The organism is Candidatus Poribacteria bacterium (assembly GCA_021162805.1).
Classification (GTDB): Bacteria; Poribacteria; WGA-4E; order B28-G17; family B28-G17; genus JAGGXZ01.
In genome coordinates, this window is the sequence record JAGGXZ010000183.1 from 1 (window position 1) to 42,477 (window position 42,477).

Genomic DNA, 42,477 nt, shown 5'->3' on the forward strand with positions numbered 1-42,477 from the left:
ACGGCACGATCTACGGCGGTTTCAATCCCTCATAGGTATCCTACGAACACATCGACATATGTACCATCCAGCCCTCCCATTGAAAGTTTCAATCCCTCATAGGTATCCTACGAACAAGCTTTATCAGGTGATATCGGGGAAGAAGTTCCTAGTTTCAATCCCTCATAGGTATCCTACGAACACTCAGGCAAGGGCAACCACGGCACGATCTACGGCGGTTTCAATCCCTCATAGGTATCCTACGAACACATCGACATATGTACCATCCAGCCCTCCCATTGAAAGTTTCAATCCCTCATAGGTATCCTACGAACAGGTTATGGGTATCCCTTCTCCGCCGGTCGGGGAAGGTTTCAATCCCTCATAGGTATCCTACGAACTTCTCTTCTGTCTCAGATAAACGGCTTTGAGGTTCATGTTTCAATCCCTCATAGGTATCCTACGAACCCTAACCGATTCATATAGGGGGAGAGGACAAGATGAGTTTCAATCCCTCATAGGTATCCTACGAACCACGGATCTGGAATCAATCCACCCAAGGGATTTGGCGGTTTCAATCCCTCATAGGTATCCTACGAACCCCATTGCGATAGCCGAAAAAATTATAGCTGCTATAAGGACCAAATGCAAGAAATAAAATTTCCTTTAGGCTTCCCCGGCTTGGTGAAACCTTTGCACGTCGAGCATCCTTCAACTTCAACCTTATCCGTCGAACCCCTGGGATTCCCGCGCTACCGGAGGTCGACGGAAATCCCCCTAGCTCATAGAAACGAGCTCTCGCCACCTTTTTCCACCCCCATGGTCTCGCGCTCCATATATTGGCTCCTCCTCAGGAGATAGAAGATCACGGAATCCTCCTCCTCGTTGATCACCCTCCTCAAATCCGACTTAAGCTTCTCCAGTTGAGCTCGGGAGAGCTCCCCCTCAAAAAGGGAGTTCTGAACCCAGTTCAGATATCTCCTCCCGATTTTCAAAACCTTACTTACCCTCGCTACGTTCACGTCGTAGGCCATGATCGTGAACATAAGCTACCACCCCGCCTTGTAGGGTTTATAGGATTCGTCCCCCAATAGATGCTTCTCGATCTTGTAAAGCTCCAGGCGAACCAGACGGCGATAGGAGACCTTGCGTTTCAATCTGGGGTGATTTATGGTCGTGCGAAGCCGTTTCTCCCACTCCTCGATGAAGACCTTACGTCCTTTTTCCGTAAGGAATACCCCGCCGGCGGACTCGGAGAAATGCCTCGCCTTGATCTGTCCCTTGTTGACAAGGCTGAAGATCAACCTATCCACCATTATGGGCTTGAATATCTCGGCCACGTCCAGGTTAAGGGTGAACCTGCGGAAGTTAGTGGCGTGAAGGAAGCCGATTCGCGGATCGAGATGGGTGCGGTATATCTCGCTGAGAGCCGCGACATACATCAGCGAATTTCCGAAACTGATCAGGGCGTTCAGGCGATTCTGAGGCGGTCGGCGCGTGCGTTTCGTGAACGAGAACTCCCCCTGCTTAAGGATGAGGTCGAAGGCGCCGTAGTAGATCTCACGAACGTTTCCCTCAACCGCCATGAGGGATTCCGGCGAGTCCTGCCGATCAAGCGAGGAGCCCGTAAGCTCGATAGCGTTTATCGCGTCTTCCAGGTTCACCCCTCTGCGCAGGTAATAGCTGAGCACCTGTTTCATGTTCTCAATGGCTCCCGACACGAATCGTCTCGCAAGGTCAAGCCTTTTTATCAGATCGAGATAATGTTCGGCCTGCTTGAGGATGAGACAACCGGAGTTGTAGTGTTCCCTCGGGTAAAACGAGCCGATGTAATAGCCGTAATGGTTGAAGAAATGGATCAGGATCTCCGATCGGGTTAGAAACTCCAGCAGGCGCTTGTTCAAATCCACCTCGCCGAAGATATAGAGCTCGGAGGTCCCCTCCACGGGAACGTATTTTCTTTTTCCTTCCGAATCCACGAAAGATATGGTATTCTGCTTTCGCTGGAGCTCGCCGTCGGAGAAGATGTATATCGGTTGTTTCATATAGATTCACCTCATCCCCAGCAGAATTCTCTATAGGCGCAGTTCCGACAGAACGGGATGCGGTGTGGAGGGGGAGGAGACTCTAAAGTTGCGATGCGTTTGATATCCTCGATGGCTTCCTCCAGCTTACATCTCAGATCATCTGAGAGCTCCACCGGTATTCGCTTTCGCTCTTTGGGTATGAGAAGCTCACCTTTCGCCTCCACGCCCATCAGATCGAGTCGCCACAGATAATACGCCAGTTGCATCTCAGCCGATTCCAGGAAACGCGAGGATTTTTTTACTTCGCCTACAACCAATTGTCCCTTCTCTCTCCGAACCAGATCGATCTTCATCCCGTCCGTTTTGAACTCTTTCTTATCCCTCTGGTAAGACTCCTCATGAATGAGCCTTCCCAACTCTAAAAACGGGTTCTCCCTTTCCGGCTCGATCTCATGCGCCATCAACCATACCTCACGGTGGCAGATGTAGTAGTACCAGACCAAAGTGCCGGTTACAGGTATTTCTCCTCTGAAAGGAGTTACCAGACCCATGCTTTTTCCTCCGGCAGCCACTTAAAACCCGTTTCAAGATCGTAGAACCGATCTTGATAATCCTTATCGAGAGGGATCTTTCGATATTGGGTGTTTTCAGCGAGCGGACCAGGCAGGTTTTCCTTCGCCCTTTCTAAGAGCGGGGTGATCACTCTGCCCTTGAACTCCCTGCGGATGGAAAGATATGCCCGTTTTCTCTCTATGGGATCTTCCCTTTCCAAAACCTCATGGATGAAACGTTCACAAATTATCTCATCTTCTTCAGTGAGAGCTACGAAAATCGGGATCTCAATTCCCTTCTCGATAAATCGATAATCGCTGACTCTTGGCATATCCCTATCACGGTCGAATCGGAGATGACGGAAAGCTTTCAGTATCTCTAAATATTCTGTATCGTCCTTTCTCGATCGAACCTCACCAAAAAAGGTCTCCACCGCAGAGTAGAAATCCCCCTCACGAAGTATCCTGTCCCGGAGGAGTTCCTTTGCGAGCCAGATATGGATTTTCCCGTAAACCCATGGTGCGCCACCGTTTTTCAGGTTAATAATTCTCACCTGTCCAGGTGTTTCCCGATCCCAGGATCGGTTACAGCGGCCAGCGACTTGGACAATTGAATCTAGCGGTCCTATGTCCCTGATGGTACGGTGGAAATCGAGATCCACTCCTGCTTCTACCACCTGTGTAGATACCAGTATGGTTGGTTTCTCTTCGTTCAGTCGTTCTTTCAAAAACTCGATTCTCTTTCTACGCTGGATCGGGATGATATTTGTAGAGAGATAGACGATAGAGAGCTCTTCAGATTGAACTTCATCCTCCTCCGGATAACCCACCACCGGATGACATTTCAGCTTCCTTTTAAGGAGTTCATAGGTCTCTATAGACGCCCTGATGGTGTTTAGAACTATTAAAAGCGAGGTTTTACCATCCCATTCTTCAAGAATCATATCAGTGAAATCTTCAATTGGTAAAAGCTTGGAGGTTCGAGCATGAATAGAAGTTCTATCGAGCCTGGAAAAACAAGATTCAGGATCAGGCAACAGCTCAATGGTTTCTTCCTTACTGAAGATCAGCGGACGCGTAGCGGTCATTTGAATGACTGTGCACCCCAGATATTTAGCGGCTCCTCTCAAAATCTCCCCTACCAGCCTCCATTGTTCCACAGGGATGTTTTGAATCTCATCCAGGATGAGGATAGCTCCGGCAAGATTATGGTATTTCTTCAGAAAGGAATTCTTGAAACCTATGAGGGTATGGAGTAGTTGAACGAAGGTGGTAACCGTGATCTCACTCTCCCAGCTCTCTGTCAACATGAGAGCTTCATCCAGCGGAACTCTTTCATCCTCCGTTTTATAGGTGACTTCAGATAAATGATGATGTTTCAGCAGATAAGCCGATTCATCCCTTTCAAAGTCGTCCAGCGTTTTAAGAACATCATGGAATACCCCGTAGTTCTGATCTATCACGTTGACGAACGGGAGAGAATAGATGATTCTGGGGGTATATCCTTTTTCCTTTTCTATCCTATTCCTAAGCTTAATCGCTGCCGATAGAGCAGTCAGAGTTTTTCCTGACCCGGTCGGAGCGGTGAGAGTAAGGATATGACCATGTAGATCCTCTAAAGGAATTGTCTCGATTGAATGGGTAACCTCCTCGTAGACCCTTCGCCGCAGTGGATCCAGCCGTTTTTTAGGGACAGGGAATTTCTCCTTGATGTAATGATCAACGATATCCGATGGGATCTTCTTCCTCCCGATTTTTCTTACCCTACCTGCATCCCGCTTATCTGCATCTATAAGAGCTGAGAAAAGAAGTTGAGCTGTAAAGGCGAGTTTAAGTCGGAACTCATCCGACAAGCTGCCCTGTACGATGTAATAAAGAGATGGTTTCCGGAGTTTTCTGTAGATCTCGATTATCGTGTTAATGTTCAGAAAATCTGTGATCCCCTCAATTCCCAATCTCTCCATCTCGGATTCAAGATAGGGAAGCCTAGATGAATCGAGCAGATTTTCGATTTGATCCTGTAGGACCTTCTTATCCCTTATCCATTCCGAGGAATTTTCATCCGGATCATGCAAGATCAGGGCGGGATCTCTGAGATCCCCGTGATGCCTATGAACGGCCAGAAACGCCAGAATAGGGAGGTATGATGTGATACTTTCCTTCTGGAAAGGGTTTCCGAATTCCATGGAGACAACCCAGGCTGCTAAAAGGGCTGATATTAGAGCGTGGTTCCTCTTTCGGCCGGAGTCCTTTTTGCGAATAAGCCAATCCTGGAAGAAGGAGGTGTATTTCCCAAAGTCATGACAAAATCCTATGAGGCGAGCTGTCAGAGACAGCTCAGATTGATTCCCTAGGGGAACGCTTTTTATGAACTCCTCCGCCAGCTCGCCTACCTCTTTGAGATGTTCGATTAAAGGCTTATCAGGATGGGATAAAAATCTCATCTCCTCCATAGCTTCACCCCGGTTCCATGAACACTGTATACTCTTCTATCCTTTGGTCGATGATGGGATCGCGATAGGAGATGTGGAATATATCCCCGCTAACTATTAAGCTCAAGGGTTTACACTCTCGCTCGTAAATGGCGTCGTCAACAGAGGACAGATATCTCCCTGGACTAAGCTCCAACGGGATTCTGTCCTTCAGGATTTGAATGCCGGGTGAGATCTTAAGCCCGTTACCTCGAACCCGGCTCATAGGTACGACGGTTGAGATCGGTCGAGGTTCTCCCACATCCTTCAGATATCTCAGATCGTCTGATTCGACGAGCGCAATCCATCTTATTTCCGCCGGGCATTCCGTTATGCCCAGATATGGTGGGTAAATGGGCCTTTTCTCCTTCACTCTCCAGGAAAGTTCGTTCAGGATCGTCTCGTCCGCATGCCAGAAATATATCCGATAGATCAGCAAGGTCATCCCTGCCCTAGGAAAGACAAACTCGATTGGGATTTGGGTTCCTCCTTTACTTCCATCAACCTGGTACCTATCTTTAGTCATCACATAATTCACCGTCTGCGTGATCTTCCTGATGGGAGTTCTCATCGAGACACCTATCCCACATTTTCCCAAGGAGAAATCCTCATAGTAAGAGTCGCGCTCTCTGCCCAGAATTCCGGCCACGAGCCCGCAAATAGTTGGACGAGGCGGAAAGGAGTATGAGAGTGAGGATGAATTGGTGTAGAACTTCCTGAAGTGAGCCATGTGCCCTGATATGTCAAATATCAGGATCGTCTCAGGATTCCTCGCTCTCTTCATCTTCTTCCCCCGGGTTAACCTCTACCGTTATATCCTTGAGCTTTTCGAACACCGCCCCCTTCAGGTCGGGATGTTTCCAGAGAACGATCTTGCTGATTTTCTCCCTGTTACCGTTCAACAACTCCTCAAGTCTAGAGCACTCCATCTTAAAATCGACGATGTCGGACAATCCTTCCTCAGGTATGATAGAGATGTAGCTTCTCAAATCTCCGAGAAATGTAGTATCATCCTTGTATTCAACTCTCATGTAAAGCCTTGGCGTCTGACCGATCTTACTGCGTGTAGTAGCTTCCAGGGGCAACGCCTTGATCATAGAGCGGTCGAGGAGCGTGATATCCTCCTCCGTTAGGTTCGTGTGTCTAGCTCTCCAAGCGCTTGTTAACCCGTAAAAGGCTATGACTGAGTATTTCACGCGCCAATCCTTGCCCATGGTTCCATATTCGCCCTTCTCCTCTCCCCCTCTTCCGGCGAAGGTTGAGGTGATGGTAGAAGATGGAAGTATTTCAACTCTGTTGAGCGAATATCCCCAGGAAAATTGGACCGGTCCGGTCAGGGTCATGGAAGCTCCTCTTGCGCCCTCCTCCCCTATCGGCATAGTCGCCCCGAAGATCCTGATATCGACCAGCTTATCGAGAAGCCACCCCTTGAACTCCGATTTTTTCTGAGCCTCTTTCGCGCTCTTCGCTCCGAACTCCTTTGCTAGGAGATCGATCCTCTGTTTGGCAGTGACCGTTTTTTCCTCGCTGCTCTCTTCTATTCTTCTGACCCAGATATCATATCCTATACCTAGCCAGTAATCCCTCAGATAACGCTTCAAGCGCACATCACTTACGAGGTTCCGACCGGTATCGTAGTCCATTCTCGGTCGGTTCTCCTCATCGGGATCGCCGTTTGGATTACACAGCTTGGCATCGTAGATGAAAAGGATCTCAGAGTTTTTTGTGATGACACTCATTATCCTCCCTCCTTTTTATGCGTTATGGCTTTTCTGGTAGCATAAGCATAGCCTGAAAGGATGTAATAGACGTTGTCCTGAGGAGTTAAACCCCATTTGTCTTTGTATCTGTCCATTAGCTCTTTCATGACAGAGAAGATCACCTCATTAAAGCCGTCGAGCTTCCCATACTGCTCGAGTTTCTCAAATATCTCATTGGACAAGCGCATTATCTTGGAAAACGGCATGCCCATGAAGTTGATCTTGTTGAGTATAGGCTTTTTGACGTTTCCACCTCTCGATATCGAAGCTTGGGCATTCCCCACCTGTCCGACTAGATAACCCAGAAGGAACAAAGATGATCTGGGACCGTCAAATCCCATCTCACTCAGGTATTCCTTCAATTCGGGTTCCAAGTCTTGAATTATACCGGACATTGGTTCATCCCTCCTTTTATCATTGAGCATCCCCAACCCTTCAAGATATTTCAGAAAGAGTTGGGATTGAATTAAGAACCTAATCATAGCTATGTCAGCGGAATCGCTGGGCGGCCTATGGATGTAAGCCCCGAAGCTTTCATGGTGATACATCCTTGCCACTTCGATAAAGTTTCTCCTAAGAAAGGCTCCTGATAGAGGTTTACCGGTGAAAAGGGCATCATAGACCTCAAGCACCTCGCGGACAGATTGAGCTCCTTTTCGAACGGGAAAAAGGTACAGAATCGAATTCAGCTTTAAACTCCAAGGACCTTCACCGAAAAACCTCTCAGCTAATTCGAAGATCTTCCCCTCTTCCTCCATCAGCAGATCAAGCCTTGAGGGCGGGACATCCTGAATTAGCTTGCTTATCTTCACAGCTGCCTGCTGTCTGCTGGCGAAGAGGAAATTAAACATGAAGTAAGATTTGTTCTTCTCCATCTCACTGTAATTCTTAAATTCCTTCTGAAACTTTCTCCACATGTCCACGCTACTCACCTTGCCGAAAGAGCCTTGCAGATAATCAGCCCATACCTCCAGATTATCCTTGTTCAGACCGACATCCATATGAAAGGATGGTATCACGTAAACATCGCTGAGAACTAAGTTCGATTTCAGTCTGTTACCGACAAAGTTCTCCCCTGCTAGAAGAGCCATATAACAATCCTTGCAGATCCTATATGTGCTGAGGAAACCACCCCTCTCCCCTTTCAGTCCGCTGGAGAAACCGATTTTATCGGTGATGTAAAACTTCAAGAGCTTAAACTGCTTAGTGTTCCACGTAACCACCTTCTTTCCGCCGCAGATATGGCATATCCCCTCTTCCGCATTGACGAACCTATCATCTACCAATCTCTTGAAGATGTACTTCCTGTAATCCGGATGTTGAGCAACGAGTTCTCCATCTATTTCAAGAGTGTAAAGTGAGATATCATCCGGCTTGATATCCAACTGGGATTTAATCTCGTTTTTAAGAACCTTAGCGACCTCTTTTACCCCTCTTTTGCGGTCTCCGCTTTCCTGAACAATTTCTTTCAGCTCCTTAGGTTCAGGCGCATCCTCAATTCCAAGGCCCTTGAGATCCCAGATATATCTGTATCTCCTGTGTTGTCCTTTAAACAGCGAGCTTTCACCATCGCCTAGATCGAAGAATATGGTATGAAAAGTTTTCTCGAGCAAGGATCTAAGCTCGCCCCCTTCCAATCTATCTTCCCTGATGAGATTCGGTATCGTTTGCGAGATGAGATATTCGACCTTATCCGTGGTTAACCGATCCTGATCATCATTTGCCCCTGTCGGTTTCCCTACCCAGAGAAACTTAGCTCCGATCTCCAGGGAAGGTTCCGAAAATTCTGAACCGATGTCTAGTGAGAGAGATGGCCTGTCGGTATTGATCTTCAAAATGACTACATATCCTTTTTCACCTCTGGGCTTAGAGAGATCTTCGATCAAAAACCTTGCCAGATCTAACCGAGGATCTTCCATATCTTCGATAATAGCTTCGCCGATGGCTTTAATCCCTCTGATCACTTTCATCCCTCCCTGTTTCAATTATCTCCACCATCCCAAACCCCTGTGAGTTTTTCGCGCCCAATCCGGCGTCGTAGGCCAGATGGAAGAAGGGTTCGGGTAAGTCCAGCTCATAGATCCCCGTCCAGCCCTTTATCACGGTATCACGATACATCACCACGCTCTCATCCCCCTTCCGAACCCTGACAGGTCGGATATGTCCCTCGCTCAGGCTCATAATTTCATCATCACTCCACCCGAGCGCTCTGCCCTTCCTCCCCAAATTCGCCAGAATGTGCTTCTCCCATTCCACCTCAAAAGGGCTGTAATAGTAAGTCTTCCTTCGCCCGTCGCCGGTCATCAACGTGCTGTAAACCGTGATCGGCGAAATGGCACGGACTTTGACCGGCATGCTCACCTCCGGTATCTCCTCAACCTCCACCGACACCACCTCACATCGACCTTCCCCTATAAACACGATGGATTGACGTAGCAGATGTTCGATCAGCGACTCGAGAAATCTATCGTGAACCGAGCCCACGTGAAGCCTGATCGGGCCGGGGAAGGTGATGGATCGTCCCTCAGCATCCCGCCCTATACGATACCTCCCCATCAGCCGGCTGAAAGTGAAGAGCTTGAAACGGCGTTTTCCGGAGGGGAAACCCTCGTCATGCAGCCAGTCGGCGATCGCCCTCTCCAGATTGTGATAGATCATCCCCTGAACCAAGCTGTTATACTGAATCGGCAGGGTGAGAGCGCCGTCAAGCGGCTGTAGCGTCAAGATTATCCTCACGGACCCATCACCCCCAGATATGTGGGAGACAGAAGGATGCTTTCTCCTGTTTCCCGTCTCCTCTCTCCCTAATTATAACATGTGCGAGTGCAATATATATGCACTCACCTTTCAGCCGTAAACTTTTTTCATCCTTTCGATCTCTTCCCTTATCTCCCTGCGGAGGCTTTCAGGCTGGAGCACCTCGGCATGCGAACCATAACCCATCACCCACCGCTTTACCTCATCCAATCCACCCACCCTTAACCGCAGTATAAGCTCTCCGGAGGCCAGCTCCTCTATCTTCTGGCTCGGATGCCACCTGCGCTCCCTTATCCAGCGTGCCTGGTAGGCGTCGAATTTGATCACAACCTCGACCGGCTCCTTTCCCCGTTCGGCTATGAATCCCTTGGACAGATACTCGTCGAGCGAGAAGCTCGGGTCCTTATCGAATCGGTAGGGCAGGACCTTCAATCTCCTTATGCGGCTTACGAGAAAATCGCGCACCTCACCCCTTCTGTGACAGAAGGCTATCAGATACCAGTCGCCGCGGATGTTGTGAAGATGGTATGGATCGACGGTTCTCTCGTTCAACTCGTCACGGCTGGCCGTGTAGTAGAGGATCTCCACCTGACACTTTTTCTCTATCGCCTGATGTAGATCCGCAAGCAGTTCGGTGTCGACCTCGACCGTCGAGCCTCCGGTGAAGACGATCCCCGATAACGTCTCCTCCGGATCGAAGCTTATGTGTTCCGGCAGGTATTGCGTTATCTTCTTCAACGCCAGGCGCAGAGGTTGTTCGAAGGGGGTTCCCAGATACCGCCTGACGAGCTCCTCTCCCAGGAAGAAGGCGATTATCTCCTTTTTTGTCAGGATTATGGAGGGCAGTGAGTAGCTCGGCTCGGTGTAGTACCATCCGCCTTTGATCCTGTCATATCCGATCGGAGCTCCCAGACGATCTATCATGAACCTCCTGTCTCCATAGGCCGTCCTGATGTTCCGCAGCTCAAAGCGTTCCTTAACCTTACGGGCGTTCGGGTATCTCCCAGCCCGAATCTCCCTGTCTATCCAGAGGATCCTTTCCAGCTTCGTGGACATCTCCCTACCTCTCACGTCTCCATCGAGGACAAATTATAAACCGTTATGGGGAGACATACAACAGCAAAATCACCGGGAGAGCTATCGCCATAGGGTTCCGGTGATGAGGGCGTGCCGACCTCAGCGGGGATTAGACGGCTTTCCGATAGGCAAAAGCATTATATCACAAAGGCTTCTGCTAAGACAACTACGGATATCGGTGTGAAGAAATGGTCGTTGACGATGGGAGGCGAAGATGATAAAATTGCCCCGAAATCTGCCGTGAGAGGTGATGGGATGCTCAAGAGGAGATATGATGAGGCGAGGCTTGAGAGATACGGCCAGGGGGTGAAACTATACTGGCTGGTGGATGAAAGGGACGGGGCCGAAAACTTCTCGATGAGGCTCTTCGAGGTCGAACCTCAAAGCAGCACTCCCTTCCACACCCATCCATGGGAACATGAGGTCTTCATAATAGAGGGCGAAGGGGCAGTCAGGCTGGAGGACGGCGAGGTGCCGTTCTCATCGGGCGACGCCATATTCATCAAGCCCAACGAGAAGCATCAGTTTACGAACAAGGGGGATAAGGTTTTAAAGATGATATGCGTCATCCCACTGAAGGGTAAAGGATGATCGTTCAAATTCCGCCTCCTGTTTCCTGTCTCCTCCCAGCTCCGAGAGAGCTGCAGGATGTATCTTTCGACCGTTTCCAGATCCTCCTTCGCCTTTATGCCTTTCGTCTCCCTCGGATCGGCCATCGCCAGGGCCAGGACCGTTTTCCCCTCGCGTGCCATCTCCCTGACCATCATGTTGGGAAACCCCAGCTCTCCCCCGGGTGTGTCGTATTTCCCCTCAGGCAGATAATGCTCGCGATGTAGCCTTCCCAGGGATTCAAACATCTCGCGGCACGGGAGCAGGAAGAAGCCGATGTTATCCTCGCCGACCTCAGGGGCCTTCGCCCCCTCGAGGTGGGTCTCGAGGCTGTCAATCACCCATCCCTCCTCATCCCTCACGATCGGCGCGTAGGGATTCGATCTCAGAGCCGTCGGGAAGGTCATGCTGCTGAATCGAGCTGCCTGATGGATCAGGATGGAATCCCTTATGGTTTCGACCTTGACGACGGGCTGTGTGCCCCATATCACCGCCACGTCTCCGTCGAAATCCCTCAACCTCTCCCTCGCGGAGAACACGGCGTTCGCCGTCCCCAGCGCCTCCTCCTGAACGACGTAGTCGACCTGATATCCCGAAAGGGCCTTTCTGATCGGATCGAGCGTCTCGGGGCTTACGATCACCACCGGCCTCTCGACGTCGAAGGGAAGGGCGAGGAACTTCTCGAGGACATATCTCACCACCGGAATTCCGAAGACCGGCGCGAGGGGCTTGGGGACCTCGAGCCCGCTCCGCCTCGCCCTCACCCCTTTGCCGGCGGCGACGATCACCGGTTTCACCGGCCGGGAGGGTCCCTCTCCGAGGAGCCCGTCGACTATCGCCCTGATCTCATCCTCATTCTCCCTCCATCTCACCGGATCGTTTACCAACTCGATCAACCTGAACCGTTTTGACTCGGATGACGGGACGTAGATGGATCCATCGCCAGGTGATGAGATCATGATCGTGTCCTTATAGGAGCAGCTGCGGACGTTTTCGATCGCCCTCCGGACGTCCTCCTCTATAATCAACGCCAGGATGTTCCCCCCGAACCCTCCTCCCATTACCCTAGCTCCCAGGACTCCGTCACAGGAGCGTATGAGCTGGATCAGCTCCTCGATCCTTCCGGTGCTCACCTCATAGAGGTCCCTGAGGCTGCGGTGGGTCTCATCGAGCAGACGGCCGATCTGCGTCATCCTATCGATCTCGCCTCTGATATCCCCCTCCGATCCGGCCTCATGGGCCTCTTTCAGGATCTCGGCCGCCGCTATGACCCGCCTTATCTCACCCAAGTGATGTTCGGCCCTATCCCGAACCTTCAGCGGCGAATCCATCCCCTTGACCTGAAACAGCGCCGGATATAGCTCCCTGAGCTCGCCCTCCATCTCTTCGAATCTCGATAGGAACTCGCGCAATGTGATGGATTGGGGCAGGAGCGAGAGAACCATCTCGATCGTCTCCCACTCCCTATCCAGCGAGGCCCTATCGCGCGAGGCTATGGCACTCAGAAGGGACCTCCACCGGATCTCAAGCGATTCGTTCCGTGAGAGGACATCCCTCAGGAGGGCCGGTATGATGAATTTGGAGACGGCGGATCGCTCGTTGTATTCGCTCATCACGGCGCTGCCTTTATCGGCCGGATGGGCGTAGAAGGTCACCCATCTGTACCGCCCGACGGGCATCGGGATCGGTTCGACTGAGAACGGGTGGAAGCTTATGAGCAGAGCGTGATTTTCCCTGGCGAAGCACATCGTCGCGTGATCCATCTTCCCACCGCGCGTTCCGACGAGCCACTCGGCCCTAGAGGATGACTCGGCCAACTCGTCCATATCGATCTTCATCCCGTTAGCGGCCCTTATGCCGATCCCTGAGGCGACGACAAGGGCGGACGAGGAGGAGGCGCCGCCCGCCGGGGGTATGGTCGACTCGACGAGCAGATCGATGCCCCTGAGGTTCTCCTCCGGACGCAGATTCTGAAGGTAAAAGGCGGAGGCCTTGATATAGTTGATCCAGTTGGGAGGCGGGACGCCCAGCTCGGCCAGATAGCTCATCCAGCGTCGGCCTGGATCGGGATCGTCGGGTGGGCGGAACTCGCCGATGGAGAAGCTCCCTGGAGGGTATCCGGGCGTGAGGGTCTCGGCCCTGACGATATCATCCTCCCTCGGCCTGAAGGCGACGATCATGGTGTGTCGATCGCTGGCGAACGGGAGGACGGCGGTTTTGAAATACTCCACATAATCTATGTGCTCGCCTATGATGTTTATCCTGGCGGGGGCCGTCGCGAAGCCCATCTCCCCCTCCCCGAACCTCTCTTCGAACCTTTTCATCAGCCCTATGAACCTGGAGAGGGTCTCCCTTTTCACCCATCACCTCCGTATCAAACGCCCTTGACGATCTTATACAGTTTGGTGGCCAAGTTGAAAAGGAATGAGGAGCTTTTGCCCCCTATCCCTGCCGATCTGAGTTTTTCGAGGAAATCCTTTGGCCCTTCGAACGGCTCCATCAGCACGTATCCACGTCCGATCTCGAAGGTCATGTGTGCATCGCTGCCCGCTCCGACGGGGATATCGTGTTCCTCAGCGAATCTCATCGCCCTTCTGTTCGACCATCTCAGCACGTTTCGGGCGTTAAATCCCTCGATGGCGTCGACAAGGGGATATATCCTCAGGAAAGCCTCCCTTTTGATCACCTCCCTGCGGAAGATATCGAACGGATGTGTGATGTAGACCAATCCGCCCTGTTCCTTTATCCTCTCTATCGTCTCCTCCGGAGAGAGATCCGGGGGAATCCTCTCCTTCAGGAACAGACCCGCCACCTCGCCCTCCTTCGTCCTGATCTCCTCCCCCACGATCACGCGTCCGGGCATCATCTCGTTGAGTTTGAGGGCGCCTTCGATCGAGTTGTGATCCAGTATTCCGACGATATCCAGTTCCCTCTCATCGCATATCCGGAGGATGTCATCGAGCTTCGTGCGACAATCCGGGGAGAACTCGGTATGAACATGCATATCGATCTTTAGCAGCTTCATCCGAACCATCCGAATCTGGCCAGATGTCTCAGCTCAAGGAGGAGTCTGGGATCGTTCAGCAGCACGGTCTTGAAGATCTGGAAGACGGTCAGCTCTCCCCCCGGTATCTTCGAGAGGGCATGGGCGCATCTGTCCAGGGTTTCATCGCTGAACCTGAGCACCCCCTCCCGCACCCTGCGGAGGTGTTTGAAGGTCCTGCCGACCTCCCGGTCCCACCTTTCGGGATACCGGCTGAGGAACCGCTCTGACGTATCCCCCGCCTTGATCGCCTCGACCGCCACCTCTCCCGCTATTCGGCCGGCTATCATGGCGTTGATTATCCCGCCTCCGGAGAGGGGATCGTTTTGATGGGCGGCATCTCCGGCTATCATGATCCCGTTCGCGACGATCTTTGGGAGCGTTCCGTCTATGGGGACGCTTCCGACGACGAGGGAGAGTATCGATCCGTTTGGGAATCTGTCCCTGACGAATCTGTTCAGATAATCCAGGGCCAGCCTTCCATCTCCGCCGGAGATCGTCCCGCCGATTCCCACCCCTACGTTTGCCGTTCGATCGCCTTTGGGGAAGACCCAGGCATATCCCCTCGGCGCGAGCTCATGTCCCAGATAGAAGTCGCAGAACTCCGGCTCGATCTCCACGTTAGCCATCAGGTATTGGGCGCAGACGTCTATCTCATCGATCCTAAGGGCGGTGTCCAATCCGGCCCATCTTCCCACCTGTGACTCGACCCCGTCGGCGGCTATAACGAGATCGGATCGAACCTCGTAGATCCTGCCCAGATGTTTGAAGCGCACGCCCCTGACGAAGTCCTCCTCCTTTATCACGTCGAATACCTGAGCCTTGACGAGCACCTCGGCTCCCGCCTCAACGGCCATCTGGGCGAGATATCTATCGAAGATTTTCCTCTCCAGGACCACCCCTGCTCCGGGCTGTTCCACCACGACCGGGGTGCCGTCGGGCGAGAAGATCCTGCCGCCGTTTATCCACGCGGATATCCACCTGGGATCGGGCTTCACGAACCGGCTGAGCTCTCCAAGCGATACCGCCTCGGCACACCTGACGGGCGAGCCGATCTCCTGACGCTTTTCAAGCAGCAGCACCGAGAGACCTTCCCCTGCGATGACCTTAGCGGCGGTCGAACCGGCCGGCCCCGCTCCGACCACCACAGCGTCGTATCTCCCCTTCAACGTCTTTCCTCCGAAATGGCATTTATCGACGCGCATGCTGTTATATGAAGTGGCGGTTTCTTTCATTTTGTAGCTATATTAAATATATCTCCCCCTTTCCCAATACATTCAACCTTTTTGAACCCTACTTCCTTCAATATTTTAACATAGTCCTGAAATGTCCATTTGATTCTGGGATTCATTATAAAAGCTATTTCCGCCCTCATAATACCTTGTTTTTCAATAAGGTAGATGCGTTTTTCAAGGATACCTTCGGCGGTCTTTTCAGCAACTTCAATGCTTGTCACCCTCATACCATCCTTTTCATAGGGGGGAAGGATTACCAATTTCTCCCGATTTTCCCACTCCCTTTCGATTAGATTCTTTAAACCCGATCTTGTCGTCAATTCGGGATTAAGACTACCGAATATGAATTTACCATCATAATTAAGAACGGAATAAATACCTGCAGCTGAGGCTTTTAGAGTCTCATAGGTTTCTATCTCGTCGAAATAATCGCTAAACACACAATCATAGGTGCGGCCACATTTAAGTCCCAACTCCTCCCAGCGGGAGTGAAAGAACCGAATGTTAACACCTCTTTCTTTTGCAAGCTGCGGGGCATATCTAACGGCAATCGCGCTGCCGTCGGAGCCTTCAACTTCATATCCCTTTTCGGCGATAAGCACCGTCTTAAACCCAAGCCCACATGAGCAATCTAACACGGATTTAACTTTTAACAGGGTGAGCAGTGAAAATAACGGTTTCAAACCTTTTCGTATCTCATTCCAATATTCCGATTCCCATAACTCTCTTGTAAACCAGGACCACTTCCAAACGATATTCCAGGACTCCTCTTCACTTGAAGGAATTTTAACTTTCACCTTCATCTTCTTCATTTCACCGTCATTTCATATAACGTTTTGCTGGCATACGAGGTTCGGCTTTACCGAATTTGGGTGGAGCGAAGCGTGGTCGTATATCCGCTGTTAGGCGACGTTGCCATTAAAACTTCCACCATTGGCATCTCTGGTGATCTTGGATTAGGAATAACCTTCCTTGTGCTCGGATCAACTATGAGGTCTAACTGCTCAAGTATTATCTGACCTACAAGAGGTTGAGCACCTTCTGGTTCTGCCAGAACATTGAATTCGCCCGCTCTACCACACATTTCCACAGTTACAATACCATAAATTGATTTGATTTCCGTTTTGTTGTTCGCATATCTTACTTTCACTTCCCTCATCTTTTTTAAATGAAGTTCATCGATAGCATTTTGAGGTAAAACAAGCATAGTTGCTCCTGTATCAATAACGGCCTCGGTCTCGATTGCTCTTTCGGGCTCAAAGACATTTATGACCTTTATTTTCTCGACCACTTTTCCCATTTTAATTCCTCCTACCCATGAATTGTGATCATAAAGCATTTTTTGACCTCTCTGCGATGTCGCCTAACTTTCCGAGAAATGCACGATCTCGTCCCACCCTGAGCGCTTGGAAACCAGACGATATCTAGCTCAGATCCTCCAATCCGTACTGCTTGATCTTCCGATAGAGCGTCCTGAGGCCGATCTTGAGGATATTGGCCGCCTTGGTCTTATTGCCTCCCGTTTCTATCAGCGTTCGCTTTATCGCCTCACGCTCTATATCCTCCATAGACATGCCCACGCGGATGTCGATCCTGTCCGATTCATCCTTATCAGCGGGCGTCGATCCCCTGATCTCCTCGGGCAGATCCTTGAGTTCGATCGTATCCGATGTGGCCGTGATGATGACGCTTTCGATCACATTTCTGAGCTGCCTCACGTTGCCGGGCCAGCTATAGCTTATCAGCTTATCCATAGCCTCGCGGGAGATCTTGATCGGGGACCTGTTGTTCTGTTTACAGATCTCCTCGATGAAGTGCTGGACCAGGAGCGGGATATCCTCCCGTCTTTCGCGCAGCGGCGGCACCTTGATCGTGAAGACCTTCAGCCTATAGTAGAGATCCTCCCTGAACTTCCCCTCCCTTACGGCCTCCTCCAGATCTCGGTTGGTCGATGAGATGATACGCACGTCCACCTGTATGGGTTTGCTGGCGCCGACCCTCCAGAACTCGCGGGTCTCTATAGCTCTGAGCAGTTTCGCCTGCACCTCCGGGCTCATCTCGCCTATCTCATCCAGCAGCAACGTTCCGCCGTCGGCGAGCTCGAAATATCCGGTCCGCTGTCTGACGGCTCCCGTGAAAGCGCCCTTTTCGTGGCCGAAGAGCTCGCTTTCGAGCAGATCCTTCGGTATGGCGGCGCAGTTGACGGCGATAAAGGGTTTGTCCCTGCGGGGGCTGTTCTGATGGATGGCCCTGGCGATGACCTCTTTGCCCGTGCCGGTTTCACCTATGATCAGCACGTTCGCCTTTGTCGGGGCGACCCTCCTTATCTGACGGAAGATCTCCTGCATCTGGGGGCTTCTGCCGATGATGTTTTCAAACCTGTATTTGCGCTCTATCTGTTCCTTAAGGCGGAGGTTTTCAAGCTCCAGCTCCCGCTTCTCGATCGCCCTACTGGCGGTCTGTCTCAGGATATTGATATCAACGGGCTTTTGAAGGAAGGTGAAAGCTCCGCTCTGCATCGCCTCGACGGCCCCCTCCACGGTTCCATATCCGGTCAGCACGATCACCTCGACATAGGGTATCTCCTCCTTCGCCTTTTTCAATATCTCCATCCCGTCCAGATCGGGCAGTTTCAGATCGGTAACCACCAGATCGAAGTCCTCAGAATTGATTATCTTAAGTGCCGTTTTACCGGATCGCGCCTTGACGATCTCATATCCCTCCCTCTCAAGCGCCTCGGCTATCACCTCCAGATCGGAGGGGTCATCGTCCACTATGAGAATACGTCTTTGCCTCTCGTCCAATTTGATCACCTCACGGGGAAAAGCAAGGAGGCTGTCGTGCCCTTTCCCTCTTCGCTTTTCACCCTAACCTGGCCCGAATGGTTATCCATGATCTGCTTGACCATGGATAATCCCAGTCCTGTCCCTTCGCCCTTGGTCGAGTAGAAAGGCTCGAATATCCTGTCGATCATCTCGGGCGGAATGCCGGCTCCGGTGTCCGATACATCTATCCTGACGAATCTGCCGTCCGGTTTGACCGAGACGGTCATCCTACCTCCCTTCGGCATGGCATCGTGCGCGTTGAGTATGAGGTTAAGCAATGCCTGTTTAACCTGCGCCGCATCGGCCATCACCAGTGGAACGGGCTCCATCTTTCTCATCACCTCCACGCCCAGCCTTCGGGATTCCGGCTCTATGAAGTCCAAAACCTCGTCGACGAGGGACCTCATATCGGTGGGGGCGAGCTTTGGATCGGGCAGACGCATGTATCTGAGGAAATCGTTGAGTATCCTGTTTAACCTCTGTACCTCCCCTCTGATCCTCTCGATCCTGTCCAGGTACTCCCCCGCATCCTTCAGCCGCTCGTCGGAAGCTATATCCTCCTGTAGGAGCTGAAGGTGGGCGTTAAGGCTGTTGAGGGGATTTCTTATCTCATGTGCCAATCCTCTTATCAGCATCTTAACCCTTCCGCGCGTCTCGATCCTCAGCCTGCCCCGGCGCCGAAGGAGGAACAGGAGGACGGAAATAGCCGCCGTTACGGTGAGGAGTTCGGAGATAAACCATAGCTTCCACAAGGCTATCATCTGCCTTTTTGGGGTATGAAGACGGGAAATCTGGGCCTATTCGTCTCGGCCGCATAACAATCCAGCCCGTTGCGGTTTAACTCCAGCGCTTTCGCTCGGGCTTCATCGATGGTGTTAAACCCGCCCATTATGACCATCCATTTATCGCCGATCGATCTCAGTTTGACCGAATACCCCATCCTGTTGAGCCGGGACGCGTATCGTCTGGCGTTATCCTCGATCTTGAAAGCTCCGAAGCTGATGATATATCTCCCCTCCGGTCTATCCGATCGTTTTTCAACTGAAATGGGTTTAGACGGTATCGTCGGCTTTATCGTCTTTTCAGGTGCTGCCACCTTATGGGAAGGTAATGGACGGAACCTCCACATCGCTCCGACGAACATCCCCGTTGCTAGGGCTATGGCGAGGAAGCTTCCACCGATAACCAGCCATTTCCATCTATCCCCGGCGAGGAGATACTCGAAGGAGAGCAGATCGGCTGCGTCGAGCATTCCAAGCACCCATATTATCGGGAATCCCAGGATACCTAACTCATACAGAGTGGGTTGTCTGCTTGAGATAAGCAGTATGGAGGTCATCTCTAAAAGGGCCAGTGAACCGCCCTTGGAATATTCCCTTTTGTAGATCTGTCCTAACCCGCTGAGCAGAAAGGACAACAACACAGGGACGATCTTCCGATTCATCGGGGATTACGCCTTCTTTTTCTGTGATCTCATATACCATCTGTATACGATCGGACTTGCGATGAATATGGAGGAGTAGGTTCCGACCACCACACCGATGGTAAGAGCTATGGCGAAGATACGCACCTCGCCCGGACCTGCGAGAATCAGCAGACTGATGGTGGCCATCAGCGTTGTCAGAGAGGTTATGATCGTTCGGCTGAGCGTTTGATTGATACCGCGATTGATTATATCGGCATACCTCCATCCTTTAAGCAATCGGAGGTTCTCACGTATCCGGTCGAAGACGACTATTGTGTCGTTGAGCGAGTATCCGATGATGGTCAGAAATGCCGCCAAGGTGGGCAGGTTTACCTCCCAGCCGAAGATGGAGAAGAAGCCGAGTGTAATCGTCACATCATGCACCAACGCCAGGATGGCTCCCACGGCGAACTTCAGCTCAAACCGCCATGCGATATATCCCAATAGAAAGAGGAGCGAGAAGAAGATCGAAAGCAGGGCGGCCTTTCTGAGGTCCTTGCCTATATTCGGCCCGACCTCGGATATGGAGACGTCCTGCACCTTGAAGCTCTCATCGCTCTGAAAGGCAGCCTTGACCGTTCTGCCGATGTTGGCCGATTTCCCCTCATGCCTTATGGATATCAGATAGGTGTTCTTCCCTGCGTCGGTCACGATCGCCTTATAGCCGAGCTGAGAGAGCTTCGCTTTAACCTGATCGATGGTGACGGGGTTTGCAAACCTGATCTCTATCTGGGCGCCCCCCCTGAAATCTATGCCGAGGTTAAGCCCATTTATCACGAGGAAGACCAGACCTATCAGGATCAAGCTTCCGGAGATGGCGAATGCTATCCGGCGTTTGGCTATGAAATCTATGTTGACATTAGTTAGCAGTTCCACCTTTCCTCTCCTTCCTCAGATGCTTAATCTTTTAACCGTTCGACCGTGATAGATGATGTTGTAAACCTCCCTCGTCACGAACAGGGCGGTGAACATGCTCGCCAGGATTCCCAGGCTCAAGGTGACGGCGAATCCCTTGACCGGCCCCGTCCCGAACTGATAGAGCACGAGGGCGGTCAACAGCGTGGTGATATTGGCGTCGAGAATCGTCCACAGCGTCCTTTTATATCCGCTATCCACAGCTGATCGGATCGTCTTACCCGATCTTATCTCCTCCCTGATCCTCTCGAATATGAGCACGTTGGCATCCACCGCCATGCCTACCGTTAACACCAACCCGGCCAGTCCCGGCAACGTCAGAGTTGCCCCCAACCCCGCGAGAGCAGCTATAAGGATCACCATGTCCATCATAAGGGCGATAACCGCTATAACGCCGGAGACCCTGTAGTAGAAGATCATGAAAACTACCACCATCCCCATTCCGATCAAAGCTGCTTTGATGCCCCTGCTGATCGATTCCCTGCCCAGCGTCGGCCCGACGGTCCTCTCCTCACCTACCTTGACGCCAACGGGGAAGGCGCCCGCTCTGAGGATCCTGGCCAGGTCGGTCGCCTCCTGAGCGGTGAAATTCCCCTCTATCTGAGCGTTTCCGGAGATCTTCTCCCTGATTCTAGGGGCCGATTGAACCTTCCCGTCGAGGAGTATCGCCAGATGTTTGCCCACGTTGTCGCCGGTTATCTCGGCGAACCTCCTCGATCCTGCCGAATCAAAGGAGAGCGTAACGACATATCCGAAGCCCCGCTGTCTTACACCAGCCGATCTTATCCTCTCGCCGGTGAGCAACGTTTCCTTCTTCAGAACATACCAATCCCCTTCGGGGCTGTATCTTATCTCGGTGCCGTCGGGGATATTCTCAGGAGGGGGTGTATTGGCGTCTCCCATCCAGGGAGATCCGTTTCTGTCGGCCACCAGCTTGAACTCCAGCCTGCCCATCCGTTTGACGACGTTGAGCGCCTGGGATGAATCCTTAGCCCCTGGAAGCTGGACGATTATCCTGGGCTGATTCGGCACCTTTCTGATCGAGGGCTCGGCGACTCCGAAGGCGTCGATCCTGTTCCTCAGGACGTCCAGAACCCTATCGATGGCATCCTCACTATACTTCTTCAGCCCGTCCTGGCTCAATTTGACCAGGTACTTCACCTCGTTCTGCCCCTCGGATATCCTCCGAGGCGGGGCGAAGAACCTCTGCTCACCCAAGATCTTCTCCGCCTGTTTCAGATACTCCGTCCTTTCGGACGGACTTGAGCCGGGCGGTATCCTGATGTTGACCAGGAGAGCGTTCTGATCCTCACGAACCTCTATGGAGCTGGCCAATATCCTCTCGGAACGAAGCCGTTCCCTCAGTGCAAGGCTTCTCTCCTGAAGCAACGCCTTCTTTGACTCCTTCATATCGAGTTCTAACACGAGGTAAACCCCGCCCTTGAGATCCAACCCCAGGTTTAACCTCTTATCCGGTATGAGGGGTCTCAGGGATAGGGGGATCTTGCCGTAAAGCTGGAGCTTGGGCAGTATCCCCTCCATCTCCTTCTTCCCCTTACCCTTCACCCTGACGAACACCTCCCTCTTGGCCGTGGTCGAAAAGGAGATCTGGCTTTCAGGTATTCCAAGGGATTCGAGCCTGCTTTTGAGGATCGTCTGGATCTTATCCACAGCCTCGTATAGATCGACGCCCGCGGGAAGCTTCGCCTTTGAGAGGTCGAACCTTATGGCGCCGTCATCGGTGACCGTCGGCGGGGGGATCTCCCTCTGCATCCAGACCTCCAGGTACCCGTAGAGCGGGCCGTAGGTGCTGGATGGCGTTGGCAGGATATAGAGGATGGAGAAGATAAGGATGAGGATTATCAGGCTCACCTTCCACCAGTTTATCTTAAACATCCGCAAACTCCTCCCGAAATTTCGTTTTTCCCATCAACCTCATAGCTAAATTAAAGGCATCCTTGAATACCGATTCCACCTCCTCCTCCGAGAGACCGGCGGCGATACCGACCTTACGGGCGAAGTCAAGGGTTATCAGATCGGAGGGGGAATGCGAATCGGTATTTATCAGAAGCTTAGCGCCGTAGAGCCGGGCGAGCTTCGCCACATGACCGTTTGCAAGCGAATGGCCCTTACGCGAGGATATCTCCAGATAAACCCCCTTCTCAGCAGCAAGCTTCACGTCATCCGGTTCGATCAGCCCCGGATGGGCCAAAATGTCCACGCCCGCCTCTATCGCTGCTCTATTGGTACCCTTGGCTACCGGTTCAACCAATGTCTCACCATGAGCCACCACCAACTGGGCTCCCGTTCTCCTGATGTCCTCCACAAGGGAGGGGATCAGGGGAGGTGGCACATGTGTGATCTCAGCGCCGACCAAAACCCTGACCGATGTGACCGTATTGAGCTCAGCTGCACACCTTAACAAGCGGGGAATCACGAAGTCGAAGTTGGATCGATCGACATGATCCGTCAGAGCTATGAACCTATATCCTTTCTCCTCAGCCCTTCTGACCAATTCCGAGGGCAGGAGTTCTCCATCGCTGAATATGGTATGAGTATGGAAGTCTATCATACGAACACTCACAGAGGGGATGGGACGATGAATAAAAAGAAAAACGCGCCCGGAGGGACTCGAACCCCCGACCCAGAGTTTAGGAAACTCTTGCTCTATCCTGCTGAGCTACGGGCGCATATGCCGAAATAAACCTGTTTTAGTATATCATAAACCCTCCTAAAATGCAATCAGGGAGTAAACCTCATATCCCCTCAGCTTCTCCCTACCCCTCAGATCGGTCAGCTCCGCGAGGAAGGTTATCCCTACCACCTCTCCGCCGAGCTTCTCGACCAGTTGTGCGGTGGCCAAAGCCGTTCCACCTGTCGCTAGCACATCGTCGCAGATCAGCACCTTGCTGCCCCGCGGAAAGGCGTCCTGATGGATCGTCAGCACGTTCGATCCATACTCCAGATCGTAGGAGACCTCATAGGTTTTATAGGGAAGCTTGCCCTTCTTTCTGATCGGCACGAACCCGGCGTTCATCATATATGCCATCGCGCCGCCGAAGATGAACCCCCTGGCATCGACCGAGGCGATATACTGAACGCCCCTGTCCTTGAAGGGAGCAGCCATGGCCTGAATCGCCTCCCTGAAGACCTCGGGATCGCTGAGAAGCGGGGTTATATCCTTGAACTGTATCCCGGGCTTTGGGAAATCGGGTATGTTCCTTATGTATTTAGAGAAATCCCTCATCTATCTCCTCCTTGGTCTATTTCGTCGAGGAAATCGCAGCGCTTCCCCTCCTCTGACGTCACTTGAGGGCCCTATTTTATGGCGACCTTCGTCTTAAACTGAACGCCGCTTTCATCCTCGGCGAGGATGATATATACCCCCGGAGCCACCTGCTCCCCTACCTCATTTCTGCCGTCCCAGCTTGACATCCCGGCGAGCTTCTTCACCAGCCTGCCGGTGATGTCGTATATCCTGACCTTCGAGGGTCTAAAGCTGAAGCTCACCCTCTGCCCCTTGAGGGCCGGGTTGGGGGAGACGAAGAACCTCCGCGGTTGATCCTCCTCATATTCGTATATCGATCCGATCACCCATGCCGTCTCAACCCCCGGCAGGGAGAACTCATATCTTCCGGGTTTAGGATCATCCTCAAACCGTATCGTCCCATGCCATCTCCTATCTCCGTCCCGATCGAGTTTCACCTTCAGCCTTTGGCCCTGAGGCGTTTTACAGGTGAGCGCTGGGGTGTTCTCCAGACTCAGCGAGGAAGCCATGTTCACCGTCCAGAATCTCCTCGATAGCCTTTGAACGTCCAACAGGATGATCGGAGGGGCGGGCGGGCTGGGGGAGATCCATCTCTCGGAGATGGCCGGAACGCCCATAATGCCGTCTCCTCCTATCGGAACGACGGCGTATCTATACCTGGGGGAGCTCTGATCGGGGAAAGGGGATTTCAGATCCACATCCATGAATACGGTTCGATCCACGAAGCTCGTATCGGTAGGATATACCAGACCGACAAGGTCTACGTTGTCATCGGCGACGAGATCCCCGTTTCTGTCGAAAGCCCGATAGACCTCCTCCGCGCTGAATTCATCGTCACCTGAAGGCGCCCGCTTGCGAATTATCGCCACCTCCTCGATGCCCGATATATCTAGCAGTTGCCATGAGAGCTCAACAGCGCCGTTCTTCCCCTGTCGAACGATAGGCGGTGAGAGCTTGCCTGATGGTGGTTCCCCCGCATAGAGCGTCACATATTCGCCCGGACGTTCCAGATCGGGATCGAGGTTGATCAATATGACCGTAACTCCCCTCACATCCCCTCCGAATCCCTCCACCTTTATCTGCCCCTGTTGCGATCTGGGGAAGAGATATAGGTCGGTCACCTTCGTCGAGCCGTCTGATCTGTGTGTGATCATCTTAACCCCCCATCCGTATAACCCTTTGACTTTAAGCCTATCAAGCTCCTCCGGATCGGTTATATCTCTGGCATCAACTCTGATCCAGATCTCCCTGTGCTTGGAGTCGGGCATCAGCTCGATGTATCTGGCTCCCATATGTTCCGGCATCTCACCCTCTATGAGGCGGACTTGAGCCGGATATCTTCTTATGAAGTCCTGAGGGTGTATAGCCACAGGCGGGTATCTGCTGCCGTTTCGGTAATGTCGCCTGTCATCCCTCCTCCATGTGAAGTAGTTCCATACCGTGAACTCCTTGAAGAGATCGGCGAAGTTGATCCCCATTAAGTCCATAACCTCGACGAAATTGCCCATCCCCCTATACGTTCCCCATGTCGTGTCCTCGAAGATCCGTTTGACCACCTTGTATGTGAATTTTTCCGTCAGAAAGATCGTCCATATGACGTCTCCGTATTCGTGCCATCCGTCGAACCGATCCAGGGGCCAGTCCGGATGTGTGAACCAGTATCTCATCTGATCGGCATAGTAGTTCGCTCCGTCCGTCTCATCCGGCTCATCCGGATCGTCCAGATCATCTCCGTCATCGACCCTGCCGCCGTCATAGACAAACGACTCAACCCATGTCGAGCATGCCTCCATGAACCATCTGGGCATCTGGAGGTTATAGGCCATCTGAACCCCATGGAAGAACTCGTGAGCGGCTGTGGTCTGGAGATATCTGATCCCCTCGGATTTCCCGAAGAAGTTATATACTCGCGAGTTCATGGCGAAAAAGGGTATGGCCGTGGCGGCCGTCGAGATCACCCTGCCGTACCAGTCCGGCGATGTGAAGCCGAGCCATCCTCCGGCGAAGAGGTAGATATCATATCTGGCATCTCCGCCGTTATCCAGCACAAACAGATCGTCCAGGGGAGCTTTAAATTTCGCCAGCTCAACTTCGATGTGATATGCCCTTTCATATGCATCGGCGCAGATCTCGACATAATCCGGCACGCCGTTTTTGGGGTTGAGATCCTCAAGTGGGACGGCATCAGGTCCCGTTGTGGTGTAATGAAGTTTGAAATGAGGTGTCGTATAGGTCAACGGTAGAGGACCTTTTGCCCAATAGCTTCCCGGTGAGCCCGGCCGGCTGAAAAGCTCCCTGAACTCCTTCCTGATCGAGCTTGGAAGCTCGTTCCATCTCTGATAGAGGGTGAGTATATCCGATGAAAGGCACTTGACCGGCTCAGATCCGCCGGAGGGCAACCTGGAGGCGGTTCTGATCCTTTGGATCGCCATCTGAAGCGGCTCATCATCAGCAAATAAGGGCAAAGCGATGAGAAGCAGAAACGCCGAAAGTGAAACAGATCTCGATCTCACGCTATTCTCCTTAAACTTCTGGCATCCCCTCACTCCGAAACGATGGAGGCTCTAATATGAGGGGTCCGCCGCGCCCCGACGGAAAAATCGTGCGGCTCGCTAATAGTGTATAATACATCGGGATATATATCAACCCGGGGGTGTATAAGAAATCCGTCGGAGGATCAAGCAGCCAATATCGCCTCACCAGAAGGGATCTCACTCAGATACCTAGCCCTCAAGAACAACATCGCCTCAGCCCCTTCTCTATTCCATCTCATACCACATCCCTCTCTCTATTCCTCCGCTTCCGACAGGTAAGCCTCTCTCTGTAGAGGGCATAATTCATCCTATCCTTGTTGGTGGTGTAATACCTTATCAAATCTTGCAACGCCTTTCTCTTATGAAAGCTCCTCTGCTTCCGCTTCAGCTTCTGCAAGGAATCTATCACATCTTTCACCTTTCCATCCCAAAGGAGAGACTCCTTCTGCTTAACCCACCTCACATCCCAAAGATGCTCAACTGCATGTGCCCAGTCCAATATCTGCGTGCAATCCACAAACAGAGAAGCTATCCTCTCCCATATCCAGCTTGAGCCCCCCTTACCTACAAAATTTTCATACACCTCCGTAACTGCGAGGGCTTTTCAATGATTTGGTATAATCAGGCATGATAAAGGGCACACCCCTGTGCGTGCCCTCGAGTCCGGCAGACACGGGGCTTATCACTACAGCGCTGGCGAAAAGCGTTGAAAACCCCTCAGGATATATTCCTACTGTTGACTTGATTAGCTGCTGGACGTATAATTCTACCGGAGGCAATCTGAAGCTGTCTTGTGATATATCGTTCTCCGGTTCATAACGCCGAGGAGGAGCGTCCATGATCACGCTTCTTTTAACCACTTTGTTTCTCTCCTCCCAGACCTATCAGCGTCTGGAACCCGGTGTATGGTATCTCCGCATCACCAATCCGCCCGGAACGGGACATAAGCTGTGCGTGAGGGTTTATTTCAATCCCAATCGTCCGCCATGGTGGGGTGATGTACTTTACCTCGCTCGGGATGGCGAATACGGCGAGCCCCCTCCAAAGGGTAGATGGATAAATCCCGGGGAGAGGAGCGATTGGGTCGACCTCGGCCCTCATATGAGCAGATCGCCCCTTTTCAGCGGTTCGCCCTGTTATCTCTCTCCCGTGTTCTTAGGTGCTATGACGGCGCCCAGCTCAGATGTCCTTCATATCATCGTTGAAATCGCCAGAGGAGAGGATAAACGGCTCGCTCGCAGGATCGAGATTCAGGATCCCCATCCTACGTTTATCGGCTATTCGACATGGCTCGGCAGACCTCCGAAACTGCCCACGCTGGGCCTCTTGATCCCTGTCGATCCATCCATAAGTGAGAGGGTCTACACCCTTGAGGAAGCGGCGGAGCAACAGTTGAAATGGATCGAAAGTTACGGGGAACATCCGGGTATGCCTGAGAAAATCCATTTCATCTGTCATCAGGCACAGATAGCCTTTGAAAATCCGACCCGGCTACAGAGAATGCAGACGGAGATACTTAGACGACTCGGATACAATAATCTGACACAATACGCATCCGATAGGAGGGATATAGAGGCGATCGAGGCGCTTGGCGTCAAGCCGATCCCGGCTAAGATCGTGGGTAGAGGGGATTTAGCAAGGGTATCCGATGAGTTGAAACGCTCCGGCCTCTGGGATTACGTCAGGTTTGTCAATTTCGGGGACGAGATCGAGTTATCCCTCAGTATGTCACCCGAGGAGCAGGACGCGGCCTTCGTTTCCTACCTGAGGGAACGGAGCTTCGATCCGCTCGATTTCGTTCGACCGGAGGATGAGGAGGCTGCCAAAGCGGTGCCGCCTGAGGAGCGATGGAGGTTCGTACATCTGGGTGGGCCGCTCCCGCCCGAAAAGCCCAAGTTGTTTTATGAGGCAGCCGTGTTTCGATATCGGCTTTGGACGCGGGAGCTATCCAGGATAACCGAACAGGCCAGAAGATGTCTCCCTGCCGGGGTTCAAACGGGGGCCAACTACAGCCCGCATCTCTCAGTCTGGCCCGATGTGCGCAAGTGGATCGATATGTTCAGGGATGGCGGGATGACGATGCCGTGGTCAGAGGATTGGTGGTGGCAGGTGCCGGAACCTACACCTCAGAGCTACGGTTTTCTCCTCGACGCCCTGCGCCATGCTGCCGATTATTATAATTCGCCTTTCTGTTTCTACACCATTCCGGACCCCGGTGAGACGGCGGAACATTTCCTCAGGATGAACTATTTCGCTTTGGGACATCAGGCTAAGGTGATAGATCATTTTTGCATCTACCATCAGGCTTTCGGGACATGTGATTACATAGACTTCTACATGAGCAAAGATACCTTCCGAGCGATTCATCGTATAACGGGGGACGTGAAAAGGATTGATGAGAGGCTCTATCAAGCTCGCATGCGCCCGGCGGATGTCGCTATTCTGCTTTCCATCGCCTCGGACGTGTGGGATACGGAGGATCTGCTGGCCGATCCTCAGCAGAAACATGATGATCGCCTCTATTGGGCTCAATTGAACGTGGACAATCACGAGCGTAAGGCGATCTGGCTCGCCCTGCGCCACGCGCAATATCCCGTTGACCTGATAACGGATGAGGATATAGTCGACGGAATGCTCGACCGTTATAAGGTCCTCTATATGGTGGGCCAGGAGCTGTTGGAGGATGCGGTCCCCAATCTGGTGAGATGGGTGCAAAACGGCGGAGTTCTGGTCGCTGAGGGTGGAGGCGGCCTGCTGAACCAATACCGTTTGCCCATAAAGCGCATGTATGAGCTTTATGGGCTGAGGGAGGCGAGGCTGGAACGTCCTATACGCTCTATACGTCCTAAGTCCGACCTGCCGGGGATGAAACCGCTGGATACCATATATCTCAGCGGTGAGCTTTCCGAAACACTGGAGAGGTTGCCCGTTCTCTGTTATAAGCATATCCTCATCCCCTCGTCTGAGGCTCAGGTGGTCGGTAGGTATGACGATGGATCGGCCGCGTGTATAATACATCAGGTCGGGAAGGGACGGACGCTGTTGTTAGGAGGGTTGATGGGGCTCGCCTATCTTTGTCCCGCGATGATCAGGAGGGGAGGGGATCTGCCCGAGAATTTCCCGGAGGATGTGAGACGATTCATCACATGGCCTCTTCGGCGGGCGGACGTCCGGAGATATGTGGTAACTTCTGATCCGCTGGTGGAGGCCACGCTTCAGGAAGGCCCTTGTGGGCCGATCGTCACGCTTATCAGCTTCAGAAGTAAACCGGTGAGCGTGAGTGTAAGGCTGATCGGACTGCCTCAGGCGACCAGCGTTCTCAGCGTGCGTCGTGGCCCTCTGCCGATTCGGCGTAAGGAGGGCATCCCTGAGGTGGAGCTGGTCGTGGATCAGGGTGATTTTCTGGTGGTTGATTAGACGTCCAAAGTTCAACGGCCGACGTCCAACGTCGAAGCAAGGAACGAGGAAATGGGTGTGGCGTTTATCTATGAATGGGAAACCGGAGACGGGAGACCGGGAGAAAAGATGTAGTCCGGTCTCCTTGCAGCACTGGGAAATAAGCATTTCTACCCCTTCAAATCCTTGCTCCACTCTGCGATAATATGAGCGAAATAAAATATGGAGGTGAAACTATGGGAATCAGCTTGGGTTTAGTGGGACTCGGGGCTTTCGGCTCGGCCTTCGTAAGGCTTTTCAAGGCACATCCGCTCGTGGACAGGATAGGGCTTTGCGACCTCGAGCCGGATAGGGTTAGAAGGTTCGCCGAAGACCCATCTTTACAGGACAAATTCAATCCCTCGGATGCCTACTACTCTTTCGACGACATCCTTAAAGCCGATTTCGACGCCCTCGTCATTATCACACAGCCGTGGTTACATGCCGAGCAGGCGGTGAGGGCGATGGAGGCCGGCAAACATGTCTACAGCGCCGTTCCCGTCGTGATGTTGCCGGACGGTGATGAGATCCTCGACTGGTGCGATAAGATCATAGAGACATGCAGAAAAACGGGCATGCTCTATATGCTCGGCGAGACCACGTACTACAGACCACAAACCATGTATTGCCGTAGAAGAGCGGCGGAAGGGGCGTTCGGCGAGTTCGTCTTCGCCGAAGGCGAATACTTCCACGACATAGAACATGGGCTCAGAGAGGTCGCCCGAAGGAGGCTTTCGGGCAAGGCCGGCAGGGAGTGGCTTGAGAGGAGAAAGAGATATATGGAACGGGGCATAATCGGGGGGCCCATGCATTATCCCACCCATTCGGTCTCCGGACCGATGTCCGTCATGAAGGCGCACGCGAAGAAGGTGTGCGCATGGGGATGGAAGCCGGAAAGATATGAAGGATATATGTCCGATGAGGCAGCCTTCGCCGATGAGACTGCCCTCTTCTACATGAGCAACGGCGCTACCATGAGGATATGCGAGTATCGCAAGATCGGCCTTCCGGGCAGGGAGATGTTCAACATCTACGGGACAAAGGGATGTTTCTACGGGGCTGATCCAGGCTGGGGCGAGAACAAATGGTTCGACCTTCACGGATATACCGTCATCAGCGTGGAGGAGATGCGAGATCCGCTGCCTGAGGAGGTCGTGGAGGCGTTTCAGGAAGCAGGGGGAGGAAGGAGCATCTACGGCGGGCACGGCGGCTCACACGCCTATCTGGTGCATGAGTTCGTGGATGCCGTCGCTCATGAGCGGCTGCCAGCGGTCAACGCATGGGAGGCGGTCAGATATATGGCTGCGGGCGTCATGGCCCATAAATCCGCTCTGAGGGACGGTGAGGTGTTGGAGGTCCCCGACTGGGGAGATCCACCCGAAGATTGATCAAACGGTGGGTGATGGCGATGTCTGGGGGGAAGCTTAAGATTCTTGTCTGTGGAGCCCATCCGGACGATCCCGAGACAGGATGTGGCGGCACCATGGCCCTATACTCCGAGCAGGGCCATGAGGTCGTGGCAGTTTACCTCACAAGGGGCGAGGCCGGGATCGCCGGCAAATCCCATCAGGAGGCCTCCGAGATCCGAACGAGAGAGGCGTTGAAGGCCTGTGAGATATTGGGCTGCAGGGCGATCTTCGTCGGCCAGATCAACGGAAGCTGCGAGCTGAACTCCGATCGGTATGCCGAATTCCAGGCGATTATCGAGAGGGAAAATCCTGATGTCATCTTCACCCACTGGCCCATAGACACCCATAGGGATCACCGGATCTGTTCGCTCCTCACGTACGATGCCTGGTTGAGATCAGGTAAGAAGGCGGCCCTCTACTACTACGAGGTCATGACGGGAAGCCAAACCCAGAATTTCCATCCGACCGACTATGTGGATATAACGGAGGTGAGGGAGAAAAAACGTGCCGCCTGCCTCGCACACGTTAGCCAAGGGGTAGAGTCCTGGTATGACAGGTCTCACGGCAGGATGGAGGAGTTCAGGGGGATGGAGTGTGGCTGCAGATTCGCCGAGGCCTTCGTGAGGCACGTCCAGAGCCGTCAGGCGGTTTTGCCAAATTATGAGAAAAAAGGGGGTAGAAATGAGGATAATCCTATGTCTTACGTTGACAGCCCTCAGCCTGATGATCGTGGCGTCAGGCTGGGCTGAGATCGACCCGAAGACCATCGTGGGGCTTTGGCTCTTCGATGAGGGGGCGGGCAAGGAGGCCTTGGATAGCTCAGGCAATAAGCACGACGCTATCCTGAAGGACGGAGCGCCGAACTGGGTTAACGGGAAATACGGCAAGGCGTTTGAGTTCACGGGGGTGGAGTACTTCGAGATACAGAATTCGGCTGTGGAGCTCTCATTCGGCGGAACGAAACCTTTCTCCATCACCGCTTGGGTGAAGAGCCAGGGCGGGGGATATGTCGTCACCAAGTTCAACCGCCACATAATAGGCGAGTATATCCTATCCATCGAAGGTGGCGGCACTGTCACGTTCCACAGGGAAGTCGCACCATGGGGGTTAAGCGGCACGAAACCGGTGACGCCCGGCGAGTTCTCCCACGTCGCCATAACATATGATGGCGAGAAGATGAGGATATATGTTGACGGCGAGCTCGATGTCGAACAGAAACGAGACGCCCAGAATACAGATACCGTCACGCCCGTTCTCATCGGCGGTCGGTTTAAAGACGGCAAGCCCGATCCGGATAGCCGCTTCAGAGGCGCTCTGGACGAGGTGGCCATCTTCAACGTGGCCCTCAGCAAAGAGCAAATCAAGGAGGTTATGGGAGGGCTGGCACCCACAAAGGCGGTCTCCGTCTACGGCAAGCTGACCACCACATGGGGGCGGATTAAAGGGGATTAGAATTCAAGGGATGAAAGACAGGAGTCCGGAGTTTTCCCTCTTTCATCTCCTGTCTCTCATCCTTCGACCTGTCTCCCGCTTCCTGATGAAGACGGCGAAATCGTTCCTCTCCTTTATCCCTCTCTTCCAGTAGAGTTCCCCGGGGAAAAGGCCAACGAATTTGTATCCCTTCAGCTCTCTTAAATTTCCCGGCGGTCGGCCGATGATAATGAGATCCGGCCGATCACGCAGGATCCGATTCAGATCCTCGATCCTCCTGTTGTCCTTCGCCCAAAACCAGAAGGCAGGCTTTCGACCGCCGTTATGGTTGGCAAAGATGTTCTCCCTGAAATAGGGCAGGATCGATGTCGTCCAGAAAGAGGTCGCGTAGATCCTCTTTTTCTCCAGATGGTTTGACCTTATATACTTCACAACGGCCCTGCTAGCTGAGTAAGGGCCTCTGAAATCGGAGATCGAGACGGCCGCCGACCAGAAGATCTGAATCCCGATCACAGCGATCATAGAGGTGATGGTCAGTTTCTCAATGACATCCCTCAGCTTTTTCCGTTTCCCCTCCGTTTTTGCCTCACTCCCGAAGCTTATCCACATGGCGAAGACCCATATCAGGAAGATGATGCCCTGATGCCATGAGTTATAATATTTGGCCGAGAAGAGAGCCAGCACGACGAAGGTTGACACCAGGTATACCGACAGCGCTCCTTTAAGCCAGAACCAGATCAGAGAGATCAGCAGAATGGGAATCGAGAGGTATCCGATCTCGGTCGTAGACTCATTTAACACCGTCCTGCTTAACCTGAGGAAGCGGCCTATCCCGAGGTGGTATCCCCTTGCAAAGGAGGAATCCTCGGGTTGCCAGAGCTGGACGACTATAAGCCCGATAAGGATCGCGAAGGCCACATATGCTTTCACCTGTTTCATCACGAGCTCGCGGTCTAACTCCGATCTCGCTCTGATCAGATCCACGGCATGTAACAGCATCAACGCTACAGCTACCAGCATCGTGTATACGCTGGTGTAAGCGAGCAGAGAGAGGAGAAGGGTGTAACGATATATCTTGGCCGTCTTATCCCTATAAGCGATCGCCGTAAGGAAGAACAACGTTGGGAGAAGCACATAGCTCCTGGCGATAACGGCATACTGATAGAAGATGAAATAGGTGAACGGGAGGGTAAATCTGATGGATTTCGGGAAGGGAGCGTAGCGGAGGAATATGTAGACCCCTAAGGTGGCGATCAAACCGGATAAAAGGCTGATCGAGCGGTATGGAAGCAGCTTGCTAAAAGGGGTTAGGATCAGATACCATAGCCCGGGATGGCCTTCATAGCGCAATCTTTTAAAGAGAAGATCAAACGGGTTGGAATCCCTGGCCAAAAGCCACGCCTGCGCCTCATCGGCCCACGGTTCATGCTTGACGATCACGATGGAGATCGAGATAATGTAGATCAGGAGAACCAGATAGGAAGGATCGAACTTTTTCATTCTTTCCTCGGCCGCTAATCCATCACCCGCCCGTCGATCACCTGCTGCACGTTCCACTCGCGGGCCAATCGGACGGCATCCCTTGTGATTCCCCTGCCGGCTACCACAGGAATCACCGTGTGAAGTCCAAGCTTCCTCAGGGATTCCGCCCTTCTCACTGCTCTCTCCACATCGTAGGTTCCCACACCCCAGGAGACCTCCACCGCCAGATACACCTCCGCCCCGTCATCCCATCTTCTCCCTCGGATCACGGCATCTATTTGGAGCAGGTCTTCGGCTTCCTCTCTGGAGAGGATTCCTCCTTCCACCCCCTCATCTACCAGGACTGCCAGATCGTCTTCCGAGAGGGTATGAGCCCTTCTTATGAGCCGTCCGAAATAGGCGCCCGCTTTCCTTCTGTATTGCTCTTCCAAGACGATCCCCTTGAGCTCCCCCACGTCTTTCTCCAATTTCACGTGGGCTTCTGCGAGGATATCCACTCTCGCTATCAGCGCTCTCAGGTTCTCCTCAGTTTTCCTCTGTGCCTCTACCAGGGCATCCACACGAGCGGCAAGGCTCTCTAGTCTCTCCTCAGTTCTCCTCTGCGCCTCCGCCAGGGCATCCACGCGGGCGGTTAAGTTCTCCAGCCTCTCCGTCAGAGAATCTACGCGGGCAGTCAGGCTATCCATACGAGCGGTTAAGTTCTCCAACCTCTCCGTCAGGGCATCCACGCGGGCGGTCAAGCTCTCCAGTTTCTCTGCCAGAGCATCCACGCGTACGGTCAGGTTATCCACATGTGCAGCAAGGCTCTCCAGTCTCTCCTCAGTTCTCCTCTGCGCCTCCGCCAGGGCATCCACGCGGGCGGTTAAGTTCTCCAGCCTCTCCTCGGTTCTTCTCTGCGCCTCCGTGAGTTCGCGGACCATCTCCGGAAGTTTCAAGAGCTCATCGGTCAGAACTAAACGGCGCAGCTCATCCCTCCATTCGGGTTTTTCCTCCAGGATTTTCACAAAGTCATGAAACTCCCTTATCGTGAACGCCATCGTTCCACCTCCGGTAGGCAGGATATTTTACCATAAAACGGGATAGCCCGCAATTATCTGAATTCGCCCCTTGCCATCAGGGCTCCGAGGATGGAGATATAATCGCGCCCCTCCTCAACCCTGTCGTTGTTGTAGACGATGCTCAGATGCAGGTTCATCCTGATCCGGGAGCTCAAGTTATAATCGGCGTAGAGGGATGTCTCATACCGCTCGCCTTTGTCCTCCCGGTTAAGCCCCAGGGTTCTGCGCGTTATGACGGTTGCGAAGGTGTTGCGGAGGTTGAAGTCGTGATTGAGGCTGATATCCCTATTCAAAAGCGGCAGCGTCAGACTTCCTTCGAGGTGGAGCTTATAGCTGACGTTGAAGTTCGGCTTGATGATGAGCGCCTTGCCTTTGATCCCGCTCCGTTCGCTTTCCTTGAACGTAAGCATCACGCCTAAGGCCGTACTCGTTCCCCTTCCCCATCTCTGCTGCCAGGCGAGCGATGGGCTGTGGCCGCGGCTGAAGTAGATCCTCGCCCTCGATGTGCTTCTGGAGTTGGTGGAGTAGGCATATTTGAGCTGAAGGGTGGAGGTGTTGGCCGAGTTGAACAGCTTCAGGTCGGCATCATATGAGCTTGAATCATCCTTCGATGTCGTGCCGGCCGTTTTGGAGAAGATGTGATATCTGGAGTAATCGAACCCGATCGACGCCCAGGTGAGCGGATCGACTGAGCTGCGGAAGGAGATCCGCGTCCTGCGGGTCGACCGGCTTCTTTCGGGAGCGTCTTCGGGGAGTCTCAGCACATCTAACATATCAGTGCCCTCTTTGAGTTTCCGGAGGTAATCCGTGGTCGAGAAGCTCACCCCGCCGCCGAGCGTCGTTGTGGTGATTATCTGCTCGAAGAGGCTCTTTGTGGGCTTAACCCCCATTCTCTCCCTCTCTTTGAGCTTTCGCTCTATCTTCGCCCTCTCCCTGTCTATCCAATCTCCTCTCTGCTCCTCCATCCTCTCCAGCTGATCGGGGGTAACCCCGTAGTACTCCAGCCTCCTTCTCTCCCTTTCCTCTATATCCTCCTGGCTTTGGGGGATCTGGGTGGAGATCTCACCCCCGCTTCCCGAGAGGGATTGAACGGGTTTCTTCTCGAACTTGAACCATTTCTGCGGCCGGATATCCAGGCGGAAGTCCGAATCGATATCCAGGGAGGCATCCTTATTTCCGCCGAACCACGTCTCGCGAAAGCTGAGCCTCGATCCCAGCGAGGGTCTTATGCCGAGGAAATCCCTCAACGTCGGTCTGAGCGAGAACCTCTGACTACGTGAGGCCAAGACATATCTGCCGGTTCTCCTCACGCTTTCAGAGCCGGAGGCAATACCTGTTTTAGGCGTCTCCTCCCGATACTCCAGCTCCCGCACGACGTCATAGCTCGGATTCAGCCCGAAGCCCTGTATCGGATTTATCCTGAGTGAAACAGCACCGCTATCGACCTTCTCCTTCCCCCTGCCCCCATAATATCCGCCGTAATAGGAGGACGGATAATATCCCCTGCCTGTGTCCTCGGTTTTGACGGCAGTCTCCGGCTTGACGTCTGCCTCCTCGTGTCTGTACTCCACATCCACGCCCAGCTTGCCCTTTAGGTCATATGAAAAGGAGCTCATATACAACGTGCTCAGATCGGTACCGCGTCTCTCGTTCCAGAGGCTCTGCTTGTCCACCGAAAATCCAAGGGATGGGAAGGGCGGTCGCCTGATCTGTAACGAGAGGTTACGGCTCGTCCCCCTGTTTTTGCCGTAGGTATAGCTGCTGATCGTGCCTCGACGTGCTTCGGTCTCCGACTCGTTATATCTCATGGTATACCTTATCGGCAGCCAATCGAAGATACGAAGCTCGGAGTTGAAGTTATAGTCATAGGTGCTCGTGCTATACCCGGATCTGTAGCTGCTATAGTAGGATCCGTACGTCTCCGCCTGTCCGGCTGAGCTTTCGAACTGTTTGTCCTGTCTAGCATATCCCCCGCGTATGCTCAGCCTCTGGCCGAGCATCAAGGCGAAATCCCCACGCCTCGCCCATCCGGCGCGTATGGTGGGTTCCGCGAGATGTATGTCGTTAACCCAGACCTCCCCCTCTATCGGCTCGCCTTTGTCGTTCCTTATACCCAGAAGTATTCCGCCTATGTTCGCTATGGACGGGTTGCCGTGAACCTGGAGGCCATCCGGATGACCGTCCCTATCCTTATCCCTCAGGTCTATATCCACCTTCTTCCATCCGACGAAATCCACCGGCATGGTGAACTCATAGTAATCCTGAGTCCCCTGTTTGAAGATGTTCACCGGTTCAGGGGGTTTGGGCCTTTCATATCCCCCGTATCCGCCATATCTATAGCTGGAGTAATAATATCCGCCTGTTCTGAGAGCGGTTCCCAAGCGCATGACGAAGGTTCCGCCTTTCCCATCCCCGTGTATCCAGAACGAGAGCCTATCGTACTTCGAGAAATCCTGTCCATCGCCCGGCCGCTGTCCGCGCAGCGGCTTAGATGTGACACCCATTGAGTTCGGATCCAGTTTATAGTTCAACGTCAGCGATTGTTCCCTGGGCTGTGATTCAAAGAATCCGAAGCCGGTCTGTACCATAGGGTGAAGCTTCCTGAACTCCCTGTTCCCCTCCAGCTCCTTGTAGGCCGTGAAGTAATCGTCATAGTCGAAGTTATCCTTAGCCCCTACCAAGAACCTCTCATCCGTCTCCGTTTTAACTGTGCCGGTCTGATCGATCACCACCCCTCGTTCCCATTTGTTTCCGACGATCTCCATCCCGCTCCACAGCAGCTTCCCCTTAGCCGTCGCACCGCTCTTCTCTATCCAGAGTCTGACATGCTTTATGTATCCCCAGCTTGGAGGTCTGCCCCATGCCTTGGCCTCCGAAAGGGGGATGCTGAGAAATCGCCATCCACTGTTCCTGTTCTCCTTCTTGAGCCACTCCTTGGGGATGGAATCGAGCGGGATGCTGATCTCGAAGTAGGAGTCGATCGTATCCAGCACCATGTCCCCGTTGAGGTCCTCGGTGTCGAGGACGGAATTGCCCGCTCCTATCTGATACTCCACCCCGCCATAGTTGTAGATCCAACCCGTATCCTCGCCCGACTCCAGGATACCGTTGCCCTTGTACTTCTGGTTCTCGGGCAGATCCTCGAGGGAGAGATCGAGGATGTCCACCTTCCCATCGCCGTTCGTATCCTGCAGATCCTCGGGGAGATCCTCGCTGTCGAGCCTGTTATCCTCATCTGAATCCTCGCTGACCACGCCGATGTCCACATGTAGGATGATATCATCATCGCCCTCGACCTTCACCCACATGTTGAGGAAGTCCCTGTCCGAAAGATCGATGCTCTCCTCGGAAAGCGACCTCGACAGCCCCGCCCAGCTTTTGGTGGCGTTCATATCATACCCGATCTCCATCACAGTCTCCTCCTCGGTCGATCGGGCGAGCGGATTGATGACCGAAGAGGGTAGCCGTCGGTTCCTATAGTAATTCCCCTCCACCTCCTCCTCGTCCTTCCTGGCCATTCTCAAAAGCACCCGTCCGAAGAGATCGACGTTCGGATCAAGCGGTTTGCTGGACTGTTTCCAGTCGAACTTGAAAGGGCTGATGGTCGTGGATTCCCTGACACCCTCCATCCCATCCACGAGGGCATATCCGAAGCTGTTGGGATTGTTCCGGCTGTACGCTGCCTCGCCGCTGAAATCTACGGATAAAGGAAGCTTATCTACGGAGATAAGCGGCAGCGGATCGATCAGCCGGGCGAGATTGAAGGTATGACCCAAAGAGGTGTTCACATCGAAGGCTTGAACTCGATTGGGAGCGCCGTTCACATCGGGCACCAGCATTCCACCTCCGCCAGCGTTGTAGATATATCCGGCCGATATGTGGAATCCCTTCTTAAAGGTTGGGGTGAAAGTGGGGCCAAAGGTGCCGTAACTCCGTCTTCGGGAATATCCTCCGTAATAGCTTCCACCGAAGCTGCTGTAACCGCCATAGCCGCCGAATCCCCCGAAGCTGCTATATCCACCGCTATAACTGCTATAACCGCTGTAGCCCCCACCATATCCTCTCAGACCTCCTCCCATCGGTAGGGTCTGAGAGGATGGAAGTGACAGTTTTGTCTCTTCGGTTCCCTTGGGTTCATATGAGTATTCGGCCCATACCCCGGCGACTGACTGCTGCATCGACCCGCCGAAGGGGGCGTATTCATACTCGACCTCTATCTCGTCATACTCGTCCAGCTTCCTGAAGAAGGTTATCGTGCCGGTCTCATATATCATCATGTAATCCACATCTCGCCGTAATTTCTGACCGTTAACCCTTACCACCTCGCTTCCAGGGATGATGTTGAGCCTATTTAAGCTATATGTATCGAAACGGTAGGAATACTCGGCGTGGATGGTGTACATCTGATCGGTATACCGCGGGTTGTCCGAATAGAGGGCCTCGTTGTTGAGTTGATCCCTGTATTTGTAGTAGGGGCTTTTGGGGTCTTCTATCATGAACGGATGAGGAGAGGGAAAACGCAGAAGTCCCTTCTCGAAATCGATGAACTCCGGATCGACCATCCCATCACCATCCTGATCCAGGCCGAAGATCTGAATGTAGGGCACCGGTCCCTTATCGGTCTGGAAGACGTCCGTTCCTCCCTCGCGCCAGATGGTGATCTCATAGTCGCGGGGGCTTATGTTTCGGTTGCCGAGGCTATATACGTTTCTCAGCTCCGCCCCGGGCCTATCGGTTTCCTTGATCACCACATATCCGACCTTATCGCCCGGCTCATCTATCACGCCGTCCCCATCGTCATCCTCGAAGACATGGCCGGGGTTTCCCATCTTCCCTCCGCCTTCTCCGAGGTATTCGTAAGCGGCCACGATCCTATATTTGGGCGAGATCGGCTTTAGGAACTCTATCTCGCCCGTGTCGTAGTTGATGTTATAATCCTCGCCCGGATACTGTAGGTCGAAATATCCCTGAGCGGTTTTAACGCCCCCGACGTTGTTGGTCCCATCGCCGTCATCTATGTAGATCTCCTCACTGCCGGGTTTGATAGGGAGCAGAGACCGGCGGATCATGCCGTCTGAATCGACGTTCAGGGCGTAGTATCTGCCTTTGATATAATTCGTATCCGCTATCCTCATGCCCATTCCGCCGCCGGCGCGCTGCGACTCGCCCCTGGATCTCCATTTGCCTTTGAGCCCCTTACTGCGCGATCCGAAGGCGGTGAGCTTGATCCCCTTGAGCTCGGCCAGAAGCTGGACTCCGAATAGGTTTCTGGTGAGGTTTAGAAACCTGACGTTAGGGAGGTCAAGTGTCAGATCGCCGAAGGCCGCCTTCTTGATGATGCTGTTCTCCCCACCCTCATACCAGACGGCGATCTTCTGTTGCTTGTTGCTTATCCCGCTGTAATAATCCGATCCGGTATCGCTGTAATCCACCGAGACATGGGTGTGCTCGCCTATCCTACCGTGCAGTCCCACCTCCAGAGCCTGCTCGATGTTCAGTCCCGTGGCTCTCGGCCCCCGGTATCCGTAACCACCATAGCCGCCGTAAGATCCATATCCGCCGAAGCTGCCGAAATCCCCCATGCCTCCCATACCGTAGTCGAAGGAGCTATATCCTCCGTAATAGCCATAGTCATAATCACCACCCAGATCGAATCCGCTGAAACCTGACGTGAAGCTTCTATACCCTCCACCGCCGTAGTAGCGGCTGATATCCGATCGACCGAAATAGTGGGTGTAGTTATATTCGAGCGTGATGGACTTATAGCCGTTTATCTGGAGGTTGGAGTTGAGCGGCAGCTCTATCCCGGGCTCCTCCGATCGGACCTTAAGGCGTCGTTTTCTGAACGATCTTACATCCATCGGCTTCGTTCCGGACCAATTGGCGATGACCTCCGCGAGCATATCGGCCTTGTCAGGAGGTTCCTTCTCTTCCTTCTCGGCCGGAGCCCAGTCGTCGTTACGGTTATGATCTTCACTCCCCGACGGAACCCACGGATCATCAGCATATAGGACAACCGGCAAGAACGACGCCAGGATGATCGCTATGAGGAAAACTCTGATCAATTGCCAACCCCTTCCGTTAGATTTGGCTTTTTAAGTGCAAAGAGTTAACGGAAGAGGCCAAATTGCAGTTTACCTCCGTTTCGGCAGCGGCCGCAGTCCGAAGAGAAATCTGGTGACGTTCGTCCGCCTGACACAAAGATCATAAATCAGAATCGTTCCCACCGATGTGGATACGACGATCGAGAGCGCCCGTATCAACAGGGGAACCTCCCATCCGCGTGTGTAGTAGCCAAGTGCGAGTATCAGCGGCTGATGGATGATGTAAAACGGATAGAAGGCCTCCCTCATATATCTGAGGAACCGATTCTCGAAATTCAACAGTTTCCTGCCCAAACCCAGGATCAGAAGGAGCCAAAGCCAGGAGCTAAAACCTCGCAATGCCACCGCGACCAGTTGTCCAAATCCGCTCCCGTACCCTGGTTTCAAGGGCCCTCTACCTGGAGCGAAGACCATAGGTATCACGTTCAGGATCACCAGGATAATACCTGAGATCTTCCAATGCCCTTCGATCGCTTTCCATAACCGCTCGTCTGAGCTGATCAGATAGCCGTAGATGAAGCATGTGATATACTGAAAGCTGCGCGATAGATCATTGACGATGTTCCAAGCCATTCCACCGCGTATCACGGTGAGGATAGCCGTCCCGATCGCCAATGGAATTCCAAGTGTGAGGATCATCCCCGGCCTTTCAAGGATATCGGCCAGACTGATCGCCAGACGACGCCCGCTATCGCCCTCAAAATAGACGAACAACGGTAAACAGAGAAGGGAAAAGACAAACAGGTAGTAGACGAACCAAAGGTTGCCGAGAAAAAAGGTCCCGTTCATCCAAAGCAGCTTGAAGTAGTCCTTCAGGAAAAAGGTGAGGATATTGTGATAGTGGCTCTCCTCAACCATAGGACCCAGCGGTGGGAAACGCCAGTAGAAATGGTGCACGGGAATGATCACGAACAGGCAGAAGAGAAGAGGCACGAGAAGCCGTTTCAAACGGTTAAGCACATACCCCCATACCGATCGGAACCGCAGCGCGTAATAGGTGGCTGCGCCTGAGATGAGGAACATGATATGCATGTGCCAGGGG

At 53.0% G+C, this 42,477-nt stretch carries 32 protein-coding genes, 1 tRNA gene and 1 CRISPR repeat array; of the genes, 5 read left to right on the top strand and 28 right to left on the bottom strand.

Annotated features, from left to right (window positions below):
- Nucleotides 1–18: 18 nt before the first annotated feature.
- Nucleotides 19–580: a CRISPR direct-repeat array (repeat unit 30 nt; unit sequence GTTTCAATCCCTCATAGGTATCCTACGAAC).
- Nucleotides 581–761: 181 nt separating this feature from the next.
- The 9 genes from cas2 to J7M22_14570 all read right to left on the bottom strand — a co-directional run bounded on the left by cas2 (nt 762) and on the right by J7M22_14570 (nt 10,601).
- A complete protein-coding gene (cas2, locus tag J7M22_14530; protein MCD6507821.1) occupies nt 762–1,025 on the bottom strand; it encodes a CRISPR-associated endonuclease Cas2 in 264 nt (87 codons plus the stop codon).
- A 3-nt stretch (nt 1,026–1,028) separates the two neighbouring features.
- Nucleotides 1,029–2,024: a type I-B CRISPR-associated endonuclease Cas1 gene (gene cas1b / locus J7M22_14535; protein MCD6507822.1), complete on the bottom strand. Its 996-nt coding sequence runs from the start codon at nt 2,022–2,024 to the stop codon at nt 1,029–1,031.
- Between the two features lie 11 nt (nt 2,025–2,035).
- Complete coding sequence (gene cas4, locus J7M22_14540; GenBank protein ID MCD6507823.1) at nt 2,036–2,557, bottom strand: CRISPR-associated protein Cas4; 522 nt, start codon at nt 2,555–2,557, stop codon at nt 2,036–2,038.
- Nucleotides 2,545–5,001 (bottom strand): CRISPR-associated helicase Cas3', encoded by a 2,457-nt coding sequence (gene cas3, locus J7M22_14545; protein ID MCD6507824.1) that lies wholly within the window; start codon nt 4,999–5,001, stop codon nt 2,545–2,547. The genes cas4 and cas3 overlap by 13 nt, the downstream gene beginning before the upstream one ends.
- 13 nt (nt 5,002–5,014) lie before the next feature.
- Nucleotides 5,015–5,812, bottom strand: coding sequence for a CRISPR-associated protein Cas5 (cas5, locus tag J7M22_14550; protein ID MCD6507825.1), 798 nt, complete (start codon nt 5,810–5,812; stop codon nt 5,015–5,017).
- Nucleotides 5,790–6,767: a type I-B CRISPR-associated protein Cas7/Csh2 gene (gene cas7b / locus J7M22_14555; protein MCD6507826.1), complete on the bottom strand. Its 978-nt coding sequence runs from the start codon at nt 6,765–6,767 to the stop codon at nt 5,790–5,792. Before cas7b ends, cas5 begins: the two co-directional genes overlap by 23 nt.
- Nucleotides 6,767–8,758 (bottom strand): TIGR02556 family CRISPR-associated protein, encoded by a 1,992-nt coding sequence (locus tag J7M22_14560; protein ID MCD6507827.1) that lies wholly within the window; start codon nt 8,756–8,758, stop codon nt 6,767–6,769. The genes cas7b and J7M22_14560 overlap by 1 nt, the downstream gene beginning before the upstream one ends.
- Nucleotides 8,736–9,446 carry a CRISPR-associated endoribonuclease Cas6 gene (gene cas6 / locus J7M22_14565; GenBank protein MCD6507828.1) on the bottom strand — a complete coding sequence of 237 codons (711 nt, stop codon included), beginning with the start codon at nt 9,444–9,446 and terminating at the stop codon, nt 8,736–8,738. Before cas6 ends, J7M22_14560 begins: the two co-directional genes overlap by 23 nt.
- Nucleotides 9,447–9,635: 189 nt before the next feature.
- Nucleotides 9,636–10,601, bottom strand: coding sequence for a WYL domain-containing protein (locus J7M22_14570; protein ID MCD6507829.1), 966 nt, complete (start codon nt 10,599–10,601; stop codon nt 9,636–9,638).
- A 276-nt stretch (nt 10,602–10,877) separates the two neighbouring features.
- Between J7M22_14570 and J7M22_14575 the strand changes: the two genes are divergently transcribed.
- Entirely contained in the window at nt 10,878–11,213 is a 336-nt protein-coding gene (locus J7M22_14575; protein ID MCD6507830.1) for a cupin domain-containing protein, read from the top strand.
- On the opposite strand, the gene J7M22_14580 is transcribed toward J7M22_14575, so the two are convergent.
- The 15 genes from J7M22_14580 to J7M22_14650 form a co-directional block, all read right to left on the bottom strand.
- Nucleotides 11,144–13,591, bottom strand: coding sequence for an NTP transferase domain-containing protein (locus J7M22_14580; protein ID MCD6507831.1), 2,448 nt, complete (start codon nt 13,589–13,591; stop codon nt 11,144–11,146). The genes J7M22_14575 and J7M22_14580 overlap by 70 nt on opposite strands.
- A gap of 14 nt (nt 13,592–13,605) precedes the next feature.
- The gene (locus J7M22_14585) at nt 13,606–14,256 is read right to left on the bottom strand and encodes a PHP domain-containing protein (protein MCD6507832.1); all 651 of its coding nucleotides are present in this window, start codon (nt 14,254–14,256) and stop codon (nt 13,606–13,608) included.
- Entirely contained in the window at nt 14,253–15,443 is a 1,191-nt protein-coding gene (locus tag J7M22_14590; GenBank protein MCD6507833.1) for an NAD(P)/FAD-dependent oxidoreductase, read from the bottom strand. Before J7M22_14590 ends, J7M22_14585 begins: the two co-directional genes overlap by 4 nt.
- Before the next feature lie 62 nt (nt 15,444–15,505).
- The gene (locus J7M22_14595) at nt 15,506–16,312 is read right to left on the bottom strand and encodes a class I SAM-dependent methyltransferase (protein ID MCD6507834.1); all 807 of its coding nucleotides are present in this window, start codon (nt 16,310–16,312) and stop codon (nt 15,506–15,508) included.
- Nucleotides 16,313–16,368: 56 nt separating this feature from the next.
- Nucleotides 16,369–16,809: a hypothetical protein gene (locus tag J7M22_14600; GenBank protein ID MCD6507835.1), complete on the bottom strand. Its 441-nt coding sequence runs from the start codon at nt 16,807–16,809 to the stop codon at nt 16,369–16,371.
- Nucleotides 16,810–16,933: 124 nt separating this feature from the next.
- Nucleotides 16,934–18,313, bottom strand: coding sequence for a sigma-54-dependent Fis family transcriptional regulator (locus tag J7M22_14605; protein ID MCD6507836.1), 1,380 nt, complete (start codon nt 18,311–18,313; stop codon nt 16,934–16,936).
- A 5-nt stretch (nt 18,314–18,318) separates the two neighbouring features.
- Nucleotides 18,319–19,086: a two-component sensor histidine kinase gene (locus tag J7M22_14610; protein MCD6507837.1), complete on the bottom strand. Its 768-nt coding sequence runs from the start codon at nt 19,084–19,086 to the stop codon at nt 18,319–18,321.
- Nucleotides 19,087–19,091: 5 nt separating this feature from the next.
- Nucleotides 19,092–19,778, bottom strand: a complete 687-nt coding sequence (locus tag J7M22_14615; protein MCD6507838.1) for an SPOR domain-containing protein — start codon at nt 19,776–19,778, stop codon at nt 19,092–19,094.
- Nucleotides 19,779–19,784: 6 nt separating this feature from the next.
- Complete coding sequence (secF, locus tag J7M22_14620) at nt 19,785–20,675, bottom strand: protein translocase subunit SecF (GenBank protein MCD6507839.1); 891 nt, start codon at nt 20,673–20,675, stop codon at nt 19,785–19,787.
- A gap of 15 nt (nt 20,676–20,690) precedes the next feature.
- Complete coding sequence (gene secD / locus J7M22_14625) at nt 20,691–22,610, bottom strand: protein translocase subunit SecD (protein ID MCD6507840.1); 1,920 nt, start codon at nt 22,608–22,610, stop codon at nt 20,691–20,693.
- The gene (locus J7M22_14630; GenBank protein MCD6507841.1) at nt 22,603–23,286 is read right to left on the bottom strand and encodes a histidinol phosphate phosphatase domain-containing protein; all 684 of its coding nucleotides are present in this window, start codon (nt 23,284–23,286) and stop codon (nt 22,603–22,605) included. Before J7M22_14630 ends, secD begins: the two co-directional genes overlap by 8 nt.
- Before the next feature lie 44 nt (nt 23,287–23,330).
- Nucleotides 23,331–23,404: transfer RNA gene (locus J7M22_14635), tRNA-Arg, on the bottom strand.
- 41 nt (nt 23,405–23,445) lie between these two features.
- Nucleotides 23,446–23,961 (bottom strand): adenine phosphoribosyltransferase, encoded by a 516-nt coding sequence (locus J7M22_14640; GenBank protein MCD6507842.1) that lies wholly within the window; start codon nt 23,959–23,961, stop codon nt 23,446–23,448.
- A 71-nt stretch (nt 23,962–24,032) separates the two neighbouring features.
- Nucleotides 24,033–26,495: a T9SS type A sorting domain-containing protein gene (locus J7M22_14645; GenBank protein ID MCD6507843.1), complete on the bottom strand. Its 2,463-nt coding sequence runs from the start codon at nt 26,493–26,495 to the stop codon at nt 24,033–24,035.
- A 256-nt stretch (nt 26,496–26,751) separates the two neighbouring features.
- On the bottom strand, nt 26,752–27,099 hold the full coding sequence (locus tag J7M22_14650) for a hypothetical protein (protein ID MCD6507844.1): 348 nt from the start codon (nt 27,097–27,099) through the stop codon (nt 26,752–26,754).
- A 254-nt stretch (nt 27,100–27,353) separates the two neighbouring features.
- Between J7M22_14650 and J7M22_14655 the strand changes: the two genes are divergently transcribed.
- The 4 genes from J7M22_14655 (at nt 27,354) to J7M22_14670 (ending at nt 32,812) form a co-directional block, all read left to right on the top strand.
- Nucleotides 27,354–29,933: a hypothetical protein gene (locus J7M22_14655; GenBank protein ID MCD6507845.1), complete on the top strand. Its 2,580-nt coding sequence runs from the start codon at nt 27,354–27,356 to the stop codon at nt 29,931–29,933.
- 215 nt (nt 29,934–30,148) lie between these two features.
- Nucleotides 30,149–31,339: a Gfo/Idh/MocA family oxidoreductase gene (locus tag J7M22_14660; protein MCD6507846.1), complete on the top strand. Its 1,191-nt coding sequence runs from the start codon at nt 30,149–30,151 to the stop codon at nt 31,337–31,339.
- 14 nt (nt 31,340–31,353) lie between these two features.
- Nucleotides 31,354–32,109, top strand: coding sequence for a PIG-L family deacetylase (locus J7M22_14665; GenBank protein MCD6507847.1), 756 nt, complete (start codon nt 31,354–31,356; stop codon nt 32,107–32,109).
- Nucleotides 32,021–32,812 carry a LamG domain-containing protein gene (locus J7M22_14670; GenBank protein ID MCD6507848.1) on the top strand — a complete coding sequence of 264 codons (792 nt, stop codon included), beginning with the start codon at nt 32,021–32,023 and terminating at the stop codon, nt 32,810–32,812. Before J7M22_14665 ends, J7M22_14670 begins: the two co-directional genes overlap by 89 nt.
- Nucleotides 32,813–32,854: 42 nt before the next feature.
- On the opposite strand, the gene J7M22_14675 is transcribed toward J7M22_14670, so the two are convergent.
- The 4 genes from J7M22_14675 to J7M22_14690 all read right to left on the bottom strand — a co-directional run.
- Nucleotides 32,855–34,291 (bottom strand): hypothetical protein, encoded by a 1,437-nt coding sequence (locus tag J7M22_14675; GenBank protein ID MCD6507849.1) that lies wholly within the window; start codon nt 34,289–34,291, stop codon nt 32,855–32,857.
- A gap of 14 nt (nt 34,292–34,305) precedes the next feature.
- A complete protein-coding gene (locus J7M22_14680; protein MCD6507850.1) occupies nt 34,306–35,310 on the bottom strand; it encodes a hypothetical protein in 1,005 nt (334 codons plus the stop codon).
- A gap of 53 nt (nt 35,311–35,363) precedes the next feature.
- A complete protein-coding gene (locus J7M22_14685) occupies nt 35,364–41,396 on the bottom strand; it encodes a hypothetical protein (GenBank protein MCD6507851.1) in 6,033 nt (2,010 codons plus the stop codon).
- Nucleotides 41,397–41,465: 69 nt separating this feature from the next.
- The coding region (locus J7M22_14690; GenBank protein ID MCD6507852.1) for an acyltransferase family protein at nt 41,466–42,477 on the bottom strand (1,012 nt) is incomplete at its 5' end.

Bases quoted from the DNA above. Each gene is read 5' to 3' on its own strand.
- J7M22_14675 (MCD6507849.1), bottom strand. From the start codon at position 34,291: ATGAAAAAGTTCGATCCTTCCTATCTGGTTCTCCTGATCTACATTATC.
- cas7b (MCD6507826.1), bottom strand. From the start codon at position 6,767: ATGAGTGTCATCACAAAAAACTCTGAGATCCTTTTCATCTACGATGCC.
- J7M22_14640 (MCD6507842.1), bottom strand. From the start codon at position 23,961: ATGAGGGATTTCTCTAAATACATAAGGAACATACCCGATTTCCCAAAG.
- cas4 (MCD6507823.1), bottom strand. From the start codon at position 2,557: ATGGGTCTGGTAACTCCTTTCAGAGGAGAAATACCTGTAACCGGCACT.
- J7M22_14575 (MCD6507830.1), top strand. From the start codon at position 10,878: ATGCTCAAGAGGAGATATGATGAGGCGAGGCTTGAGAGATACGGCCAG.
- J7M22_14560 (MCD6507827.1), bottom strand. From the start codon at position 8,758: ATGAAAGTGATCAGAGGGATTAAAGCCATCGGCGAAGCTATTATCGAA.
- J7M22_14570 (MCD6507829.1), bottom strand. From the start codon at position 10,601: ATGTCCACGAAGCTGGAAAGGATCCTCTGGATAGACAGGGAGATTCGG.
- cas3 (MCD6507824.1), bottom strand. From the start codon at position 5,001: ATGAGATTTTTATCCCATCCTGATAAGCCTTTAATCGAACATCTCAAA.
- J7M22_14585 (MCD6507832.1), bottom strand. From the start codon at position 14,256: ATGAAGCTGCTAAAGATCGATATGCATGTTCATACCGAGTTCTCCCCG.
- J7M22_14600 (MCD6507835.1), bottom strand. From the start codon at position 16,809: ATGGGAAAAGTGGTCGAGAAAATAAAGGTCATAAATGTCTTTGAGCCC.
- J7M22_14660 (MCD6507846.1), top strand. From the start codon at position 30,149: ATGGGAATCAGCTTGGGTTTAGTGGGACTCGGGGCTTTCGGCTCGGCC.
- J7M22_14665 (MCD6507847.1), top strand. From the start codon at position 31,354: ATGGCGATGTCTGGGGGGAAGCTTAAGATTCTTGTCTGTGGAGCCCAT.
- cas1b (MCD6507822.1), bottom strand. From the start codon at position 2,024: ATGAAACAACCGATATACATCTTCTCCGACGGCGAGCTCCAGCGAAAG.
- cas6 (MCD6507828.1), bottom strand. From the start codon at position 9,446: ATGATCTATCACAATCTGGAGAGGGCGATCGCCGACTGGCTGCATGAC.
- cas2 (MCD6507821.1), bottom strand. From the start codon at position 1,025: ATGTTCACGATCATGGCCTACGACGTGAACGTAGCGAGGGTAAGTAAG.
- J7M22_14615 (MCD6507838.1), bottom strand. From the start codon at position 19,778: ATGAATCGGAAGATCGTCCCTGTGTTGTTGTCCTTTCTGCTCAGCGGG.
- J7M22_14630 (MCD6507841.1), bottom strand. From the start codon at position 23,286: ATGATAGACTTCCATACTCATACCATATTCAGCGATGGAGAACTCCTG.
- cas5 (MCD6507825.1), bottom strand. From the start codon at position 5,812: ATGAAGAGAGCGAGGAATCCTGAGACGATCCTGATATTTGACATATCA.
- J7M22_14670 (MCD6507848.1), top strand. From the start codon at position 32,021: ATGAGAAAAAAGGGGGTAGAAATGAGGATAATCCTATGTCTTACGTTG.
- J7M22_14680 (MCD6507850.1), bottom strand. From the start codon at position 35,310: ATGGCGTTCACGATAAGGGAGTTTCATGACTTTGTGAAAATCCTGGAG.
- J7M22_14655 (MCD6507845.1), top strand. From the start codon at position 27,354: ATGATCACGCTTCTTTTAACCACTTTGTTTCTCTCCTCCCAGACCTAT.
- secD (MCD6507840.1), bottom strand. From the start codon at position 22,610: ATGTTTAAGATAAACTGGTGGAAGGTGAGCCTGATAATCCTCATCCTT.
- J7M22_14595 (MCD6507834.1), bottom strand. From the start codon at position 16,312: ATGAAGGTGAAAGTTAAAATTCCTTCAAGTGAAGAGGAGTCCTGGAAT.